The organism is Stenotrophomonas sp. B2 (assembly GCF_014947095.1).
GTDB lineage: Bacteria > Pseudomonadota > Gammaproteobacteria > Xanthomonadales > Xanthomonadaceae > Stenotrophomonas > Stenotrophomonas maltophilia_P.
In genome coordinates, this window is the sequence record NZ_JADCQA010000005.1 from 1 (window position 1) to 54567 (window position 54567).

At 68.7% G+C, this 54567-nt stretch carries 54 protein-coding genes (1 of these 54 only partly in view); 23 read left to right on the forward strand and 31 right to left on the reverse strand.

Annotation, left to right across the window (positions count from 1 at the left end; genetic code table 11):
- The first annotated feature begins 127 nt into the window (after positions 1 to 127).
- Positions 128 to 1396, forward strand: a complete 1269-nt coding sequence (locus IMX13_RS06680; RefSeq protein ID WP_193396073.1) for an NAD(P)/FAD-dependent oxidoreductase — start codon at positions 128 to 130, stop codon at positions 1394 to 1396.
- A gap of 178 nt (positions 1397 to 1574) precedes the next feature.
- Positions 1575 to 1847 (forward strand): hypothetical protein, encoded by a 273-nt coding sequence (locus IMX13_RS06685; RefSeq protein WP_053519542.1) that lies wholly within the window; start codon positions 1575 to 1577, stop codon positions 1845 to 1847.
- 18 nt (positions 1848 to 1865) lie between these two features.
- Here IMX13_RS06685 and pdeM read toward each other — a convergent pair whose 3' ends face one another.
- From pdeM to IMX13_RS06705, 4 genes are read right to left on the reverse strand one after another with little or no spacing between them, the layout of a single operon-like run.
- Positions 1866 to 2507 carry a ligase-associated DNA damage response endonuclease PdeM gene (gene pdeM, locus IMX13_RS06690; protein WP_065181810.1) on the reverse strand — a complete coding sequence of 214 codons (642 nt, stop codon included), beginning with the start codon at positions 2505 to 2507 and terminating at the stop codon, positions 1866 to 1868.
- Positions 2497 to 4956: a ligase-associated DNA damage response DEXH box helicase gene (locus tag IMX13_RS06695; RefSeq protein ID WP_193396074.1), complete on the reverse strand. Its 2460-nt coding sequence runs from the start codon at positions 4954 to 4956 to the stop codon at positions 2497 to 2499. The genes pdeM and IMX13_RS06695 overlap by 11 nt, the downstream gene beginning before the upstream one ends.
- Positions 4953 to 6560: an ATP-dependent DNA ligase gene (locus IMX13_RS06700; RefSeq protein ID WP_053519545.1), complete on the reverse strand. Its 1608-nt coding sequence runs from the start codon at positions 6558 to 6560 to the stop codon at positions 4953 to 4955. Before IMX13_RS06700 ends, IMX13_RS06695 begins: the two co-directional genes overlap by 4 nt.
- Positions 6557 to 7555, reverse strand: coding sequence for a ligase-associated DNA damage response exonuclease (locus IMX13_RS06705; RefSeq protein WP_053519546.1), 999 nt, complete (start codon positions 7553 to 7555; stop codon positions 6557 to 6559). The genes IMX13_RS06700 and IMX13_RS06705 overlap by 4 nt, the downstream gene beginning before the upstream one ends.
- Positions 7556 to 7667: 112 nt before the next feature.
- Between IMX13_RS06705 and IMX13_RS06710 the strand changes: the two genes are divergently transcribed.
- A complete protein-coding gene (locus IMX13_RS06710) occupies positions 7668 to 9305 on the forward strand; it encodes an acyl-CoA dehydrogenase family protein (protein WP_193396075.1) in 1638 nt (545 codons plus the stop codon).
- A gap of 59 nt (positions 9306 to 9364) precedes the next feature.
- On the opposite strand, the gene IMX13_RS06715 is transcribed toward IMX13_RS06710, so the two are convergent.
- The 3 genes from IMX13_RS06715 to IMX13_RS06725 all read right to left on the reverse strand — a co-directional run bounded on the left by IMX13_RS06715 (position 9365) and on the right by IMX13_RS06725 (position 11561).
- Positions 9365 to 9775 (reverse strand): hypothetical protein, encoded by a 411-nt coding sequence (locus tag IMX13_RS06715; protein WP_053519548.1) that lies wholly within the window; start codon positions 9773 to 9775, stop codon positions 9365 to 9367.
- A gap of 146 nt (positions 9776 to 9921) precedes the next feature.
- On the reverse strand, positions 9922 to 10263 hold the full coding sequence (locus IMX13_RS06720; RefSeq protein ID WP_053519549.1) for a hypothetical protein: 342 nt from the start codon (positions 10261 to 10263) through the stop codon (positions 9922 to 9924).
- A 122-nt stretch (positions 10264 to 10385) separates the two neighbouring features.
- Positions 10386 to 11561 (reverse strand): thiolase family protein, encoded by a 1176-nt coding sequence (locus tag IMX13_RS06725; protein ID WP_053519550.1) that lies wholly within the window; start codon positions 11559 to 11561, stop codon positions 10386 to 10388.
- A 183-nt stretch (positions 11562 to 11744) separates the two neighbouring features.
- Between IMX13_RS06725 and IMX13_RS06730 the strand changes: the two genes are divergently transcribed.
- Entirely contained in the window at positions 11745 to 14573 is a 2829-nt protein-coding gene (locus IMX13_RS06730) for an autotransporter serine protease (protein ID WP_193396076.1), read from the forward strand.
- A 58-nt stretch (positions 14574 to 14631) separates the two neighbouring features.
- Here the strand turns inward: IMX13_RS06730 and IMX13_RS06735 are convergent, their stop codons facing one another.
- Positions 14632 to 15729: a Glu/Leu/Phe/Val dehydrogenase dimerization domain-containing protein gene (locus tag IMX13_RS06735; RefSeq protein ID WP_053519551.1), complete on the reverse strand. Its 1098-nt coding sequence runs from the start codon at positions 15727 to 15729 to the stop codon at positions 14632 to 14634.
- 280 nt (positions 15730 to 16009) lie between these two features.
- Here IMX13_RS06735 and IMX13_RS06740 point away from each other — a divergent pair, with 280 nt between their 5' ends.
- Entirely contained in the window at positions 16010 to 17092 is a 1083-nt protein-coding gene (locus IMX13_RS06740) for an HDOD domain-containing protein (protein WP_065181815.1), read from the forward strand.
- Positions 17093 to 17095: 3 nt separating this feature from the next.
- Here IMX13_RS06740 and IMX13_RS06745 read toward each other — a convergent pair whose 3' ends face one another.
- Genes IMX13_RS06745 through IMX13_RS06755 form a run of 3 tightly spaced genes read right to left on the reverse strand, consistent with a single transcriptional unit; the run spans position 17096 to position 19954 of the window.
- Positions 17096 to 18664, reverse strand: coding sequence for a phospholipase D family protein (locus tag IMX13_RS06745; protein WP_193396077.1), 1569 nt, complete (start codon positions 18662 to 18664; stop codon positions 17096 to 17098).
- Between the two features lie 42 nt (positions 18665 to 18706).
- Positions 18707 to 19405, reverse strand: coding sequence for an RNA pseudouridine synthase (locus tag IMX13_RS06750; RefSeq protein ID WP_065181817.1), 699 nt, complete (start codon positions 19403 to 19405; stop codon positions 18707 to 18709).
- A gap of 48 nt (positions 19406 to 19453) precedes the next feature.
- Positions 19454 to 19954, reverse strand: coding sequence for a M48 family metallopeptidase (locus IMX13_RS06755; RefSeq protein ID WP_053519555.1), 501 nt, complete (start codon positions 19952 to 19954; stop codon positions 19454 to 19456).
- A gap of 63 nt (positions 19955 to 20017) precedes the next feature.
- On the opposite strand from IMX13_RS06755, the gene IMX13_RS06760 reads away from it, so the two are divergent.
- The gene (locus IMX13_RS06760) at positions 20018 to 20575 is read left to right on the forward strand and encodes a DUF2058 domain-containing protein (RefSeq protein ID WP_053519556.1); all 558 of its coding nucleotides are present in this window, start codon (positions 20018 to 20020) and stop codon (positions 20573 to 20575) included.
- A 125-nt stretch (positions 20576 to 20700) separates the two neighbouring features.
- Complete coding sequence (locus tag IMX13_RS06765; RefSeq protein WP_053519557.1) at positions 20701 to 20967, forward strand: DksA/TraR family C4-type zinc finger protein; 267 nt, start codon at positions 20701 to 20703, stop codon at positions 20965 to 20967.
- 10 nt (positions 20968 to 20977) lie between these two features.
- On the opposite strand, the gene IMX13_RS06770 is transcribed toward IMX13_RS06765, so the two are convergent.
- Both IMX13_RS06770 and IMX13_RS06775 read right to left on the reverse strand, forming a co-directional pair.
- Complete coding sequence (locus IMX13_RS06770) at positions 20978 to 21571, reverse strand: mechanosensitive ion channel family protein (protein WP_080375333.1); 594 nt, start codon at positions 21569 to 21571, stop codon at positions 20978 to 20980.
- Between the two features lie 35 nt (positions 21572 to 21606).
- Entirely contained in the window at positions 21607 to 21786 is a 180-nt protein-coding gene (locus tag IMX13_RS06775) for a hypothetical protein (protein WP_053519558.1), read from the reverse strand.
- 124 nt (positions 21787 to 21910) lie between these two features.
- Here IMX13_RS06775 and IMX13_RS06780 point away from each other — a divergent pair, with 124 nt between their 5' ends.
- Genes IMX13_RS06780 through IMX13_RS06790 form a run of 3 tightly spaced genes read left to right on the forward strand, consistent with a single transcriptional unit; the run spans position 21911 to position 23909 of the window.
- Positions 21911 to 22489, forward strand: a complete 579-nt coding sequence (locus IMX13_RS06780) for an RNA polymerase sigma factor (protein WP_065174854.1) — start codon at positions 21911 to 21913, stop codon at positions 22487 to 22489.
- On the forward strand, positions 22486 to 23019 hold the full coding sequence (locus IMX13_RS06785; RefSeq protein ID WP_111186407.1) for a hypothetical protein: 534 nt from the start codon (positions 22486 to 22488) through the stop codon (positions 23017 to 23019). The genes IMX13_RS06780 and IMX13_RS06785 overlap by 4 nt, the downstream gene beginning before the upstream one ends.
- An 8-nt stretch (positions 23020 to 23027) precedes the next feature.
- On the forward strand, positions 23028 to 23909 hold the full coding sequence (locus IMX13_RS06790; RefSeq protein WP_053519561.1) for a DUF4097 family beta strand repeat-containing protein: 882 nt from the start codon (positions 23028 to 23030) through the stop codon (positions 23907 to 23909).
- A gap of 48 nt (positions 23910 to 23957) precedes the next feature.
- Here IMX13_RS06790 and IMX13_RS06795 read toward each other — a convergent pair whose 3' ends face one another.
- The 3 genes from IMX13_RS06795 to IMX13_RS06805 form a co-directional block, all read right to left on the reverse strand.
- Complete coding sequence (locus tag IMX13_RS06795) at positions 23958 to 24140, reverse strand: hypothetical protein (protein WP_053519936.1); 183 nt, start codon at positions 24138 to 24140, stop codon at positions 23958 to 23960.
- An 11-nt stretch (positions 24141 to 24151) separates the two neighbouring features.
- A complete protein-coding gene (locus tag IMX13_RS06800) occupies positions 24152 to 24445 on the reverse strand; it encodes a YkgJ family cysteine cluster protein (protein ID WP_080375345.1) in 294 nt (97 codons plus the stop codon).
- A 229-nt stretch (positions 24446 to 24674) separates the two neighbouring features.
- Positions 24675 to 26036, reverse strand: a complete 1362-nt coding sequence (locus tag IMX13_RS06805) for an Hsp70 family protein (protein ID WP_065181820.1) — start codon at positions 26034 to 26036, stop codon at positions 24675 to 24677.
- Between the two features lie 167 nt (positions 26037 to 26203).
- On the opposite strand from IMX13_RS06805, the gene IMX13_RS06810 reads away from it, so the two are divergent.
- Positions 26204 to 26539 carry a zinc ribbon domain-containing protein YjdM gene (locus IMX13_RS06810; RefSeq protein ID WP_053519938.1) on the forward strand — a complete coding sequence of 112 codons (336 nt, stop codon included), beginning with the start codon at positions 26204 to 26206 and terminating at the stop codon, positions 26537 to 26539.
- Positions 26540 to 26546: 7 nt separating this feature from the next.
- On the opposite strand, the gene IMX13_RS06815 is transcribed toward IMX13_RS06810, so the two are convergent.
- Positions 26547 to 27695, reverse strand: a complete 1149-nt coding sequence (locus IMX13_RS06815; protein ID WP_193396078.1) for a tetratricopeptide repeat protein — start codon at positions 27693 to 27695, stop codon at positions 26547 to 26549.
- 229 nt (positions 27696 to 27924) lie between these two features.
- Between IMX13_RS06815 and IMX13_RS06820 the strand changes: the two genes are divergently transcribed.
- The 4 genes from IMX13_RS06820 (at position 27925) to IMX13_RS06835 (ending at position 30802) form a co-directional block, all read left to right on the forward strand.
- Positions 27925 to 28527, forward strand: a complete 603-nt coding sequence (locus IMX13_RS06820) for a hypothetical protein (RefSeq protein WP_193396079.1) — start codon at positions 27925 to 27927, stop codon at positions 28525 to 28527.
- Positions 28528 to 28577: 50 nt separating this feature from the next.
- Positions 28578 to 28751, forward strand: a complete 174-nt coding sequence (locus IMX13_RS06825; protein ID WP_065174857.1) for an oxidoreductase-like domain-containing protein — start codon at positions 28578 to 28580, stop codon at positions 28749 to 28751.
- Entirely contained in the window at positions 28748 to 29365 is a 618-nt protein-coding gene (locus IMX13_RS06830) for a DUF998 domain-containing protein (RefSeq protein WP_053519940.1), read from the forward strand. Before IMX13_RS06825 ends, IMX13_RS06830 begins: the two co-directional genes overlap by 4 nt.
- A gap of 93 nt (positions 29366 to 29458) precedes the next feature.
- Entirely contained in the window at positions 29459 to 30802 is a 1344-nt protein-coding gene (locus IMX13_RS06835; protein WP_227255341.1) for an AcvB/VirJ family lysyl-phosphatidylglycerol hydrolase, read from the forward strand.
- A 52-nt stretch (positions 30803 to 30854) separates the two neighbouring features.
- On the opposite strand, the gene mprF is transcribed toward IMX13_RS06835, so the two are convergent.
- On the reverse strand, positions 30855 to 33419 hold the full coding sequence (gene mprF, locus IMX13_RS06840; RefSeq protein WP_193396080.1) for a bifunctional lysylphosphatidylglycerol flippase/synthetase MprF: 2565 nt from the start codon (positions 33417 to 33419) through the stop codon (positions 30855 to 30857).
- Between the two features lie 158 nt (positions 33420 to 33577).
- Between mprF and IMX13_RS06845 the strand changes: the two genes are divergently transcribed.
- Entirely contained in the window at positions 33578 to 33925 is a 348-nt protein-coding gene (locus IMX13_RS06845; RefSeq protein WP_049426796.1) for a RidA family protein, read from the forward strand.
- 49 nt (positions 33926 to 33974) lie between these two features.
- On the opposite strand, the gene rnfB is transcribed toward IMX13_RS06845, so the two are convergent.
- The 13 genes from rnfB to trxA all read right to left on the reverse strand — a co-directional run bounded on the left by rnfB (position 33975) and on the right by trxA (position 47718).
- Positions 33975 to 34388 (reverse strand): Rnf electron transport complex subunit RnfB, encoded by a 414-nt coding sequence (rnfB, locus tag IMX13_RS06850; protein ID WP_193396081.1) that lies wholly within the window; start codon positions 34386 to 34388, stop codon positions 33975 to 33977.
- Between the two features lie 25 nt (positions 34389 to 34413).
- Positions 34414 to 35004, reverse strand: coding sequence for an HAD family hydrolase (locus IMX13_RS06855; protein WP_065174860.1), 591 nt, complete (start codon positions 35002 to 35004; stop codon positions 34414 to 34416).
- A gap of 75 nt (positions 35005 to 35079) precedes the next feature.
- Entirely contained in the window at positions 35080 to 37158 is a 2079-nt protein-coding gene (gene metG, locus IMX13_RS06860; RefSeq protein WP_065174861.1) for a methionine--tRNA ligase, read from the reverse strand.
- Between the two features lie 102 nt (positions 37159 to 37260).
- Positions 37261 to 37704 carry a DUF2147 domain-containing protein gene (locus IMX13_RS06865; protein ID WP_053519945.1) on the reverse strand — a complete coding sequence of 148 codons (444 nt, stop codon included), beginning with the start codon at positions 37702 to 37704 and terminating at the stop codon, positions 37261 to 37263.
- Between the two features lie 148 nt (positions 37705 to 37852).
- Entirely contained in the window at positions 37853 to 38257 is a 405-nt protein-coding gene (locus IMX13_RS06870; RefSeq protein WP_053519946.1) for a VOC family protein, read from the reverse strand.
- Positions 38254 to 39324, reverse strand: coding sequence for a serine hydrolase domain-containing protein (locus IMX13_RS06875; protein WP_180876106.1), 1071 nt, complete (start codon positions 39322 to 39324; stop codon positions 38254 to 38256). Before IMX13_RS06875 ends, IMX13_RS06870 begins: the two co-directional genes overlap by 4 nt.
- 16 nt (positions 39325 to 39340) lie before the next feature.
- A complete protein-coding gene (locus IMX13_RS06880) occupies positions 39341 to 41272 on the reverse strand; it encodes a DUF885 family protein (protein ID WP_193396082.1) in 1932 nt (643 codons plus the stop codon).
- Positions 41273 to 41366: 94 nt separating this feature from the next.
- Positions 41367 to 42152: a queuosine precursor transporter gene (locus tag IMX13_RS06885; protein WP_053520127.1), complete on the reverse strand. Its 786-nt coding sequence runs from the start codon at positions 42150 to 42152 to the stop codon at positions 41367 to 41369.
- Positions 42149 to 42832, reverse strand: coding sequence for a DUF502 domain-containing protein (locus tag IMX13_RS06890; RefSeq protein WP_053520126.1), 684 nt, complete (start codon positions 42830 to 42832; stop codon positions 42149 to 42151). The genes IMX13_RS06885 and IMX13_RS06890 overlap by 4 nt, the downstream gene beginning before the upstream one ends.
- 54 nt (positions 42833 to 42886) lie before the next feature.
- Positions 42887 to 43339, reverse strand: a complete 453-nt coding sequence (locus tag IMX13_RS06895) for a DUF4442 domain-containing protein (RefSeq protein WP_065174907.1) — start codon at positions 43337 to 43339, stop codon at positions 42887 to 42889.
- A gap of 81 nt (positions 43340 to 43420) precedes the next feature.
- Positions 43421 to 45046 carry a CHASE2 domain-containing protein gene (locus IMX13_RS06900; RefSeq protein ID WP_193396083.1) on the reverse strand — a complete coding sequence of 542 codons (1626 nt, stop codon included), beginning with the start codon at positions 45044 to 45046 and terminating at the stop codon, positions 43421 to 43423.
- A complete protein-coding gene (locus IMX13_RS06905; RefSeq protein WP_065174908.1) occupies positions 45043 to 46752 on the reverse strand; it encodes a FecR domain-containing protein in 1710 nt (569 codons plus the stop codon). The genes IMX13_RS06900 and IMX13_RS06905 overlap by 4 nt, the downstream gene beginning before the upstream one ends.
- Positions 46753 to 46860: 108 nt before the next feature.
- Positions 46861 to 47718, reverse strand: a complete 858-nt coding sequence (trxA, locus tag IMX13_RS06910; protein WP_053520124.1) for a thioredoxin — start codon at positions 47716 to 47718, stop codon at positions 46861 to 46863.
- 123 nt (positions 47719 to 47841) lie between these two features.
- Between trxA and IMX13_RS06915 the strand changes: the two genes are divergently transcribed.
- The 7 genes from IMX13_RS06915 to rlmH all read left to right on the forward strand — a co-directional run.
- Complete coding sequence (locus IMX13_RS06915; protein WP_065181828.1) at positions 47842 to 48444, forward strand: DUF998 domain-containing protein; 603 nt, start codon at positions 47842 to 47844, stop codon at positions 48442 to 48444.
- 105 nt (positions 48445 to 48549) lie between these two features.
- Complete coding sequence (gene leuS, locus IMX13_RS06920) at positions 48550 to 51192, forward strand: leucine--tRNA ligase (protein WP_193396085.1); 2643 nt, start codon at positions 48550 to 48552, stop codon at positions 51190 to 51192.
- Between the two features lie 138 nt (positions 51193 to 51330).
- A complete protein-coding gene (gene lptE, locus IMX13_RS06925) occupies positions 51331 to 51915 on the forward strand; it encodes an LPS assembly lipoprotein LptE (protein ID WP_053520122.1) in 585 nt (194 codons plus the stop codon).
- 11 nt (positions 51916 to 51926) lie between these two features.
- Positions 51927 to 52964 (forward strand): DNA polymerase III subunit delta, encoded by a 1038-nt coding sequence (gene holA, locus IMX13_RS06930; protein WP_053520121.1) that lies wholly within the window; start codon positions 51927 to 51929, stop codon positions 52962 to 52964.
- 3 nt (positions 52965 to 52967) lie between these two features.
- Positions 52968 to 53633 carry a nicotinate-nucleotide adenylyltransferase gene (gene nadD / locus IMX13_RS06935; RefSeq protein WP_053520120.1) on the forward strand — a complete coding sequence of 222 codons (666 nt, stop codon included), beginning with the start codon at positions 52968 to 52970 and terminating at the stop codon, positions 53631 to 53633.
- 58 nt (positions 53634 to 53691) lie between these two features.
- A complete protein-coding gene (gene rsfS, locus IMX13_RS06940; protein ID WP_193396086.1) occupies positions 53692 to 54102 on the forward strand; it encodes a ribosome silencing factor in 411 nt (136 codons plus the stop codon).
- A gap of 64 nt (positions 54103 to 54166) precedes the next feature.
- A protein-coding gene (gene rlmH, locus IMX13_RS06945; RefSeq protein WP_019662111.1) for a 23S rRNA (pseudouridine(1915)-N(3))-methyltransferase RlmH crosses the window boundary here: on the forward strand, positions 54167 to 54567 show its 5' portion. Its footprint extends 70 nt past the window's final position; the window shows 401 of its 471 coding nt (coding positions 1-401); the start codon lies at positions 54167 to 54169; the stop codon falls past the right edge of the window.

Here is a 54567-nt window from a genome sequence, read left to right on the forward strand (position 1 = left end):
CCCTGCCGGCGAATGTCCCCCGGCGCCGGCCTTCGACCGTCGCCTCCTCCTTTACTTCGCCGGCAGGGCGGCCCGCCCGCGCGCGGCTTGGAGAACGATCCGGATCCGGCTGGGGCACAATGTGCGGATGACGGAACGACTTCGCATTGCCGTGATTGGATACGGCACCGCTGGCCAGGCGATGGCCATCCTGCTGACCCGCGACGGGCACGACGTGGAGATCTTCGAGCGCGTGCCGACCCCTGGGCCGGTCGGCGCCGGTTTCCTGTTGCAGCCCAGCGGCCTGCAGGTGCTGTGGCAGATGGGACTGCTGGAGGCCGTGCGCGCGCATGCCGCGCCGGTGCATCGGCTTTATGGCGACACGCCGTGCGGACGTGCGGTGATGGACATGGGCTATGGCGGCCTCGATGTCCGCCTGCACGGTCTGGGCATGCAGCGCGGCGCCCTGTTCTCGCTGCTGGACCTGGCCCGCGATGGCGCCGGCCAACTGCATGCGGGGACCACCATCGACGCGGTCGATACCGCGCGGGGGCAACTGCGCGACAACGAAGGCCGCACGCATGGCCCGTTTGACCTGGTGGTGGCGGCCGACGGCGCAGCGTCGTCCCTGCGCGCGACCATTGCCGGCGGCGCTGGCCTCGACCGCGTCTATCCGTGGGGCGCATTGTGGTGCCTGCTGCCGGCCGGAGAGTGGCCGCACGTGCAGCAGCTGCGCCAACGCTACGTCGCCGCGCGCAAGATGATCGGCCTGTTGCCGGTGGGCACGCGTCCGGGTGATGACACGCCGCGCCTGAGTTTTTTCTGGAGCCTGCCACGCGCCGACTTCGCGCGTTGGGAAGATGAAGGCATGCAACCATGGCTGCAGGAACTGCATGCGCTCTGGCCCGAGGCCAGCGCACGCTTCGATCACCTGCACGATGCCGGACAGCTGTCCCGGGCGGTTTACCGCGATGCGGTGATGACCCGCTGGCATCAGGGGCGCATGGTCCTGGTCGGCGATGCAGCGCACGCGATGAGCCCGCAGCTGGGGCAGGGCGTGAACATGGCGCTGCTCGATGCGCTGGCGCTGCGAGACGCGCTGCGTGTGCATGGCGCTGGTGAGACGGCACTGCAGGCTTACCAGGCGCAGCGACGTGCGCATGTGGCGGTGTACCAGCGCTGGAGCCGCTGGCTGACGCCGCTGTTCCAGTCCGATCGCGATGCGTGGGCCAAGGCGCGCGACGCGCTGCTTGGCCCGATGGGGCGGCTGCCGGGGGGACGCGGGCACATGCTGCGGGTGCTCAGTGGAACCCAGCACGGCTGGTTCGGTTCGCTTGCTCTGGATCCAGCCTTCCTCGAAGCCCTGGCCCGGTCGCCCGTTGCGCTTGCCACGCAGGCTGCCACGGCGGCTGCGTGAATCGCATCATCACGTGAATTAACGGTTACCTCACCGCGTCTGTGCGACAAGAGTGAAGCACGCCACAGCTGCGTCGCCCGTTTTCCTCTCCGTGATTCGAACATCGCGTGGCCCGGGTGGCGCCGCCGTCGCGGCCTGCTGCGGCCCGGATGTGCTGCGAGTTCACGAGGAGGACGCCATGTTGTTCGCGGTCGAAGAGCTGGAATCGGAAATCTGCAAGCTGCGGGGATTGCTGCAGATGCTGCACGAGGACCAGCCCGACGTTCTGGAGGATGTGTTCGAGTTCCATGTGGGCAGCCTGATCAGTCATGCGCTGCCGGAACACCACACGCACATCCGCGCCTGCGCGCAGGAAATGCTGTCGGCCGTCCAGGCACTGCCGCGCCGGCAGAGCAACGACACGCCCGATTTCCATCTGATGCCGGCGCTGGCGGGCGTCCGGCCGGCCTGACTGTCGCGCCCGCTGGCCTTACCGGCCAGGCATCGCCACCAGACCCTGTTCGACACAGGCGATGCGCCGTTCACCCTGCGCCGGTGCGATGACCCAGCCGCCGGTGAAGGCGGAGAATGCCGGCAGCACCGTCAATCCTTCGCGGAGCCAGAACGCCGGAAAGCGGCGGCGCAGCGCCGGCAGTGCGATCTGCGGATGGATATGGCCGGCAATGACGTGCGCCGCGGGCATGTGCCGTGGTTCATGGCACAGCAGGAACGCGCCCAGTTGCACCTCCTCATGCAGCTCCACCTGCAGCGCCGCGTGCGGCAGGTGCCGATCATGATTGCCGCGTATCACATGCACCGCCAGCGCGGAGTGCTGCTCTCGCCATCCCAGCCATTGCCGGTACCACGCCGCACGATGCGCCGGCCCATGCAGCACATCGCCCAGTATCCACAGCTCGCGGCAAGCCCTTGCCTGCACCAGCCTCTGCAGGCGCTGCAGGTCGTCGCGGGTGCCGCCGGACGGCAGCGCGATGCCGGCGCGGCGGAACAGGTCGGCCTTGCCCAGGTGCAGGTCGGCGATCAGCAAGGCCTGCCGGGCCGGCCACCACAGTGCGCGCGCACCGAGCAGCAGCATGGGTTCACCGCCCAGCGTCACGGCCAGCTCATCGGCCATGGCGTCTCTCCAGCTGCTGTGCGGCACGCAGCACGCGGGTGCGCCAGTCTTCGTTGCTGAACTGTCCTCGCAGGCGCTCGGCCCACAGCGGGAAGCCCAGCGGTGTCAGCGAGGCGGGATGCTGCAGTGACAGTGACTGCGTGCCGATGCGTTCGAGCACCTGCTGCAGGCCCGGCAGATCCAGGCTGTCCTGCAGCACTTCATGCTCGGCCAATGCCAGCAGCAGATGCTCGGGGTCGTGCTCGCGCAGCACGTCGTACAGCAGTCCAGCCGAGGCCTGCAGCTGGCGCAGCGAGCGCGGCGCGCCACCGGGCAGGCTGGGTACCAGCAGGCCAGCGACGCGTGCGATTCCGCGGAACTGGCGTCGCGCGAGCTCGCCCAGATTGACGGCGGCACGCAGGTCCTCAAGCAGCTGATCGGCCGCGAACAGTTCCTTCCATTGCTCCGCCTGCAGCTCGATCGGCTGCGTCGGTGCCAGCACCAGCCCGTGGTCATTGACGGCATAGCCGATGCTGTTGCGCTGCCGGCGCGTGCAGCGCAGCGCCAGCAACGCCGCCAGTGCCTCGTGGATGTGGCGCCCGGCAAAGGGATAGACGAACACGAACTGGCCTTCGCGGCGCCGGACGTCCTCCAGCAGCACGTGCGCGGGCGATGGCCGGGCAGACAGGCGTGACTGCAGTGCCATCAGGGGGGCCAGCCAGCGCGACTCGGCGCTGTCGTCCGCGCCGGACAGCACCGCTTCCAGCTCGCGCCCGAGCGGCATGGACAGGGGCAGCTGACCGCCCTGCCAGCGCGGGACGGTGCCTTCACCGGCCTTGCGGGCCAGGCGCACATAGGCGGTCATGTCGCGCAGCTGTACCAGCTCCAGCATGCGCCCGGCGAACTGGAATCGATCGCCTCTGCGCAGGCGGCTGGCGAACTGTTCTTCCACCGAGCCGAGGCCACCGCCGCGCAGGAACTGCACACGCACGGCGCCATCGCTGCTGATGGTGCCGATCGACAAGCGATGGCGCAGGGCCTGGCGGCGGTCGTGCACGCGATGGTAGCCGTCCGCGTCGAGCACCACCTTGTGGAAGTCCGGGTACTGCGCCAGTGCCCGTCCACCCTGCACGATGAAGTCCAGGACAGCCTGCCATTGCGCGTCGCCCAGCTGCGCGAATGCGTGCGTGCGCCTCACCTGCGCCAGCAGCGAGCGGCTGGTGAATCCCCCCGCCAACGCGCGGCTGACCGCATGCTGGGCGAGCACGTCCAGCGACAGGGTTGGCGGTCGCCTGGCTTCAACCACGCCGTCGCGCAGCGCGCGGCGGACGGCGGCGTACTCGGCCAGTTCCAGCGCATGGCTGGGCACGCACAGGATTCTGCCGCTGGCGCCGGGGCGATGCCTGGCACGGCCGGCGCGCTGGCGCAGCCGCGCCACGCCCTTCGGACTGCCAAGCTGCAGTACCTGATCCACTTCGGGAAAATCGACGCCCAGATCCAGGCTGGAGGTGGCAACCACGCAGCGCATCGCACCGGCGCGCAGGCCGTCCTCCACCTGCTGACGCAGTGCGGGGTCCAGCGAACCGTGGTGCAACGCCAGCGTGGCGGCATCCTCCGGCCACACCGCCGCCAGCGCCTGGTGCCACAGTTCGGCCTGCGCCCGCGTGTTGGTGAACAGCAGACTGCTGCGCGCGGTCATCAGCGCTTCCAGCACGCGCGGAAGCTGCGCCAGGCCAAGATGTCCGGCCCAGGGAAAGCGCTCGCCCGGTGCCGGCAGCAGGCTGCTGACGGTGACCGGACGCTGGCGCGCGCCTTCGACGATGGGTGCATCCGGCCTGTCCGGCAGCAGCACGTCGCGCGCCTGCGGCAGATTGCCCAGCGTGGCCGACAATCCCCACAGCTGCAACGCAGGCGTGGTGTCGCGCAGCAGTGCAAGATTCAGCTGCAGCAGCACGCCGCGCTTGTTGCCCAGCAGTTCATGCCATTCGTCGACCACCACGCAGCGCAGCTGATGCATGCGTGGCAGGGTATCGGGGTAGGTGAGCAGCAGTGCCAGTGATTCGGGCGTGGTCACCAGCACGTCGATGCGCCCTTCGCGCGCCAGGCGCCGCTCGCGCTGGCTGGCGTCGCCGCTGCGCAGGCCCACGCGCCACCCCAGGCCCAGGCCATCGACGACCGATTGCAGTGCGCGTGCGGTGTCGCTGGCCAAGGCACGCAGCGGGGTCACCCACAGCACCTGCAATGGGCGCACCGCGCTGGGGCGGGCGGGTGCGGGTGCGGGCGCGATCATCGCCTGCAGCAGCGGTCCGCCGAACATCGCCAGCGTCTTGCCGCTGCCGGTGGGGGTATGCAGCAGGCCCGATTCGCCTGCCAGGTAGTGACGCCACATGGCGCGCTGGAAGGGCAGGGGTTTCCAGCCGCGGCTGGCAAACCAGCCGTTCAGCCGCTGCAGGGCCTCGCTCCGCGTCATCGTGCCAGGGCCTGCAGCGTCGCCAGCTGATCGGCCTCGCTGGCCGGCTTGTCGTGGCGCCAGCGCAGGATGCGCGGAAAACGCACGGCGATTCCTGATTTGTGCCGTGCACTGCGGTTGACCGCCTCGAAGCCGAGTTCGAACACCTGCTCGGCGCGGACGCTGCGTACCGGCCCGAAGCGCTCGCGGGTGTTGGCGCGGATCCAGCGATCGAGGGCGAGGATTTCCTGATCGTCCAGGCCCGAGTAGGCCTTGGCCACCGGAACCAGCGCATCGCCGTCCCATACGCCGAAGGTGTAATCGGTGTACAGCGTGCTGCGCCGGCCATGGCCGGCCTGTGCGTACAGCAGCACGGCATCGATGGTGAGTGGATCGACCTTCCACTTCCACCAGTCGCCACGGCGCCGGCCGGACTGGTACGCCGAGTTGCGGCGCTTCAGCATCAGGCCCTCCACGCCGCGCTCGCGCGCCGCGTCGCGGAGCGCGGCCGCCCGTGCCCAGTCCCCGGCGGGCACCTCCGGCGACAGCTGGATGCGCGCATCGCCGAGCGTGCCGAGCAGTTCCGCCAGCTGCACGCGCCGCTGCTGGAGCGGCAATGCGCGCAGGTCGTTGCCGTCGCGTTCGAGCAGATCGTAGGCCAGCATCCGCACCGGCGTCGTACGCAGCGTGGTGGCGCCCGGCTTGCGGCGCTGGATGCGGGTCTGCAGGGCGGTAAAAGCTTTCGGAAGATCGGCCGGCTCATCCCAGGCCAGCAGTTCGCCATCCAGCACCGATCCCTCCGGCAGCAGTGCGGCGGCCTGCTCGATCTCGGGGAACCGGCCGTCCAGGCGCTCTTCGCCACGCGACCACAGCGCCACCTCGCCGCGACGACGCAGCAGCTGCAGGCGGATGCCGTCCCATTTCCATTCCAGCAGCCAGTCGTCGATGCTGCCCAGGCGATCACCGGGCTCACCTTCCAGCGGCGAAGCGAGGAAGAACGGATACGGCTGCTGACGGTCCAGCGGCAGTTCTTCCGGCGACAGCAACTGTGCGAGCAGGGTGGGCGAGGGCACCCAGGTGCCCAGCATGCGCTGCGCGATGCGCGCGATGTCCAGTCCGGACAGTTCGGCCAGTGCCTGCTGGACCAGCCGCTGCGACACGCCGACGCGCAGTGCACCGGTCAGCAGCTTGTTGAACACCAGGCGTTCGTTCGCGGGCAGCTGGCGCCAGCCCTCGACCACGGCTGCACGTCGCTCGGGCTCGGGCTGATTGGCCACGGCCAGCAGATGCTGTTCGATCCAGTCGGCCAGAGGGCGGTCCGGCGCCATTGCCGTTGGGTCGTCCAGCAGCAGGGTCAGTGTCTCCGCCAGATCGCCGACCTGCGCATAGCTGTCCTCGACCAGCCACGCAGGCAGTCCGGCTTCCTCGCCGATCCAGCGGCGCAGCTCGCCGCTGGCAGCGATCTTCCGGCGCGCACCCCCGACCTTGCCACCACTGAGCAGGAACAGGGCCCAGGCCGCATCGTGCGGTCGCGCGTGACGGAAGTAATCGACCAGCGCCGCGCGCTTGTCCAGCGTGGCGGTGCTGCGATCGAGGCGTTGGTACAGCGCGGCGAAGGCCTTCATTCCTCGCTCCCGAAATCGGTGCGGAAAGCCTCCGCGGCGACACCGCGTTCGCGCAGGAACGGAATCAGCGCATCGGTGTTGCCATGGGTCGCGATGACGCGGCGTGCGCCGGTCTGCTCGATGGTACGCAGCAACGCGGGCCAGTCGGCGTGGTCGGAGATCACGAAGCCACGATCGACGTTGCGGCGCCGGCGGTTTCCGCGCAGCTGCATCCAACCGGAGGCGAAACCCAGCTGGTGGCGCCCGAAGCGGCGCAGCCAGGGCGTGCCGGCGGCCGAGGGCGGGGCGAGGATCAGCCGTCCGGCCGCATCGGCCTGGCGCCCCTGTTCGGCGACGGCGATCGTGTCCAGCATCGGGATGCCCGCAGCGCGATAGACGGCCACGCCATTGGCGATGGCACCGTGCAGCCATGCCGGCGGTTCGCCCCGTGCCAGCAGCTCGGCCAGCACGCGCTGGGCCTTGCCCAATGCGTAGCAGAGCAGGACGGCGGCTTCGCCGCGCTGCGCGCATTCCTCGCGCCAGGACGCGATCTCGGCAGCCACGGCTGCGGTGTCCGGCCAGCGGTAGATGGGCAGGGCGAAGGTCGCCTCGGTGATGAAGGTATCGCAGGGCACCACTTCGAACGGCGTACAGGTGGGGTCGGGCTGGCGCTTGTAGTCACCGGAGGCGACCCACACCTGCCGGCCATCATCGATGCGCACCTGCGAGGAGCCGAGCACATGACCGGCCGGATGCAGCGACACCTGCACCCGGCCCAGCGCAAAGGGTGCGCCCTCGGCATGCGCGTGCAGCGGTACGTCGCCCAGCCGCCAGCGCAGGATCGGCGCGCTGCCCGTGCTGCAGTGGTATTCGCCCATGCCCGGGCGCGCGTGGTCACCATGACCATGGGTGATGACCGCGCGCGGCACCGGCCGCCAGGGATCGATGTGGAAATCGCCAGCAGCGCAGTACAGCCCTTCCGGGCGCAGCACCACAAGATCGTCGTTGCCTGCCATGGCTGCACTGTGGCGCGCGGCTCGTGCACGGGGTGAGAACCGGCCTGAACGCGGGCTTGGCGCAGCATGCGGCACAATCGGGTCGCATACCTCTTGCCGCCGGATGGATCGCATGAGTGGACCGGGTTTCAGCAGCACTGCCCCCTTCGAGACCCATGTGGTGCTCAATCAGCCGCCACCGTTCGCCGGGCGCCAGCTGTGGACCGATGACGCAGCGTTGATGGAGGCGGTGCATCGCGAAGGCGCCGCAGCCTTCGTCCCGCGCCTGGCGCAGTACGGTGCGCTGGCCGGTGACGAGCTGTACCGGCTCGGATTCGATGCCAACCGCGACCGCCCGCGCCTGCGCACCCACGACGCGCAGGGGCATCGCATCGATACGGTGGAGTTCCATCCGGCCTACCACCAGCTGATGACCGCCGCGAAGGCGCATGGCGTGGCCGGCCTGTCCTGGCATGAGCCGCAGCCGGGTGCGCATGTTGCACGCGCGGCGCTGAGCTATCTGCACCACCAGGCCGAGGCCGGTACCAGTTGCCCGTTGACGATGACCCATGCGGCGGTAGCGGTGCTGCGGTCGCAGCCGAACCTGGCCGAATGGGCGCGCAAGGCCGCCGCACCGGTGTACGACCCGCGCGACGTACCGGTGGCCGACAAGGCCGGCATCACCCTGGGCATGGGCATGACCGAGAAGCAGGGGGGCTCGGATGTGCGCGCCAACACCACGCGAGCAGAGCCCATCGACGGCGAGCGCTATCGGCTGGTCGGCCACAAGTGGTTCTTCTCGGCACCCATGTGCGATGGCTTCCTCGTGCTGGCGCAGGCACCGGGCGGACTGACCTGTCTGCTGATGCCGCGCCGGCTTGCCGATGGCGACCGCAATGCATTCCGCCTGGTGCGGCTGAAGGACAAACTGGGCGATTGGGCCAACGCGTCCAGCGAGGTCGAGTTCTGCGGCGCGCAGGCGTGGCGGGTGGGCGAAGAGGGGCGTGGCGTGGCCACCATCATCGGCATGGTGATGATGACCCGCCTGGACTGCATGCTGGGTGCCGCAGCGGAAATGCGCATGGCGCTGGCGCAGGCGCTGCACCATGCCCGCTACCGCCGCACCTTCGGCCGGTTGCTGGTGGAGCATCCGTTGATGGCCAACGTGCTGGCCGACCTCGCACTGGAATCGGAAGCGGCGACGGTGCTGTCGATGCGCATCGCGCGTGCGGTGGACAGTGCGTCCTTCGATGCCGGCGAGGCGGCGCTGGCCAGGCTGGGCACGGCGCTGGGCAAATACTGGGTGTGCAAGCGGGCGGCGACCTTCGTCAACGAGGCGCAGGAATGCCTGGGCGGCGCGGGCTATGTGGAGGAATCAATGCTGCCGCGCCTGTACCGGCAGGCGCCGCTGAACTCGATCTGGGAAGGCAGCGGCAACATCCAGTGCCTGGATGTGCTGCGGGCACTGGCCCGCGAACCGGAGACGCTGGCCGCACTGCAGGGCGAGCTGTCGGCGGTGGCTGATCGCGATGCGCGCTATGCCGCTGCGCTGCAGCGCTGGGTAACGACCCCGGCACCGGAAGAGTCGCAGGCGCGGATGTTCTGCGAGCGCACCGCATTGCTGCTGCAGGCGGCACTGCTGCTGCGTGCACGCAGTCCGGTGGCGGATGCGTTCATCCGCAGCCGGCTCGGCGGTGAACATGGATGGGTGTTCGGCACCCTGCCGGCCGGGTTGGACCTGTCGGAAATCCTGGCGCGCGCGCTGTCGTAGCGTGGAATTCTGTAGAGCGCCGCAGCGTGGCTGCGGCGCTCTACAGTACCGGACGCGGCTCAGTGCTTGGCTTCTTCCTTGGCCGCGTTCGCCTTCGCGTCATTTGCGACATCACGCGCCTTGTCGGCGACCTTCTGTGCGGCGTCCGCGGTCGCATCGCTGGCGTGTGCAGCGGCGTCGGTGGCGGCGACCTTGGCCTGGTCAGCAGCATTGGCGGTAGCGTCGGCCGCCTTGTCCAGCGCCTGCTGGGTATCGGCCGCCGCCTGCTCGGATGCAGCTGCCGTCTTGTCGGCGGCCTCGCGGGTAGCTGCGGCGGCCTGGTCGACTGCGTCACGGGCGGCGGCGCCTGCGCTGTCGGCAGCCTGCCGCGCATCCTGGCGGGCCTGTTCGGCTTCCGGGCCCTTGCAGGCGGCCAGGCCGATCAGCAGCGAAGCGGCCAGCAGGGACAGGGTCAGCGAGCGGATCTTCATGGCGGTCTCCGGTAGTGCACTGCGGCAATGGATGGGGACGCCAGCCTATTCACGCCCTTGTGAAGGCGGGGTCGCGGAACGCGATGCAAAGAAAAAGCCGCTGGCGAACCAGCGGCTTTTCCAGAACAGCGTGAAGAAAGAAGTTATTACTTCTTGGCTTCTTCAGCAGCGTCCTTGGCCTGCTCGGCGGTGCCTTCGGCAGCCTTGGCAGCGTCCTTGGCCTGTTCAGCAGCAGCGTCGGTAGCGGCGCCAGCAGCCTGGGCAGCGGCGTCAGCCGAAGCGTCAGCAGCGGTGGCGGCGGTGTCGGCGGCCTGCTGGGCAGCGTCGGCGGTCTGGGCGCCAGCAGCGGCGGCCTGATCGGCAGCAGCCTGGGCTTCGGTGGCGGCTTCGTTGGCCGAAGCAGCGGCGTCCTGGGCAGCTTCCTGCTTCGAGCAGGCGGCCAGGGCCAGAGCCAGGGACATCGCGACCAGCAGCTTGTTGATGCTCATTGTGTGAATCCTCGTCGTTAGATTAGGCAACGCGCAACTGCGCGCCGACAACATGATGACAAGCCACGTTTGGCTGTCAAGCGATCCCGCATTCATTTTTGCGAAATCGCAGTTAAACCTTTTTAAATCAATTCGATGGCAATTGCGGTCGCCTCGCCACCACCGATGCACAGGGTGGCAATGCCGCGCTTGCCACCGCGCGTGCGCAGGGCGTTGACCAGGGTCACCACCAGGCGTGCCCCGGATGCGCCGATCGGATGCCCCAATGCGCAGGCCCCACCATTCACGTTGAGCTTGTCATGGGGAATGCCCAGTTCGCGCATCGGGGCCATCGCCACCACGGCGAAGGCTTCGTTGATTTCGAACAGATCCACCTGGTCCAGCGACCAGCCGGTCTTCTGCAGCAATGCGTGGATGGCGCCGATCGGTGCGGTGGTGAACCACTCCGGCTCCTGCGAATGCGTGGCGTGGCCGACGATGCGTGCCAGCGGGGTGATGCCGCGGGCCTTGGCGTCTTCCTCGGTCAGCAGCACCACGGCGGCGGCGCCGTCGGAAATGCTGGACGAGCTGGCAGCGGTCACGCTGCCGTCCTTCTTGAACGCCGGGCGCAGGGTCGGAATCTTGGCGATGTCCGAGCGGCCGGGCTGTTCATCGGTGTCGACCTCGACCTCACCCTTGCGGGTGGCCACCTTCACCGCGACGATCTCGTCGGCGAACGCACCGTTGGCCTGCGCCGCCTGCGCGCGCTTGACCGATTCGATGGCGTAGGCGTCCTGCTCCTCGCGGCTGAACTGGTACTTGTCCACGGCGCACTCGGCGAATTCACCCATGGCCTTGCCGTCGTAGGCGTTGACCAGGCCATCGTGGGCCATGTGGTCCACCGCCTGGAAGTTGCCGAAGCGGTTGCCGGTGCGCGAGTTGGGCAGCAGGTGCGGCGCGTTGGACATCGACTCCATGCCGCCGGCAACCACGACCTTGGCCGAACCGGCTTTGATCAGGTCATGCCCGAGCATGATGGTCTTCATGCCCGAGCCGCACACCTTGTTGAGGGTGCTGGCACCGACGGACAGCGGGATGCCGGCGGCGATCGCGGCCTGGCGGGCGGGCGCCTGGCCAAGGTTGGCCGGCAGCACGCAGCCCATCAGGACTTCGGAAACGTCGCTGGCCGGGACACCGGACTGCTCCAGCGCTGCGGCGATGGCGGCCGCGCCGAGGGTCGGGGTCGGCACACCGTTGAACTGGCCGAGGAAGGAGCCGATGGCGGTGCGTTTGGCGGCGGCGATGACGATGTTGGACATGGCAATCTCGTTGATGCGTAAGCAATGTTCGGAAAGGAGACCGGGGGGCGTTGGATGCGCTCCGGTTTCCCGGCAGACTGCGTGGGGGTCGGCCCAAGTATAGAGGGTCGGGGATGGCTGCCGCTGGATCGCGCCGCATGCCCGCCGGGATGAAGGCGGGCCAACGTTCATGGGATGGAATCGATGGAACGCACGACGATGGCACGGTCGGTCCTGGCAGCGGCGCTGGCGATGGCGCTGACGGCGTGTGGGGGCGGAGGTGGCGGTGGCAACGTGCGCGTTGACCCGCCGCCCACCACGCCGCCGCCCGCACCGCCGCCGCCGACCACGCCGCCCCCGCCCAAACCGCTGGAGCCGGCCTTCGATGCGCACCTGTCGGTCATCCATGCGGGTGCCGCGCAGGCCACCGGTGCCACCGGCAGGGGCGTGCGCATCGGCATCGTCGATTCGGGCGTGCAGCGCGCGGCCGCCGCGCTGAACGGGCGGGTAGTGGCCAACCTCACCTACATCGACCCTGCCCGCAACAATCTGGGCGTGGACGATGTGGTCGGCCATGGCACTGCCGTCGCCAGCCTGGCCGCGGGCGCAGCGGTCGGGCGCTGGCCCGGCGGCATCGCGCCCGGTGCGCAGATCGTGTCGGCGCGGATCATCTCCGACAAGCCGCCGGCGGACGACGGCAGCGGCCAGGGCAATTCCTTCAGCGGCACCCTCGGCGTGGCCCAGGTGCACCGCGACCTGATCAGCTACAACGTCAAGGTGATGAACAATTCCTGGGGCGGTCTGTACTGGACCGACCTGCCCACCACCGCCCAGGTCGCCGGCGAGTACCGGCCTTTCGTCATCAATCACGGCGGGCTGGTGGTGTTCGCCGCGGGCAACGACGCGCGCAGCGAGCCCAGCAGCCTGGCGGCGTTGCCGGGCCAGGCGGGCGTGGCAGGCTCGCGACCGGCTGCGGATCTGGAGCGCGGCTGGCTGGTGGCCACGGCCGTCGATCCCTACGCGCCAGACACGCTGGCCGGTTACGCCAACGCCTGCGGCCAGGCGGCACGCTACTGTCTGGCGGCGCCCGGCAGCGCGGTCTATCCGGATGACGCGGGCACCAGCTATTTCTGGAACTACGGCACGTCCTTCGCCGCACCTCTGGTGTCGGGCGCGGCCGCGCTGGTGTGGGAGCGGTATCCGTACTTCGACAACAACCTGGTACGGCAGACCCTGCTCGGCACGGCCAAGGACATCGGCGCCGCCGGCGTGGACCCGGTGTTCGGCTACGGCCTGCTCGACATCGGCAGGGCCATCAACGGGCCGGGACGTTTCGACTGGGGCGACGTGGTTGCCAATGTCGACGCAGCATCCACCGGTTCGGTCTGGAGCAACGACATCGTCGGCAGTGGCGGCCTGGTCAAGCAGGGCGCCGGCGTGCTGGCGTTGACCGGCAACAGCAGCTACAGCGGTGCCACCCTCATCGAAGGCGGTGTGCTGTCGCTGCGTGACGGCGGCGTGATCCGTTCCAGCGTGAGCATCCTGCCGCAGGCCGATCCATCATCCAGCGGCCTGCAGTTCAATGGCGGCACGCCCCGCGTGGTCGGCAATGTGACCAACGGCAGCAGCGTGTTCCTGACCACTGCCAACACCACGGCGACCATCGAAGGCAACTACGTGCAGCAGGCCGGCGCACAGCTGATGATCGCGCTGGGGGCCAACGCGCTGCAGGTCACCGGCAGCGCCCGTCTGGACGGTGGCGTGCACGTCCACGGATTCGTCGATGGCTACGTGCCGCAGGACGGTACCCGGCAGGATCTGATCCATGCCGCAGCCGGCCTGACCGGCACCTTCAGCACCGCGGCCACATCCAGTGGCCTGCAGGGGCTGGCCCTGCTGCAGACCAGCTATGGCTATGACAGCAACAACGCATGGTTGAACCTGACCCGGATCAGTGTCACCGCTGCTGCGCGTGGGCTCGATGCCGGTGTGCAGACAACTGCGGCGCGGCTGGAAGGCGCGTTCGTCGAACTGGACGGCAACCACGCGTTGCAGGATTCGCCATTCGGTGGCGCAGCGGCCGGCCTGCAGCGCAGCACGGGCCTGGCGGCCACGCTGGAGAGCCTGTCCGGCAAGGCCCACACGCGTGCCGAGGCGGCGACCTTCGACAGCATCGACATGTCGCGACGCGCGGTGGCCGCCCGTTTCGATCGCGTGCAGGCTCTGCCTGCGCTGCGCGGTGCCTGGCAGAGCATGTTGGGTGAGGCAGGGCAGGGCAGTTTCGCCGGCAGCGCCACCGACAGCCGGGGCTGGATGGCCGGTCAGGACGTGCCGCTGGGCAGCCATGGCCTGCTGGGCATGGCGTTCGGTGAAACACGCAGCAACGGTGGCAGTGCCTTCAACGGTGACCGCGGGCAGGACCGCCAGGCGCAGGCGCAGCTGTATGCCGGCTGGAGCGTTGGGCGCGGTTATGCACTGGCGCAGTTCGGCGCAGGGCGGTTCACCCGCGAACTGGACCGGCAGCTGCTGCTGGGTGCAGGTGCCTACGGCGTTTCCGCGCGCTACGGCGGTCGATTCAGCAGCGCCAGTGTCGAAAGCGGCTATCGCTTCGGCACCGTCGGCGCGTCGTTGACACCGTATGTCGGTGCCAGTGGCACGCGGGTGGATACCGCGGCGTTCAACGAGCGCGGCGGCTTCGGTTTCGGCCTGCGGGGTGAAGCCAATCGTACGCAGCGCAGCCAACTGCTGGCGGGGCTGCGCGGCGAGCGCGGCTGGGGACGCTGGACGCTGCGCGGGCACGCCGAATGGCAGCAGCGCCTTCAGGGCGGCGCCGGGGAGTGGCAGGCCAGCTTCGTCGGTGTCGACGCGTGGGCACCGTTGCCCGGTGCCGACTCACCGCGTGGCAGCGCCCTGCTCGGGCTTGCGCTGGAGTCGTGGTGGGGGCGGAGTGGCCGTCTGAGCCTGGGCATCGATCAGCGTGTCGGCGGTGATGACGCACGGCAAGCGGCACTGCGTTACAGCGCCGGGTTCTGATCCATCATGGGCTTGCCGGCGCCCGGAGGGGCGCCGTGCCGAGGCCCGGCAGGGGCGGTCAACCGCCGCGCAGATTGCCCAGGCGCGGGGTGCTGCGGCCCAGCGGCATCTTCAGCTTGCCGATCGACAGGATGCGGCTCTCGGCGATTCGGTCGGCCGCACGTTGCGGCGCGATGTTCTCGCGCTGCGACAGTTCAAAGATGCGTGTCAGGTTGTGGTAGATGCTGCGGATCAGGCGCATCGCGCGCTCGCGGTTGTAGCCATCGATCTCCAGCGACACGTTCATCACGCCACCGGCATTGACCGCGTAATCGGGTGCGTACAGGATGCCGCGCGCGTGCAGTTCATCGCCGATTTCCAGGCTGGACAGCTGGTTGTTGGCGGTGCCACAGATGATCTTGGCCTTGATCCGCGGCAGGGTGTCGGCATTGATCGAGCCTTCCAGCGCGCACGGCGCGAAGACGTCGGCATTCACTTCGTGGATCTCGTCCGGCTTCACTGCTTCGGCGCCGAAATCGCTGACTGCGCGATCGACCAGGGCCGCGTCCAGGTCGGTGACATACAGCTTCGCGCCGCGGTCGCGCAGCAGCTTGACCAGTTCCATGCCGATGTGGCCCAGGCCCTGCACTGCGATGCTGGTCTTGCCCACTTCCTCGTGGCCGAACTTGAAACGCATCGACGCCATCAACGCCTGCAGCGCGCCGTAGGCGGTGAACGGTGCGGGATCTCCGGAGCCGCCATGCACCTGGTGGACGCCGGTCACGAACTGGCTTTCCAGGTAGATGTTCTCCATGTCGTTGACGTCGGTACCGACGTCTTCGGCGGTGATGTAGCGGCCACCCAGCGAATCGACATAGCGACCGAAGGCGCGGAACAGGACTTCGGTCTTGTCCGCTTTCGGATCGCCGATGATCACCGCCTTGCCGCCACCGACATTGAGGCCGGCCAGCGCATTCTTGTAGGTCATCGTCCGGCTCAGCCGCAGCACGTCGGCCAGCGCTTCGTCGGTGCTGGCATAGGGACGCATGCGCACGCCGCCCAGGGCCGGGCCCAGGGTGGTGTTGTGGATGGCGATGATCGCCTTCAGGCCGGCGTCATGGCTGTGGCAGAACACCACCTGTTCGTGGCCGGTGGTGGCGAGGGTTTCGAATAGCATGGCGTCTCCGATGGTGCGAACGGCGGCGAACTGCAGCGAACGACCAGTGAACGGTAGGGTCCCAAAACAAAAAAAGCGACGTCGTCGGTGCAGGGGGACGGGTCGCGCGGCGCCATTCTAGTCCATTCCCCGAGTGTCTGCCGTCGACGTCGATGGGCACTGCGGGTTAAAGAAGATGAAAGCGCGGCCGATGCTGCGTCGATGGCCAGTGGCCGGATCGTGTGAAGAGACAGAGACGGGCCATGGCGAGCGCAGTACGACATCGACAGGATCACGGCCGGTGACGCTGGCCTGGGCACGCAGGGTACGCGGCTGGCTTGCGTCGCTGACCGGCGCGGCGCCGTCGCGTCTGTCGGCGGGGCCGCGTCAGGCGGTGGCCGCTGCGGCTGCCCGCCTGCAGGGAGACCCAGTGCCCCCGGGAGAGATCGCCGCGCAGCTGCAGCGTGGCCTGCACGCGCTGGCGCTGTACCCGCGACTGGCGGGCGAGCCCGGCCCTGTCGATGCCGCCAGCGCCGGACTGGCACAGGCGGTGGCGGACGCGCTGCAGGATCGCGACTGGGCGACGCGGCAGCTGCCGCGCCGGCCGCAGCTGCTGCCGCAGCTGATCCAGACCGTCAACGATGATGCCGCCTCGGCACGGGTGATGGCGGCGATCATCGGCCAGGATCCGGTACTCACGGGCAACCTGCTGCGTATCGCCAACAGTCCCGCGTACAAGGTGCACGAACGCCCGGTCGAGAGCCTGCAGCGGGCGGTGACCCTGGTCGGCACGGAAGGCGTGCGGCAGATCATCAGTGCGGTGCTGGTGCAGCCGGTGATGCAGGTTCAGTGCGAGCGGTTCCCGCAGTTCAGCACGATCACCTGGGAGCACGCCCTGCTGGCATCGCGTGCTGCTGCCGACCACGCACGCAGCGTGAACTCCGGCGATGCCTTCGCTGCGCAGTGGCTGGGCCTGGTGCAGGGACTCGGTGCGGCGCTGGTGATGCGCCAGCTGCTGCAGGAAGCCCAGGCGCGCGGCGAGGACGTGCAGCCGGCCCTGGCCCTGCAGCTGCTGCAGCAGTGGTCGTTGCCGCTGGCGCAGCGGGTGGCCGCCGCCTGGGAGCTGCCCGACCCGGTACACCAGACCCTGGCGGCCGACGCCTCGGGCCCTCTTTCCGACAGCCTGCGGCTGGGCAGCGCAGCGGCGGCGGCGAGCCTGCTGTGCCGGCATGGCCACGCCACCCAGGGCCGCATGCTGGCCCTGCTGGAGCAGCTGCCGTCGGCACCGCCCCATGCGTTGCGCTGGATCTGGCGGCGCCTGCATGGTCGCAGCGTGGAAACACTGGACGACGCCCCGCATGAAGGCGAGGCCAGGGCACACTGAGCGCTACAGCTGCGATTCCACCGGCAGCCAGCTGATGATCCGCGACAGCCAGCGCTGGCGCCGCGTAGCACCTGGCTCGTCCTCCACCCAGCGCGGCGGAGGCTCACGCTCCAGCCAGCGCAGCCGATCGCGGTTGTCCACTGCCAGCCACCAGCTGTGCCTGGCGTCGGCCAGGCGCAGGTACTCGTCGCGCAGCTGCGCGCCCAGCACGGGGTCGTCGAACAGCACCCCCATTTCGGTGTTGAGATAGGCCGAGCGCGGGTCGAGGTTGAAGGAACCGACAAAGCCACGGCGGTCGTCCACCAGGAAGGCCTTGGTGTGCAGGCTGGCCCCGCTGCTGCCGAACAGGCCTGCATCGCCCGGCTGGCCCTGTGCCTTCAGCTCATACAGGTGCATGCCGGCGTTCAGCAGGGGCACGCGGTAGCCCATGTAGCCGCCGTGCACGGCCGCAACGTCGTTGGCGGCAAGGGAGTTGGTCACTATGCCCACGTGCACGCCGCGCGACGCCATTGCCGAGAGCCCGTCCAGGCCCTCGTTGCCCGGCACGAAGTAGGGCGAAATCAACAAGGCCTTGCTGCGCGCGGACTCCAGTTCACCGATCAGCCCGGTAACGAGCCAGCTGCCGCGGTCGTCGTTGCGGTGTTTCATCGGCGGATCCGAGACGATGCGCACGGTGCTGCTCCAGTGCAGCGGCTCGGGGCTGGGACGCTGCCGATGGCGTGATTCGGCCACGCGCGCAAGATAGGGCCGGGCAGCATCGCGCTGCGCTTCATGGTCGGACTCACGCACCAGAAGGCGAAGCTGCGGGTCGGTATGGAAGGCCAGCGCGGAGACCGGAATCGCCGCCGGGCTGTTCCAGTAGTCGTCGAATATCCGGTTCGCCTGTGCAACGGCAGGGCCGGCGACCAGCAGGTCCAGGTCCTGGAAGTTCACATCCGTGCGCGCGCTGAAATACTCCTCGCCGATGTTGCGGCCACCGACGATGGCGACACGGCCATCGGCGATCCAGCTCTTGTTGTGCATGCGGTGGTTCACGCTGAAGAAGCGCTGCACCATCTCCACCATGCGCAGGATGCCGCTGCGGTTGCGGAACGGATTGTAGAGCCGGATCTCGATGTTCGGATGCCGGTCCAGCGCCATCATCAGCGCGTCCTTGTCCTTGGCATTCATGTCGTCGAGCAGGATGCGCACGCGCACCCCGCGCTCGGCGGCGTCATGCAGCGCTCTGGCCATCAGGTGACCGATCAGGTCGTCGTGCCAGATGTAGTACTGCAGGTCCAGACTGCGCCCGGCCTGCGCGGTGATCATCGCGCGCGCCGCGAATGCATCCATGCCATCGCCGAGGAAGGCCACGCCGGATTGCCCGGGGTGCGCCTCCTGCAGCGGCACGACCTGCTGGTCGATGCGGGTCTGCGCCGGTTGCAGCGGCAGTACGTGCGACCGCTCACCGTGCGCCTGTGGCGTCAGGTGGTCGGCCAGCAGCAGTCCGGACAGGACCAGCAGCAGGAGGATGGCGAAGATGATCGCAACGACGCGCAACAGGCGTCGCCACACAGGCGCAGGCGGGCTCATGGCCCCATGCTAGTGGATCGGCGTGCCGCGCGGCGGCGCGCGTCAGAACCGTTCGTCGCTGCCCACGTAGCGCCACTGTCCCGGCGGCAGCGGGCCCAGTGCCACCCGGCCGATGCGCAGGCGGCGCAGGGCGGTGACCTGCAGGCCAGCGGCAGCCACCGCGGTCTTCAGGCCCTTGGCCGTCAGCCCCTTGCCGGCGAAGCGCAGCCGCTGCTCGCTCTGCCAGCTCACCTTGGCCCCGCCCGACTCCTGCTGCAGCCGGGCCAGCAGCCAGGGGCCCCGTTCCGGCCCGCCTTCTGCCACTTCGACCAGATACTCCTGTTCGGTGCGGCCGAGATTGCGCTGCAGGTGGGCCAGCGTGGCCGGGTCCTGGCTGACCACGACCAGGCCGCTGTCTGCCGCGGGCAGGGACGCAGCCAGCTGCAACCCGTGGAAATGGCGCTGCAGTGGCCGGATGCCGCTGGCGTCCAGAGCGCTGTGGCTGTTGCTGCTGACCAGCGCACACAGGGTTTCGGCGGCAGCACCAGCCGGCTTGTGCAGCAGCATGCCCACGCGCTCGGCCTTGCTGTCATTGGCCTGTTCATCGACCACGATCACCGCAGTGTCATCGACCGGGCGCTGTGGCTGTTCGACCACCTCGCCATCGACCGTGACCCAGCCACCTTCAATGTAGCGCCGCGCTTCGCCGCGCGGGATGCCGAGCAGGGCGGACAAGCGTTTGTCGAGGCGTATCGGTTCCATGGGCGGGCAGGTCGGGCGGGGGCCGCGCAGTGTAGCCCCTGCGCGCGGTCAGCGCTGGCTGCGGTTGGCCAGCTCGGTCAGGTACAGGCGGGTGTCGAATTCCAGCTGCAGGTAATCGGGCTCCATGTGCTGGCAGAGCTGGTAGAAGGCCTTGTTGTGGTCGGCTTCCTTCAGATGCGCCAGCTCGTGCACCACGATCATGCGCAGGAAGGCGGCCGGCGCCTGCCGGAACACCGTGGCGATGCGGATCTCACGGCTGGCCTTGAGGCGGCTGCCATGCACGCGGGAAATGGCGGTATGCGTGCCCAATGCATGCTTGATCACTTCCAGCGTGTTGTCGTAGCAGACCTTGTTGAGCGGTACCGACTTGCGCAGGTAGCGGTCTTTCAGCTCCTGGGTGTAGTCGTAGAGCTGGCGGTCGCTGCGCACCTCATGGGGCTCGGGATAGCGCTGCTGCAGCCACGGGCCGAGCCGGCCCTGCGCCAGCAGTTCGCTGACCTGGGCGACCAGGGGTTCGGGATAACCGGTGAGGTACTTCAGGACTGCCATGCAGGGGCGGCGGGGCGTCGGTAGAATGGGGGCATCCAAGATTACACGCGGTACGCACCGACCATGGCAAAGCCCAACGCGCTGCAGGAACAATTGCTCAAGGCCGGCCTGGCCAAGAAGTCGCAGGCCAGCGCCGCCGCACGCGAACAGGCCAAGGCGCGCCAGGGCAAGGCTGAATCGACGTCGGCCGAGGTCCAGCGTGAGGCTGAACGCGCCCGCGCCGAGAAGATCGAGCGTGATCGTGCCCTGGCCGCCGAGCGCAACGCACAGGCCAGGCTGGCCGAGCAGAAGGCGCAGGCAAAGCAGATCATCGCTGCCCATGCCGTGCCGCATAAGGGCGAGGACGAGTATCGCTTCAGCGATGGCAGCACGATCCGCACCCTGCTGATCGACCCCAAGCTGCGCAAGGCGCTGTCGGTGGGCGTGCTGGTCATCGTCGCCCAGGGCGAGGGTTACGCGTTGCTGCCCCGTGCTGCGGCGGAAAAGGTGCGCGAGCGCGCGCCGGAAGCCATCGTGGTCGACCACGGGCAGCCGGGCTCGACGGAGGAGATCTCCACCGGCAACGCCGAAGATGATGCCTACTACGCGCAGTTCCAGATTCCTGACGATCTGGTCTGGTAAGCCGCTGCCGCAGGCGTCCCCACGGGCAGACAGGTAGCTGAAGCACGGGCCGGGCGGGGCACTGCCCGGCCTTTTCCGTGGGTGTATCGTCCCCATATCAGGCCACACACCTGCGGAGGACGGACATGGCTACCGGTTGGGCGGGAGATGGCGCGGTCCAGGACCAGATCGACGCGACGGTAGACGATGCGATTGCCCGCGCGCGGCGCCAGCTGCGCCAGGGCCCGGGTCTGGAGCACTGCGAGGAATGCGACGCACCGATTCCGTTGGCGCGGCGCAACGCCGTGCCCGGCGTACGGCTGTGCGTGGCCTGCCAGCAGGCGCACGATGAGGAAGAGCAGGCGCACAGCAGCTACAACCGTCGCGGCAGCAAAGACAGCCAGCTGCGTTGATGTGGGCGGCTCAACCGTCGCCCTGGATGCCGCCCGGCGCCTGTGCCGGATCGCGCCAGCGGCGTACGGTGCGCTGGAAGAACAGGTTGTTCGGCAGCTGCAGCACCGTGCCTTCGTGGCCTTCGCCGGTCTCCTGCAACGTGGTGTAGATCAGGTTCACATCGATCACCCGGCCCTTCAGTCCGGGCTTCTCGCCGTTCTCCAGCACCTCGATGTAGTCATGCAGGCGGAACGGGCGGGTAGTGAAGATCAGCAGCGTGCAGAAGATGTTGGAGAGCACGCTCCAGGCCGCGAAGAAGGCCACCGCACCGACGGCTGCAAAGCCCGTGAATGCCGTCCACAGCACTGCCGGTGAGGCCCCCAGCAGGCTCAGGATGTACAGCAGTGCACTGAAATAGACCACGAAACTGGTGATGCGGCGCGCGCCCATCACCATTTCCGGCGGCAGGGTGTAGTGGTCGGCGAAGCGGCGGATCAGGCGGCGCGCCAGCAGCCGCAGCAGCCAGGCGGCCAGCAGGACGAGCGCGATCTGCAGGGCGATGCCCATGTTGTGCAGCCAGGGATGGGTCCAGGCCGGCAGGTGATCCTTCAGCGACAACATCATGGGGCGACAGCAGGTAGCGGTGGTGGTCGCCGATGTTACCCGGCACGTGCCGGCGATTCGACCATCGGCCTCCACGCCAGGCACACCAGCTCCTGGCGCTGCTGCTGCAGGCAGGCCCGGCCGCGCTCGGGGTGGAGCTGCAGCGACAGGCCAAGCACCTGCAGCGCGACGCAGGCAGCGACGGCCAGCAGGGCGGCACACGATGGGCTGGACATGGCGGGCTCCCGGACGGTATTTCACGAAGGACCCTCCATGGATGCAGCGGCCGCCGAAAAGGTTGCATCGTGCCTGGCAGGAATCCGATCTAAACCTTCTGCGGGACTGGCGCATCCAAGGACTATGCTCGACACCACCATGCCCGCACCGCCTGCTGCCTCCGACGCCGTCGACGAACCCGCCCTGGTACGGGCGGCAGCCGGTGGCGATACAGCGGCCTACGAACTGCTGTATCGACGCCATGCGCCACGGGTGTTCGCCGTGCTGTGGAGGCTGTGTGGCGGCCAGCAGGCACGTGCGGAGGATGCGCTGCAGGAAGCGTTCCTGCAGGCGTGGAAGGCACTGCCCGGGTTCCGCTTCGAAAGCAGCCTGTCGACCTGGCTGCATCGTCTCGGGGTCAACGCCGCGCTGATGGAACTGCGCGGCCGGGCGGGAGGACACGATCACGACAGCCTGGATGACGTGGACGGTGGTGTACCGGAGCTGGCCGTGCATGACCGCTGCGCCGGCACGGAGCGCGACCTGGAACGTGCGCTGGCGACGCTGCCCCCGCGGGCGCGGGCGGTGCTGGTGCTGCATGACATCGAAGGCTGGAAACACCAGGAAATCGCCGAGCAGCTGCAGATGGCTGTCGGCAGTTCCAAGGCACAGTTGCATCGTGCGCGTGGCTTGCTGCGTGCACGGCTGGGAGACATGACATGACGATGAACGACCCCGACTACGACCACGACCTGCTCGCGCGCCTGCGCGCCTTGCCCCGCGAGCGCAGCGTTCCGGAGGACGGCTGGGCGCGGCTGTCGGCCAGCCTGCCACCGCGCGGGTCCGCCCCCGGACCGCTCCCGGCAGCAGGCAAGGTGGTGGCGATGACGCCGCGTCCGCGACGGCGCTGGTGGCTGCCGGTGGGCGCGGCGCTGGCCGCCAGCCTGGCGGTCTACGTGGTGGCACCGTGGTGGCAGCCGCCGCAGGCCACGCCGGCGCCTTCCGGGCTGCAGCTGCAGGCCGCAGCGATGACCGAGCAGTACCAGCAGGCGGTGGCCTCCCTGCCGCAGGGCGGGGCAGCGGAGTGGCAACCGGCCCTGCACGAACTCGACCGCAGCGCGGAGCAGATCCGCGCTGCGATGGCGCAGGATCCACGTGCGCCGCACCTGCTTGGACAGCTCAAGCGCACCTATGCGCTGCGGCTGGAACTGACCCGGCAGGCGGCGCAGGCCGCCGCCGGACTGACAACCTGAGGAGACCCATGATGCGACCCCTTCTTTTCTGCTGCGCCGCGCTGCTGCTGGTACCGGCTGTGGCACTGGCCGACACGCGCGTCGACGAACGCCATGCACTCGCCACCGGTGGCCGGATTGAACTGAGCAACGTGGCCGGCAAGGTCACCGTGCGCGGCTGGGACCGCAACGAGGTCCAGCTCACCGGCAGCCTCAGCGACGGCCTGCAGCTGCGTCAGGAGAAGAGTGCCAACCGCGTGCGGTGGGAGGTGGAATATCCACGCCGCAGCAACAATGGCGGGGCCACCCTGGTGCTGAACGTGCCGCGCTCGGCGGAACTGCTGCTCAGCACCGTCAGTGCGAGCCAGGACATCAGTGGCATCGATGTGCGTCGGCTGCAGGCCGATACGGTCAGCGGCAGCCTGTCCGCGGCAGGCCGCAGCGGCGACACCAAGCTCAACACGGTCAGCGGCAGCGTCACTGCCCGCCTGCAGACGCCGCGGCTGGACGTGAACACCGTCAGCGGCCGCATTGACGCGGGGGGAGGCGTGTCCGGCGACATCGGTGCGCAGACCGTGTCCGGACGCGTGGATGTCGATGCGGGGCGCATCCAGCGCCTGGCGGTGGAGACGGTGTCAGGCAGCATCGAACTGGCCGCTGCCGGTCTGGCGCCGGGGGGGCGCATCAACGTCGAATCGGTGAGCGCATCGGTCAATCTGCGGTTGCCGCGGACCGTATCGGCGCAGCTGTCGGTGAACAGCTTCAGCGGCTCGATCAACAGTGATGCCGGCACGGTGGAGCGGCCGCGTTATGGGCCGGGCAGCAATCTCGACACGCGGCTGGGGGGCGGTGACGGCGATATCCGCATCCAGTCGCATTCGGGCAGCGTGCGGGTCCGACTGGACCGCTGAGCATCGACCGGCAGGCCGCGGCGGCAGCGCCGCCGCGGTCAGGGAGGGTCAGCTGGCTTTCTTCAGCGCCCAGGTCGTACCCAGCACTTCGATCTTGCCACCGGCCTTGCGGAACGCGGCCAGGTCAGACGCGATCGAGTCGCTGCTGACCACAGTACTGGCGGCTGCACCCTTGCGTTCGCTACGGATGCTGTTGTTAGCCTTCGCGGGGGTCTTTGCCTTGCGGGGCATGGTTGCTCCTGTCAGGTGGAAGGGGAGGAAAGCGCACAGGCATCGGCCTGGCGCAGGTAATCCTGCCGCTCGCGGCGGCAGTCATCGCCGCCCATCGAAAACTGGCGGCAGATCGCCGGGCGCTGCGAATAGATCGTGCAGCGCAGGTGATAGGGATCGATCGCCGCGCACCAGCCTTCCTCGTTGCGCGCCATCACGGCCCGGCCGTGGGCGTCGCGCGCGAGGAACTGGCCGGGCACGTGGTCGCCGGGCTGCAGCAGTACCGGCAGCCGGCAACAGACCGCGTCACAACGGCGGCAGTCGATGGGTGCAGGTGCGGCGTCAGGTTGTAAGGCCACAGGGGCCTGGCGGGTGCCCAAAGCGGGTCTCGATGGCGGCTCGGGTGATGCGCGGCCATGAACGAGCCAGGAAGGCACGGCCGCAAGACCCGCGTGGCGGGCCGCGCTGCACCCGGAACACACACCGGCAGGGCCGATGGAAGGTACAGCTGTGGATCAAGCCTACCGAGGGTAGCAAACCCTGCGTAACGTTTTGTTAATCCCGGCTGGCTGCGGCCAGCGCCAGGCCTTGTACCACCCCGAGCGAGGGCTCCCCATGGACCATCCTGGCACCCGGAAAGGCCTCCGCCACGGCCTGGCGCAGGTAGCCCGCACGGGACATGCCACCGGTCAGGAACACCGCGTCCGGGTCGCCGCCGATGTCGCTGCGCACCTGGGCCAGCAGCGTGCGGATCTGTTCCAGGTAGCCATGGGCCGCACTGGCCAGGCCCTCGGCACTGCTGTCGGCGTGCAGGTCGCGGCCGATGTAGTCCAGCGTGCTGCGGTGCGTGGCAGAACTGCTCAGGGCGATCTTGGCGCGCTCGACATCACGGTACAGGCGCGCGGTGTTGCCGGTGTCCTGCAGTGCCTGCAGGCGCGGGCCCCAGGGTGCGTCGACCGCATCGTAGTTGTGCTGGCGGAAGTCGCGCTGGCGGGTCATGTCCTGCACGGTGGCGGCTTCCACGTAGTGGTGGGCGGGCACGCGGGTGATGCCACGACCGAACAGCGGCATGTAGCTGGACAGGCTCAGGGCCAGGTCGATGTCGGTGCCGCCACGGGCGATGCCCCAGGCACGGTGGATATGCGGGGGCACTGGTCCCCCCACTTCGGCATGGGCGATGTCGGTCGTGCCACCGCCGATGTCGACGATCACGGCCTGGTGCCGTGTCGCGCTTCCGGCGTGATAGTGCATCGCCGCTGCGGCAGGTTCTTCCAGGAAATCGATGCGGTCGAAGCCGGCCTGCGCCGCCGCCTCGCGCAGGATGTCCAGCGCCTGCGCGTTGCCGGCCTCGCCGATCGAGCTGCGGAACTGCACGGGGCGGCCGAGCAGGGCGGTGCGCAGCGGCTGGCCGAGCTGCGCGCTGGCGGTCAGGCGGATGTGCTCAAGGATATGCGCGGCAATGCCGGTGATGGTCTGCTTCGCGCGCGGGTGCAGGTTGTAGCCGAGCATCGACTTGGGGCTCTGCACGAGGTTGCCTTCATGCTCCTCGAAATAGGCTTCCAGCGCGTCATCGCCGTAGATCGCGTTCTGCAGCAGGTCGCTGGCGCTGCGCGCTTCGCGGGCACGGGCTTCCATCCATTCGCGGCGCAGTGCACGCAGTGCTTCGCGGCGCAGTGCCTGCGGCGGGCGCTCCTGGCCGGCAGCGCGGGCGGCACGCGCTGCGCTGTCGATCATCTGCTCCAGCGCATGCTGTTGGCTGGCATCGGGCTGGAAGTCGTCCGGATCGGGTACCACGCCTGGGAAGTAGACGCTGGTGCGGAACTGTTCGGCATCGCCGAAGCGGATCGGCAACAGGCGGCCCTCGTGCACGATGGCGGCGGCAGAATTGCTGGTACCGAAGTCGATGCCGAGGCGCATGCGGAATTCCAGGGACGGACAAGGGCCGCGCACTCTGCTGCAGTTTGCGGTCCGCTGCAAGCGCCTGCCGGCCATCTCGGGCGGGCAGGGGGAGCGGCCGCGGGAGAACGGGTGAAAAGAGCGGGCGGTTACAATGGCGGCCGTTGATTCATTTTGAGGTACTTGCAATGTCGTCCGTTCCCGCTTGTCCGCAGTGCACCCTGGAAAACACCTATGCCGATGGCGCGCTGTGGATCTGCGCCGATTGCGGCTTCGAATGGACCGCCGAGGAGGGCGCGGGGCAGGCGCTGGTCGTGCGTGACAGCAACGGCAACACCCTGCAGGCCGGCGACACCGTGACCGTGATCAAGGACCTGAAGGTCAAGGGCTCCTCGATTCCGCTCAAGCAGGGCACGGTGATCCGCAACATCCGGCTGGTCGAGGACGATGCGGAGCACATCGAAGGCAACTCGGACAAGATCAAGGGGCTGGTGCTGAAAACCTGCTTCCTCAAGAAGGCCTGACGGGCCCTCAGCGCCTGGCCTGCTGCTGCGCCCGCCAGCGGGCCAGGCTGTCCAGCTTGGCCTGGTAGCGGGCCTGCTGCGGCGCCCCGCCGAGTTCCTGGGCCCGTGTCAGTTCCTTGTCGGCGCGGGCCAGCTGGCCGGCGAGGAAGTACACCCTCGCCAGGCCGAAATGGAACTGGTGTGCGGAATCGTAGAGGCGCACGGCCCGGCGGTAGCAGCGGATGGCCTCCGCCAGGTCGCCTGCGCGTTCGGCGCGGGCCCCGAGCATGTACTGGGTAAACGGATCCTCGCGCTGCACGGCGCGCAGGCGGCGCTCCAGCTGCTGGGCTGCTGCCACCAGGCCCAACCGCCGGTAAAGCGCACTGGCGTTGTTCAGTGCCGCATCCTGACGGCCGTCCAGGCGCAACGCCATTTCCAGCGCACGACGTGCGCCGGCGGTGTCTCCCTTCCGGTTGTCCAGCACGCCCAGGTTGTTCCAGGCCGGTGCGAATCGCGCGTCCTGCGCCACCGCTGCATCGAAGAACACCCGGGCACCATCCAGATCGTCGCTGGCCATGCGTTCGGCGCCACGATTGTTGTAGAAGTGCGCCAACGCACGGGCACGGTCGATCGGCTGCGGGCCGTGGCGGTCGTACAGCACGTTGCGGTCCAGATCGACCGTGCCGAAGCGGCCGCCGACGTCGACCCCGGCATTGACGTGGCCGACGCTGTAGACCACGCCCTGGTCCTGCTCCTGATACCAGGACACCACGCTGCCGACTTCCTGCACCCGGGCCTGGATGCCGGCCTCGCGTGCCAGCGACACGAACAGCAGCGTGAATGCCAGGCAGTTGGCGCGGCGGTACTGCCAGACTTCGCCGACGGTATAGGTCGCGTCGGCGTCGTACTGCAGATCCAGTCCCTGCCGATCAAAGATCATCTCCACCAGGGCCTGCAGGCGCTGGTCGCGCGAGTGGCTGCGCGCGATCACCTGTCGGGTCAGCATCGCGCGCAGCGCCGGCGGAATCGCCAGCACTTCGTCTGCGGTCGGCACGCTCGCTGGGGCGGGGCGGTACTGAGCGGCCGGTGCGGCGGCAGGACCGTCCAGGGCGACAGCGGCCGGCGCCGCCAGCGCGAGCAGGGCGAGCAGCAGGAATCGGGTGGCAGGACGTTGCATGGCAATTCCCGGCAGCGGCGGGCGCATCCGCCTGCTGCCGAGTGTAGTCCTGCCCGTGCGCCCGTGCATCGACCGCCGGTCGGCGGCGCGGTCATCCACAGGCGATGTGGACCAGCGCTCGGCAAAGCTGTGGACAACTGTGCTCCGCCCTTGCCGGACGGCGGCTGTGAGTGCGTGGTGAATTATTGTCCAGCTTGCTGGCCGGGGCGTCTGGCAGGATCATGCCGGCATGGACTTCGCCCCGATCCCGCTCGATCCGGCGCAGTGGCAGGCGTTGCAGGACCGATATGCCACGCCGCCACGCGCGTACCATCACTTCGGCCACGTGCGCGCGGTGCTGCAGCACTGCCAGGACGTCGCCGATGGACCAGGTTGGCGGCAGCCCGCCGAGGTCTTTCTGGCCGCGCTTTACCACGATGCGGTCTACGAGGCGGGACGCAAGGACAACGAGGCACGCTCGGCGGCACTGGCCGTGCAGGCCATCGCGCAGGAGCCTGCGCTGGCGGGAATCGACGCCGCCCGCGTCGAGCAGCTGATCCTGCTGACTGCCCGTCATGGCGAACTCGGTCCTGCGGATGTCGACGTCGAAGCGGCGCTGTTCCTGGATTGCGACATGGCGATCCTGGGCGCGCCTGCACCGGTGTTCGATGCCTACGATCGTGGTGTGGCCGAGGAGTACCAGGGGGTGGTCCCGGGTTTCCTGTACCGCGCCGGCCGCCGCCGCTTCCTGCAGGGATTGCTGCGCGCACCGCGGATCTTCCTCAGCGACTTCTTCCACCAGCGCCTGGATGCCGCGGCACGCGCGAACCTGCGCCGCCGGCTGGACACCTGAGCGGGGCAGTTACACTGGCGGCCTGCATCTGCAAGGTAGCGCCGCCCACCGTGTCCGTTCCCGATCCTGATCCCCGGCCGACCGCACCGGAAGAACCTGGTCCCAACGAGTGCTGCGGCAGCGGCTGCCCGCTGTGCGTACTCGATCTGTATGCCGAAGAGCTGCAGCGTTACCGCAAGGCGTTGGCCGAATGGAAGGCGCGCCACCCGGAGGCCACGCCATGACCGGAGCGCGTCCGGCTGCGCTGCTGGCCCTGGTGGCGCTCCTGTTGTTCGTGGCGACGGCCCTGTGGACGCAGTTCGCGCGCGCTGATCTGGATTGGATGCGCGCGACCCTGAGCCTGTACCTGCACGGTCCCTGGGGTCTGGCGCTGCGCGCCGCCTACTGCCTGCTGGCGGTGGCGATCGCCGCGCTCGGCATCGCGCTCTATCGTCACAGCGTGGGGCCCCGCCGCAGCGCGGCCGCGCCGCTGCTGTTCACCGTGTCCGCCCTGGGCCTGGCGACGGTCGCCATCGGCGACAGCTGGCTGCCGCAGGCGACGCCGCTGCTGGCGCCGCTGGTGCATGGCGTGGCTGCCAACACGGCCTTCCTGTGTGCCAGCGTCGGCATGCTGCTGCAGGCGTGGTACCTGCGTCGCGAGCCGGGCTGGCAGCGCAGTGCTGCCCTGCTGTGGGGCTGGGCCTGGCTGGCCTTCGCGTTGCTGTGGCTGCATGTGCTCTGGCGTGACGGGCCGCCGCGCGGGCTGGGGCAGAAGCTGGTGATCGCCGTGATCGTCGGCTGGCTGCTCTGGCTGGCCGTCACCCTGTACCGGCGCGGTCTGGCGCGCACACGCGCCTGAACCCTGGCCGCGGGCCCGGCGAACGGCCGTGACCGGTACGTGTCGTGCACGCGGTGGCGGCGTATCGTGTGCGCATTCCACTGGGGTTGCGACATGACGCGTGCAGGGTTGGGCAGGGCGATGGGACTGGTGATGGCACTGGCGGCGTTGCCGGCGGTGGCCGCGGCATCCGTGCAGCAGGTCAGCCATGGCCGATTCGAGCAGGTGCCGGTGCATCTGCCGGCGGGAGTGCCGCAGCGGGTGGTGATCTGGTTCCACGAAGGTCCCTATGGCGCTGCCAGCCTGGCGCCGATCGAAGCACTGCGTGCCGACGGTGCGCTGGTGGCGGCGGTGGATGTGGCGCACCTGCGGGGCGTGCTTGAACGCGAAGGCGACAGCACCTGTTCGTTCGGTGCTGGCGACGTCGAGAATTTCTCGCGCTGGGTGCAGGCGTTCCTGCACCTGCCGGGATATCACCTGCCGCTGGTTGGCGGCGATGGTGAGGGTGCCGAGCTGGCCTACAGCCTGGCCGCACAGGCCGACACCCAGGTGTTCGCCGGCCTGCTGACCTCCGGCTTCTGTCCCGACCATGCCCACGAACGCATGGTCTGCGGAGACGGCGTCAAGGAGGGGCGGCTGCAACCGGCCGAACTGAACTTTCCCTGGTTGAATGCCATCGGCGATATGGGCTGCAGGGGCCAGGGAGCGGGTACGTTCGTGCAGCAGGTCGCGATGGCGCGCGGATTCAAGCGCAGCGCCCGCGGCGATGCCACGCCGGGACTGGTGGCTGCCGCGCGGGTGATCGGTGCGCAGGCCGGCATCAGCCTGGCACCGCCGCCGGCGGCGTTGAAGGGCCTGCCCGTGGTGGAAGTCCCCGCGCACGGTGACGGCGATACGCTGGCGATCTTCGTCTCCGGTGATGGCGGCTGGGCGGGACTGGACAAGGACGTGGCCTCGTCGCTGGCCGAACACGGCGTGGCCGTGGTGGGCATCGATTCGCTGCGTTATTTCTGGAGCGAACGCACGCCGGAGGGGTTTGCCGCTGACCTGCAGAAGATCATCGACCACTACCGCCAGCAATGGCGGCGCGACAAGGTGATGCTGATCGGCTTCTCGCAGGGCGCCGACGTGCTGCCGGCCACCATCAACCGGCTCGATGCCGGCAGCCGCGAAGCACTCGAGCGCATCGTGCTGCTCTCCGTGGGGCGGAAGGCCGATTTCGAGTTCCATGTCAGCAACTGGCTGGGCGGTGGCGGCGATGGCCTGCCGATCGCGCCGGAAGTGGCCAGGCTGCCGGCGGCCAAGACCCTGTGCGTCTATGGCGACAAGGATGGGGACGCGCTGTGTCCGGACCTGCCTGCGGACGATGGCGTGCGCAGGATCAAGCTGCCCGGCGACCACCATTTCGGTGGCGACTACGATCGTCTGGCCGAGGTCATCCTCAAGGGCGGCGCGTAATCAGCACACGCCTGCAGGAGCAGCGCCGGGCCATGCCCGGCGGTCGGGTGGCTCAGCCGCGGCGTGGATCCAGCGAAATCAGGCGGGTGGCGTCCAGCAGGGCTGCCGGCAGGTGCATGCCACCGGGCGCCGCCAGGTAGCGCGGGCGCCACTGCGGATCGAACTTCGACTTGAAGCGGCGCAGGCCACTGAAGCCATAGAAGCGCTCACCATGCCGTGCCAGCAGGCCGGCAAGACGATTCCAGCGGCCCGCCAGGCGATGCTGGGCCAGTCCGGACAGGGGCGCCATGCCCAGCGAGAAACGCGCATGGCCCTGCGCCCGGCCCCACAGGAACAGTTCGATGAACAGGAAATCCATCGTGCCTTTCGGCGCGTCGCTGACGTGCCGCATCAGGTCCACCGACAGCTCGGCACCGGCTGGCGCCTGCCACAGGTTGGCGAAGGCGACGATCCGACCTTCGGCCTCGACCAGCGCGACCGGGAACCGCACCAGGTAATCGGGATCGAAGCTGCCCAGCGAGAATCCTTTCTCGTCACCGGACTTGTCTTCCAGCCAGGCATTGGAGATCGCATGCAGGCGCGGCAGCAGGCTGGGGACCTCTTCCACCGGCGCCACCCGGAACGACAGGCCACTGCGCTTGCCCCGGTTCCATGCCTGGCGCAGGTCGGCGCGTTCGCGGCCTTCCAGACCGAAGTCGTGCAGCGGCACGATCGCTTCCTCGCCCAGCTTGACCAGGCCCAGGCCGAGATCCAGATAGGTCTGCCAGTAGGCTTCGCCCACCTGGTAGAACACCGGGCGCAGGCCGAGGCGGTCGGCTTCCTCACGGAAACGCCAGATCAACGCACGTGCGACCTCCGGCGGGCCGACCGGATCACCCATCGCGATCAACGAGCCGCCGTAGCGCTGCATCATCACGAAGCCCTGCCGGGCATCGTCGCGCAGCACTGCCTTGTCGGCGGTCAGCACCAGGCAGGCCTGGGTGTCGGTGGCGCTGGCCAGCACCGGTGCCAACGCCTGCAGCGTGGCTTCGTCAGCGGCCGGCAGCGGGCTGCGCGTGCTGTGCAGCAGGCGGGCGAGGCCGAACATCACCAGGGCGATGGCCACCACCAGCAGCGCACGCAGCGCACGCGGTGCGTTGCCGGACAGTGCGAACTGCCACCAGAGTTCGTTCTGGTACTCGACATGGCTGTACGTGAAGAACAGCAGCCAGGTGACCGCGACCAGGACCAGCCCCAGGTTGCGCAACCATGGCCACGACCATGCCTCATCCAGCAGCGCACCCTGGCGGTAGAACTCACGGCGTGCGGCCCACAGTGCCATCGCGACCAGTACGGCCGATACCGCGATCAACGGTTGACCGCCGCGCAGCCACAGCGGCAGCGGCGTGATCACGCAGACCGCCATCGCCAGCATCCACGCGGCGTGGCTGCGCCGGGCCAGGCCCTGGCCGATCAGCAGCAGGGCGACACCGCCAAGACTGCCGATCAGGTGCGATGTTTCCAGGATCGGCAGCGATGCATTGAGCAGATGGCGACGCGGGGTCGGCAAGGTGCCATCGATGACCAGGGCGGCGCCGATGCTGAAAGCCGCCAGCGCGATGATCTGCGGCAGCCAGGGGCGCAGCGCGTTCCAGCCGGCGCGGGTGGCGCCGGCGCTGGCCCGCAGCGGTCGCCGCAGTGCAGGCGCAAGCGCGAGCACGGTGGCCAGCAGCAGCGGCAGGACGTAGTAGGTGACGCGGTAGATCAGCGCGGCCGCCAGCACCGCCGCCGGTGCCACCTGCGGCAGCAGCTTGAGCAGGCTCCACTCGAACACGCCCAGGCCGGCCGGAACGGTCGAGACCAGGCCTGCCAGCACCGCCACCAGGTACAGGCCGACGAAGCCGGGAAGCCCGGTGGGCGTGGAGTCCGGAAGCAGCACGTAGAACGCTGCGCTGGCCAGCACCAGTTCGATCACGCTGAGCGCGGTGACGCCGAGCATGGTCAGCCGGTCGGGCAGCCACAGGGCGTGGCCGAACACACGGAACTGGTGTCCGCTGCGGCCGACCAGCAGCACCGTGGCCAGATAGGCGAGCAGGGCGGCAATGCCGACCGCGCGCACGGCGCCGGAATCCAACGGCAGCGCCAGCGCCGCCGCTGAGGGTTCCAGGCATAACGCCAGGCCGATCAACAGCCATGCACCGAACATGAAACCGAGCGTGCTCATCAGCACGACCTGGCCGATCTGGGCCAGATCCAGCCCGGCACCGCGATAGCCCCGCAGGCGCACCGCGCCGCCGGTCAAGGCCGCAAAGCCGACGGTCTGGCCCAGGGTGTGGGCGAGAAACGCGGTGATGCCGATGCGCGCGGGATGCACGCGGATGCCGCTGCGTCGCAGGCCGATGGCATCGAAGCCGATCAGGCAGGCATAACTGGCCAGGCCCAGCGTCACGGTCAGTGCGATCTGCGTTGCGCTGAGTGCATGGAACGCCTGGCGGATGGCGCGGTAGCCATGTTCGTCGAACTCGCCGGCCAGGCCATGCAGGGCCAGGGCCAGGATCAGCAGGGGAACGAAGATGGTAAGCAGCCGCTTCCAGACCGGGATGGACGGAGCGGTTGCGGGATCGGAAGGGACGGTCATCGGCGCAAGGGTGCGGCAGGGAGGGCGAGGGCGGTGTCAACGCGGGCGTGGCGCATCGTGCGCCTCTCGAAGGCATTTGAACAGCGGTGGTGCAGGAGCCCCACCCGCCGCCGGTTTGGAGGACAATGCAGGCCTGATCACCCGCAGGAGCCACGCCCATGATGGAGCGTTACGACGTCGGACCGCGCATGTCCGAAATGACCGTGTACAACAAGGTTGCCTACCTCTCCGGCCAGATTCCGGAGGACACCAGCCAGGACATCACCGGACAGACCCGGCAGGTGCTGGCCGAGATCGACAAGCTGCTGGCACTGGTGGCCAGTGATCGCCAGCATGTGCTGCGCGCGGAAGTGTTCCTGGCCGACATGGCCGACTTCGACGGCATGAACAAGGCATGGGACGAATGGGTGGTCGAGGGTGCGACCCCGGCCCGTGCCACGGTCGAAGCCAAGCTGGCACACGCCGAGTGGAAGGTCGAGATCGTGGTGACGGCGGCCGTGCCGTAACGGCGGGCGGGTGTCAGCTCCCTTTCCTGCCGGAAGGGAGCTGGCACCGCTACTGTTCCCGCAGCACGATGCAGTCCACCGGACACGGTGGAATGCACAACTCGCAGCCCGTGCACAGGTCGGCGATCACGGTATGCATGTACTTCGCGCCGCCGACAATCGCGTCCACCGGGCAGGCCTGGATGCACTTGGTGCAGCCGATGCAGTCGGCCTCGACGATCACCGCAACCTGCGGCGCCTTGTGTTCGCCGCGCGTACGATCAAACGGCAGTGCCGGCACACCCAGTACCTGGGCCAGTGCACGCGCGCCCGCATCGCCGCCCGGCGGGCAGCGGTCCACGCCCGCCTCGCCGCGCGCCATCGCCTGCGCATAGGGGCGGCAACCGTCATAGCCGCATTGTCCGCATTGCGTCTGCGGCAACAGTCGGTCCAGGCGTTCGGTCAGCGGCGGAATCAGGCTCATGCGTGGCGAAGGCTGCGCGTATGGATCATTTCAGGGGTTTGCCACGGAACCAGCGTTCGTGGGCGAGGGCCAGCATCGGCCGGTCCTCTGCGCTGTCGCCATAAGCGTGGATGCGCGTGTAACGCGACAGATCGAAACGGCGACGGATCTGCTCGACCTTGCGAGGACCGCAATCGCCGCCGTGGTAACGGCCGGTCAGGCGTCCGTCCCGGCTTTCAAGGCGGTTGCAGATCAGTTCAAGACCCAGCGTTTCGCACCAGGGACGCAGGTACAGATCCAGCGAACCGGACACGACCACCACGGTGTGCTGCTGTTCCTTGTGCCAGCGGATCTGTTCCAGCATTTCCGGGCGCACCACCTCGGGCAGGAATTCGCGCGAGAAGCCGGTGGCCAGCGCTGCGATGTCGTCGGCGTGGCGCTCGCTGAAGGTGAGGCGGGTGACGCGGGCGCGGATGCGTTCGGCCGAGATCAGTTTCAGCCGGTACGCCGCCAGCCACGGACCCACCTTCCACCACGCCTGCGCAAGCTGCTCGGCGGTGGCCACGCGGCGCAGGAAGCGGCCATAGGTATCGCAGGTGGTGACGGTATGGTCGAAGTCGAACAGCGCCAGTTCCATTCCGATGCCTCCCGTGGTGCGTCCCGTCGTTGCCGTGACCGGCGGGAGCGGCCGTGGCCGCACCCGCGCAGTGCATCAGCGGACCGGCATGCCCGGCTGCGCGCCGCTGTCGGCGTCCAGCAGCGCCAGCGCGCCACCATCGAAACCTGCCGACAGGATCATGCCTTCACTCAGGCCGAAGCGCATCTTGCGCGGGGCCAGGTTGGCGATGAACACGACGCTGCGGCCGACCAGCGCTTCCGGCTCGCCGTAGCTGGCACGGATGCCGGAGAAGATCTGCCGTTTGCCCAGTTCGCCGGCATCCAGCTCGAAGCGCAGCAGCTTGTCCGAACCCTCCACGAACTCGCACACCAGCACCTTGCCGATGCGCAGGTCGAGCTTGGCGAAGTCGTCGATGCCGATGTAGGCCGGTGCCTCGGCGCTGGCCGTTGCGGCACTGGCCGGCACGGCAGCCGCCGGCTTGGCAGCGTCGGCCTTGGCGGCGGGGGCAGCGGCGGTCGGCTGCAGGGTGTCCTTGGAGGCGTCGATCATGGCGTCAATCTTCTTCGGGTCGATACGGGTGAACAGTGGGGTGTAGTCGGCGATTCGATGGGCCAGCAGCGGCTGCGCCAGGTCGGTCCAGTCGGCCACTGGCGCGGCCAGGAACGCCTCGGCCTGGGCGGCGGTGGAAGGCAGTACCGGCTTCAGTGCGGTGACCAGTACACGGAACAGGTTCAGGCCCTGGCTGCACACGGCCTGCAGCTGCGCGTCGGCGCCTTCCTGCTTGGCGATCACCCACGGCTTGACGTCGTCGATGTAGCGGTTGGCTTCGTCGGCCAGGGTCATGGTCAGGCGGATCGCCGCCGCCGGATCGTTGCGCTCGTAGGCTTCGCGGATCGGCGCCAGGCTGTCGATGAAGCGCTGGTACTGGGCGGCATCGGGCAGCTGCGCGGCGAGCAGGCCGTCGAAACGCTTGCTGATGAAGCCGGCGCAGCGGCTGGCCAGGTTGACGAACTTGCCGACCAGATCAGCGTTGACGCGGGCAACGAAGTCACCGAGGTTCAGGTCGAGGTCGTCGACGCCACCGCCGGACTTGGCCGCGTAGTAGTAGCGCAGCGCTTCCGGTTCCAGTCCTGCATCGAGGAAGGTGCGCGCCATCACGAAGGTGCCGCGCGACTTGCTCATCTTGGCGCCGTCAACGGTCAGATAGCCGTTGACGTGCAGGCGGGTCGGCGCGCGGTGGCCGGTGCCGTGCAGCACCGCCGGCCAGAACAGGCCATGGAAATTGACGATGTCCTTGCCGATGAAGTGGTGCAGCTCGGTGGCGGTGCCGGCGCGCAGGTGGGCTTGGAAATCCTCGCCGAGCGTGCCGCACAGGGTCTGGAAGCTGGACAGGTAGCCGATCGGCGCGTCCAGCCAGACGTAGAAGTACTTGCCCGGATGGCCCGGGATCTGGAAGCCGAAGTACGGCGCGTCGCGCGAGATGTCCCACGCGCGCAGGCCGCCCTCCGCGTCCAGCCACTCCATCAGCTTGGCTTTCACCCCGGGCAGCGCGACGTCGCCGGCCAGCCATTCGCGCAGGAAGCCCTCGAAGCGGCCGACCTCGAAGAAGAAGTGCTCCGAATCCCGGATCTCGGGCGTAGCGCCGGAGATCACCGATTTCGGCTCCTTCAGATCGGTGGGGCTGTAGGTCGCGCCACAGACTTCGCAGTTGTCGCCGTACTGGTCGGCGCTGCCGCAGTTCGGGCAGATGCCCTTGATGTAGCGGTCCGGCAGGAACATGCCCTTGGCCGGGTCGTAGAACTGGGCCACCGAACGGCGGCTGATGTGGCCGGCCGCTTCCAGCTTCAGGTAGAACGCCTCGGTCAGCGCCTGGTTGGCTGCCGAATTGGTCGAATCGTAGTGATCGAAGGCCACGCCGAATTCGGCGAAATCACGTTCATGGCTGGCCTGGATGCTGGCGATGAAGGCCTCCGGGGTTACCCCGGCCTTCTCGGCTGCGAGCATGATCGGCGTGCCATGGGTGTCATCGGCGCAGACGAACCAGGTCCTGCCGCCGCTCATTCGCCGTGCACGCACCCAGATGTCGGCCTGGATGTAGCCGACCAGATGGCCCAGATGCAGCGGGCCGTTGGCGTAGGGCAGGGCGGTGGTGACGAGCGCGGTACGGGTCATGGTCGCGGGGTGAAGCCGAGGGGAACCGCAGATTATCGCATGCCCGCAACGAGGTGACCCGGCCGGGGCCGGGTCACGGGAATGCACGGACGGGCCGGTGGCTTACTCGCGTACCCAGGTCTGCGCCCGGCAGATGAAGGCGATGCAGCCGGAGACGTCCAGCTTGTTGCCACCCGGCTGCAGTTCCATCTTCGACTTGTAGGTCTTGCCGTTGGCGGGGTCGAGGATGGTGCCGCCGGACCACTTGCTGGCGCCGTCGGCCTTCAGGTTCCAGAGGATGGTCATGCCCTTCACCGGTTTGTTCCTGTTGGCACCCTCACAGCCATCGCAGACCGGGTTCGGACCCTTGTCCGAGTGCAGGATGTCCACCACCTTGCCGGACAGCGTGCCGTTGGCGGCCTGGCTGATCTCGACGATGGACTTCACCTGGCCGGTCTTGTCGTCGATGGTCTTCCAGCGGCCGGCCGCGCCATCGGCGGCCTGCGCCGAGAGCGCCGCCAGGCACAGCGGCAGCGCCAGCAGCAGGGTCTTGAAGGTCTTGCGCATGGTCCCCTCCCAGGGTTCATTCCGGCACGGTGCCGGTACACGCCGACTGTATACCCATTCGGCGGGGTATGGGGAAGGGGGTGTCGGGTCGAGCAGGTGAGTGGGGCCAGATCCTTTCCCGATGGAAAAGGGATCTGACCCCGAGCCATCAGCCGACTTCGTAGAGTTCCAGCGGCAGGCCGTCCGGGTCGGCGAAGAAGGTGAAGCGGCGGCCGGTGTATTCGTCCACGCGGACCGGTTCGCAGTCCACGCCGCAGCTGGCCAGGCGCTGGATGAATGGCTCCAGCGCGGCCACGCGGAAGGCCAGGTGACGCAGGCCCTGTGCCTCCGGGCGGCTGGGCCGGGGCGGTGGTGACGGGAACGAGAACAGTTCCAGCTGGCCGCCATCCGGCAGTGCCAGGTCCAGCTTCCACGAATCGCGCGCGGCACGGTGGTTCTCGGCCAGTACGCGCAGGCCGAGGATGCGCACGTAGAAATCCTTCGAGCGCGCGTAGTCGCTGCAGATCAGCGCGGCATGATGGATGCCCAGCAGGGCGGTCGGATCGTCGGTCATTGCAGGATGTCCAGCCAGCGCTGGGCGATCTTCAGCGCCAGCGGATAGGGTTCGGGGTCGTTGCGGTTGCTCAGCACGATCACTGTCAGATGCCGGTCCGGATAGCGCAGGATGACGTTGCGGAAGCCGATGCTTTCGCCGCTGTGCCACTGCATGCGGCCGTTGAGGCGCCAGCCGAAGCCGTAATGCGGTACGTCCGGTTCGGTGGTTGCGGTGGCCGGGCTGAACATGGCCCGCCGCGATGCGGCTGACAGCAGGCGGTCGTCGTACAGTGCGGCATCCCAGCGGGCGAGGTCGTCCAGCGAGGAATAGATGCCACCATCACCCAGCACGGCACTGGTGGTGCTCTGGTCGGTGCGCTGCCAGCGACCGTCGAGCCAGCTGTAGCCGTAGGCCCGCGCAGTGACCGTATCGACGCCGTCCTGGTGGGCGACGGTGTGGGTCATGTGCAGCGGGCCGAAGATCCGCTGCTGCAGGAAGGTGGCGAAATCCTGGCCCGACGCGCGCCCGACGATCAGCGCCAGCAGCGCATATCCGCTGTTGCTGTAGCGGTACGCAGTGCCCGGTGTGAAATCCAGCCGGTCCTCGCGTGCGAGCAGCGCCAGCACGTCCGCATCGTGCACCTGGCGGCTGTCGGCGGGGTCCATCAGGCCCTCATAGTCGGGCAGACCGCTGGTATGCGACAGCAGGTGACGGAGGGTGACGGAGGACGCCGCAGTGGGAAGTTCCGGCAGCCAGCGTCGCACTGGCTGGTCCAGGCCCAGGCGGCCCTCTTCCACCAGCAGCAGCACGGCGGCGGCGGTGAACTGCTTGCTCACCGAGGCCAGCCGGAAATTGCTGGCCGCGGTAACCGCAGTGCCATCTTCCACCACCGCCAGGCCGTACCCGCGGCGGAACACCGCCTGCCCGTCGTGCAGCACCAGTACCGCTGCTCCCGGCACCTGGCCATCGTAGGCCTGCATCAGGCCATCGATGCCCGCATCCGGCGGCATCACCGCCGGTGCGGCAGGCGCGGCCTGCGGCAGCAGGGCCAGTACGGCAGCGAACACGACGGTGGCGGGACGCATGAGGGCTCCGTGGCGATCAGGGGGCCGGCGCGGCCCCCGGCGGTTGTGACAGCCATCGTTCCATCTTCCGCTCCAGCACGTCCAGCGGCATCGAGCCGTCCTTCAGCAGTTCGGCATGGAAACGGCGCAGGTCGAATGCTGCACCCTGGCGTGCCTTGGCCTTGTCGCGCAGTGCCAGCAGGGTCGTCAGGCCGGCCACATTGGACAGCGCTTGCGCAGGCTGGGCCATGATCCGCTCCACTTCGGCATTGGCATCATCGCTGCTCATGTCCACGGTCTTCTGCAGGTAGGCGACGGCCTGCTGCTTGCTCCAGCCCTGGGCATGCACGCCGGTGTCGGCGACCACGCGCGCTGCGCGCAGCAGGCGCGAGGAGAGATAGCCGATGCGGTCGTAGGGATCGGTGTAGACGCCCAGCGTTTCCCCCAGCGTTTCCGAGTACAGGCCCCAGCCTTCGATGAAGGCCAGGTCGCCGCCGGCACGCCGGAAGCGCGGCTGCTTGGCGAGCTCCTGCTGCAGACCCAGTTGCACGTGGTGGCCGGGAATGCCTTCATGCAGGTACTGCACCGGCACGTTCCAGCGCTTGCGGCTGGGCAGGTCGCGGGTGTTCACATACAGCACCCCGGCCTCGCCGGGCTGTGTCGGCTGGTAGGAGGCCGCGGCCGCGGTGAGCGCACGCTCGGGCTCCACTGCACGGATGTCCAGGGCAGCCTTCGGCAGCGTGTCGAGCACCTGCGGCAGGCGCGTGGCGACCTGCTGCTGCACCTGGCGGTAGCGGCCGAGCAGCGCGTTGGCGTCGCCATACTGGAACTGGCGATCACTGCGCATGCTGCGCAGAAGCTTGGTCGGCGTGCCGCGCAGCTTCGCATCCTTCATCACTGCGGCGATCTGCGCCTGCAGCTCCTGCACGCGCTGTTCGCCGAGCGCATGCCATTGCGCGGGTGTCTGTTCGCTGGCCGTGGTCTGCACGATCAGGTTGGCGTACCACGCCTGGCCATTGGGCAGGGCCCCCAGACCGCTGCTGGTCCGCGTGGCCGGCAGGTACTCGGTGGCGATGAAGCCGCGCAGGGCGCGGTAGGACGGCATGATGCGCAGTTCGATCATGCGCTTGTACTCGGCACTGATGCGCGCCTTGTCCTCGGCGGAAATCGACTCCGGCATGGTCCGGATCGGCGACCAGAAGATGCTTTCCTCGGCGGTCGGCTTGATCACCGCATCCAGCTGCGGCAGCACTTTTTCCATCAGGTCGCGCGGCTGCACCACACCGGCCTTCATGCCCTGGCGCATGTTGTCGATGGCCTGGTCGAACAGCGCCGGAATGCCCAGCGAGCGGCGCGACCAGGTGTCGTAGTCCTGCACGGTATTGAACGGCTGCGCACCCGCGCCGGCACCGAGAATGGCCATGATGCTGCCGACGTTGTAGTACTGGCTGATCGGCATCATCCAGCTGGGATACGGCTCGGCGGCCAAGGTCGCGCGCGCGTCGCGCACGAAGATCTCGTAGCTCAGCAGGTCCTGGCCCTGCAGGCCGTCGCTGCCGATCTTCTCGACCTTGCCCAGCCACTCCACGGTGAAGTCATGCGACTGCTGGCGCCACGCCGCGGACAGGATGTTCGGCAGCTGGTCGTTGTAGCGGGTTTCGCCCTGGAAGGTCGCCTGCAGCGGGTTCAACCGCATCGACGCATCCCAGTATTCGTCATAGAGGCGCTCCAGCTGGACCGTTTTGGGCACAGTGCGGGCGGCGGCGACCGGGCGCGCGGGGGAGCGGGTGGCGCTGCGTGCCGGTGCGGTGGCGCGCGTGCTGGGCCGCGCCTTGGGCTTGGCCGCCGGACGGCTCTGCGTCGCAGCGGGCCGGCTGGCCTTCTTCTTCGCAGCTTCGGCCGACGGAACGGCGCTGAACAGGAACAACGCGGCAATGGCGGCGGCCAGGGCGCGGGTGGAATACGGCATCAGGAGCTTCCGTGGAACACAGACCGTGGAGCTTGCACGATCCGGCCGCGTACGGCCAGCGCGGGGGCGCAGTCAGCTGGCGCCCGCTGGGCCTTCAGTCAGCCGCGGCCGCAGCGCGAAGCGCGGCCGCGCGCTCGACACCCAGGTATCGGGTGATCGCACGGCGCATCAGGTACAGCAGGGGAATCAGGGCGATCGCAAAGCCCATCTTGTAGACGTAGTTGACGCTGCTCACCGCCAGGAACAGCGATGTCGGCCACTGCTGCGGGCCGAGCACGAAAGCGATCCAGATCACCACGAAGCTGTCCACCAGCTGCGAGACCGCGGTGGAACCGGTAGCGCGCAACCAGACGTGGCGCTCGCCGGTGGCCTGCCGGATCCTGTGGAACACGGCCACGTCGATCAGCTGGCCGAGCAGGAAGGCCACCAGCGAACCAGCAATGGTCCACATGCCCTGGCCGAACACCGCGGCGAACGCGGCCTGGTAGTCGGGCACGCCATGGGCGTTCATCGAGGTGACCCACCAGCTGGCCGGCGCCAGCGAGATCGCCGCGAAAGCGAACAGGAAGCCGTAGGCGATCAGCACCACCGCCAACCACGAGATGAAACGCACCCCGCGCTTGCCGAAGAACTCGTTGATGGTGTCGGTCATGATGAACACCACCGGCCACAGCAGTGTGCCGGCGGTGAAGCTCAACGATCCGGTCTGGCCGAACAGGTTCCAGTTCAGCGGGTCGATGCCGAGCGTGTCTTCCAGCGCGAAGATCTTCACTCCGATCAGCTCGGCCAGCACGGCATTGCCGCAGAAGAACGCGGCCAGCACGATGAACAGCAGGACCGCGCGGTCCTGCAGCGGGCGCTCGACCGGCGTCGTGCTCATTCGGTGCGTTCGCCCGCGCGGGTGAACGGCACGCTGGCTGGCGCCACAGCACCACCGGAAATGATGAAGCTCATCGCCTGGTCCACGGTCCAGTCGGTGGGTGTGAGCAGTTCCACCGGCACGATTTCAAGATAGCCGGAGGTCGGGTTCGGCGTGGTCGGCACGTACACCGCTGCCAGTTCGCGGTCGGTACCGTGTTCCTTGATCACCCGCGTGACCAGGCCGACCGACTTCATGTCGCGGTGCGGGAAGTCGATCAGCACGACGCGCTGCGTGCTGCCGGGTTCGGTCTGCAGCATGTCCAGCAGCTTCTTGGCGCTGTCGTAGATGATGCTGGCCAGCGGGATCCGCTTGATCACCGCGCCGATCCAGCGCAGCAGGCGCTGGCCGAGCACGCGGCGGCTGGCCACGCCCACGGCCAGGATCACCAGCAGCGTCGCCAGCAGCGCGATGGTGTTCTGGATCCACTCCGCGCGCACCCAGCCCAGGTAATGCGGGAAGCTGGTCGCGATCTGCTCCGACAGGGGCACCACCAGCGGGCTGGAGATGCCCGACAGCAGCACGAACACGAATTTGACCACGACCCAGGTGAGCCAGATCGGCAGCAGGGTCAGCAGGCCGGTCAGGAACAGGCGCTGCAGGGAGGGGCGGGGGACCAGGGAGGGGGCTTCGAGCGACATGGGCGCATTGTAGCGGCCAGCGCTTGCCGATGATGCGGGGGAATGCGGCCGGGATCAGCGTGCGTGCGGCTTCAGCCGCAGGTAGACCTGCTTGCGCACCTGGGCGACCACCTCGCCGCTTTCATCGACCACATCGTTGCTGAACCAGCGCAGCACTTTGCCGCCGCCGGCAGCGTCGGCGCGCAGTTCGTCCAGCAGCGCATCGTCGATGCGGAACGACGTGCGCACGGTGCCGCGCCCCGGCTTGAGGAAGTCGATCGCGCCGGCGCGGTCCCACACGTAGTAGTCGCGGCCGAGAATATGCAGCAGGCCCAGCATCCAGAACGGGTCGGTCATCGCAAACAGGCTGCCACCGAAGTGGGTGCCCACGTAGTTGCGGTTCCAGGGGCGCTGGCGCAGCTCGACGTCGATCTGCCGGTAGTCCGGGCTGACCCGGGTGACGTGGATGCCGGTGAACAGGAAGGGCGGCCACAGGTTGATGCCGAAACGGAACAGGCGGGCGTTCATGTGCATCGCGAGGACGGAGGGCGGGCCCCAAGTCTAACCATTCGCATGCGTATGTTGTAGCTGTGCGCGGCGCGGCGCGTGTCACCCTGCGGCGTCGATCACGTAGCCGTCGCGACCATTGGCCTTGGCCTGGTACAGCGCCGCGTCGGCACCTTCCACGAAATGGTGGGGTTGCAGCTCGCCGTTGGGGATGCGGGTATAGACGCCGATGGTCAGGGTGATGCCGCCGCCATGGCCTTCACCCGGTGCGGGCAGGGCGCGGATGCTCTGGATGAGGCCTTCGATCACCTGCCGCGCGCCCTCGGCCGGCGTATCCGGCAGCACCAGCGCGAACTCATCGCCGCCGTAGCGTGCCGCCTTGTCGCGCGGGCGACGCGCGTGCGCGGCGATCTGCTGCGCCACTTCGCGCAGTACGCGATCGCCGACCTGGTGACCGTGACGGTCGTTGTGGTGCTTGAAGTGATCGACGTCGATCAGCGCGAGCGTGAGCGGCTTGCCGCTGCGCCGTGCGGCATCGCATTCCTGCTGCAGCGACTGTTCGAAACGCAGCCGGTTGCCCAGGCCGGTCAGCGCATCACGGTTGGCCAGCCGGTGCCAGGCCGCGATCCGCCATATCGCCCAGGCCAGCAGCACCAGCACGATGCCCAGCATCGCGCTGGCCGGTGCCCACCACAGGTTGCCGGCGCGCAGCAGCGCCCAGCTCAGCAGCGGGGCCAGCGGCAGCGAACAGAGCGCCGTCAGCCAGGGCAGGCGCAGGCCGAGGAGGATCACGCACAGCGCCACCAGCAGGCCACCGATGGCGTCCTGGCAGAGCCGTGGCAGGACGTGGATCTGCCTGCCCTGCAGCAGCATCGAGGCGATGTTGGCCTGGTACTCGCTGCCGCTCATCCAGTACTCGCGCGTGGTCGGCGTGAGCAGGCGCGGGGCGATGCCGCTGGCGGTCATTCCGACCACGATGCGTCGCCCATGCAGCATCGCCATGTCCACGTGGCCCTCGAGCACGTCGGCATAGGACACCTGCGGCAATCGTTCCGGCGGGCCGGCGTAGCGCACCCGCACGTAATCGTCGCGGCGCCACTGATAGGGGGAATCGACCTCCGGCTCGGGATCCGGCAGGCCGTCGATCGCGCTGGCGGGCAGTCCGGCCAGGGCCAGGCCCAGCGCAGGCCAATGCGGCTGGCCGATGCCGGCGCGCAGGTACACCCCACGGGCGACGCCATCGCCATCCACTTCGACATCGCTGTGGCCGATCGCCGCAGCGCTGGCCGCGATCAGTGGAATGGGCAGCAGTTCCTCGGCCATGCGGTCGCCGGCTGCCGGCGCCGCCAGCACGGGTAGTACGACGTGGCCATTGCGCCGGATCGCGGCGGCCAGGATTTCGTCCTGGCGGCTGTCGCGGCGGTCGGGTTCTGACAGCATCAGGTCCAGTGCGATGCGTTCAGCGCCGGCGTCGGTGAGGCGATCAAGCAGGCGCGCATGTACCGAGCGCGGCCATGGCCATTGGCCGATGCGCTGCAGGCTGCCTTCGTCGATGGCGATGATCAGCACGCTGGGGTCGGGTCGATAGTCCCAGCCGCCGACCATCGCGTCGTAGGCCGCTTCATCCTGGCGCCACAGCCACTGGCCATGGCTGGCCACGGCCGTCAGCACACCGGCCAGCACGGCCAGTGCGATCCGTCGGGACCATGGAAGCGGCGAACGCCTCATAACAACAGCCAGAGCAGCAGCGCACCGCCGCCGCCGGCGCCGTAGCACAGGCGGCAGGGCAGCTTGACCTGCTGCGCGGGCGAGAAATCGCCTGCGTGCCCGTCGTCGTCGATGTACTGCACGCGCACGTGCAGGGTGCCGCTCCATGGCCGCTTGAAGCTGACCTGGGGCTGCTCGACGGTTTCATCGAGCATCGGGCTGGCGAAGTCGCCACGACGATCCACCTGCACGCGGTAGCGCTGGCCTTCGCTGCCGGCCTGCCAGCGCAGGGTCAGTTGGCCATGCGCCGCCTCGGGCGGCTGCAGGGCAGGGTCCACCGGTTCGTTGGTCAGCTGCAGTGGCAGCGCTTGTCCATAGCGCCCCTGGTGGCCGTTGTCATCGCGCGAGGCAACGCGCCAGTAGTACTGGCCCGGCGGCAGGGGCTGCGCCAGGCGCAGGTCGGTACCGGTGCTGGCCTGCTCCTGCAGCGGCTGCGTGAACGTCGGTTCTGCAGCGACCTGCAGCACGCTGCTGCTCGCGCCCGGGGCCTGGGTCCAGCGGAACCGGGGGCGATCGCTGTTGACGGTCTGGCCGTGCAGCGGAGAGACGGTCAACGGCGGCGGCGGTTGGTCGCTGAGTTCGAAGTCGGCACTGGCGTCCAGGCCCTCCACGCCCTGTGCGTCGACCGCACGCAGCAGCACACGCAGCTCGCCGGGCGGCAGATCGCCGATCGCCAGTCGCGTGTCGGCGGTGGTGGCGGCGAACAGCAGGATTTCCGGCGTGGCCGCCTGCACCACCTCCACCCGGTAGTGGTCGGCTCCGGCGACCGGGTCCCAGGCCAGCAGGCTCGGCAGGGGGGCCAGTCTCAGCTCATCCTGGCGCAGCGTCGGCGCCGGCAGCAGCGCGGCCACGGCGGCGGGCGCCTTGTCGGCGCTGGCGTTGCGGCTGGCCTGGCCCGGACGGACAAGGCGCTGGCCGTGGGTGTTGGCGACCTGCACCCGTCCTTCCAGCACTTCGGTGGCACCGATCCGGCCGGCATCGCCATCGCCGGCGCTGACGCGGAAGACCGTGCCGCGCACGCTGCTGGTCGCCGTCGGTGCATCGATGATGTAGCGCGATGCCGGGCCACGTGCCGGGGTGACCCGGTTGCTGGCGCGGCCCTGCTGCAGGCGCAGGCGGGTATCGACCATGCCGGTGCGGCCGTAGCGGCTGAGCTGGTCCAGGCGCAGGCGCGAATACTCGCGCAGCTGCAACCGCGAGGCATCGGCGAATTCGAGGGTGATGCTGGAGTCGCCTTCGGTTTCCACGGTGTCGCCGATGCGCAGCTGCTCTCCGGCCCGCACCGCGCGGGTGGCGCTGCCATCGCCGCCCACCAGCCCGACCTTCCCGCGCACGGACAGGACCCGTGCCGGCGCAGGCTCGGTGCGCAGCCAGCTGATCGGGAAGCGCAGCAGCTGGCCCGGCGGCAGCTGATAGGGATTGGCGATGCGGTTGTGCTGCTGCAGCTGTTGCCAGGGCACGGAAGGCTTCAGGTACAGGCCACCCAGGTCCCAGAGGGTGTCACCGGGACGGACCCGGTAGTTCCAGTCCTGTGCGGCGGCGATGGCCGGCAGCAGCAGGAGGGCACACAGCAGGACACGTTGGAGGCGCGTAATGAAAGGCGAAGTGCGGACGAAGGTCACAGTTTGCAGTCCCGGCAATGCGGAGGCGCAGCAGCAAGACCCAATGGCCCCGACCCTCATCCCCCCGAATGGATCGCGGCGGCCGAACGGCCGCCATCGATCACATTATCGCCCGCGTTCAGTGCAGGGATTCTGAACGGGACAGGCTTCCGTTCAGAACAGCAGCGAGGCCATCTTCCTGCGGTACTGCCCGACCAGGTCCTCGTCGGAGATCACATTGAAGGCGTCGATCAGGGTCCTGCGCGGCAATCCGTCCTCGAAACCGCGGTCGATCCGCAGCATTTCCAGGAACTGGGCCAGGGCCGCCTCGTCCTGGCCCTCCAGCAGCAGCTGCACGCCCCGCAGATGGCGCGCCTTGAGGTCGCTGCCATCGGCGGCGATGCGTGATTCGAGCACCTCGGCGGCCGGGGCGTCCTTGAGTGCGGACGCGAAGGCCAGGCGTGCACGGGCGCGCACGGCGCGGTCGTCGGTGGCCAGGTTGGCCGGCAGGCGGTCGATCAGCGTACCGGCTTCATCCACGCCGCCGATCTGCAGCAGGGCCAGGGCCAGGTCGAGCTTCAGCTCGTCCTTGTCCGGTTCGGCGGCGATCTGCGCGCGCAGCACGTCCACCTGTGCCTGTGGGTCCAGCGGTGCTTCCTCCTCGCTGACCGTATCGCCGACATCAGCGGGGACGATGCCGTGCTGGGCCAGGAACTCGCGCAGCTGGCCCTCCGGGATGGCGCCGGGGAAGCCGTCCACCAGCTGCCCGTCCTTGACCAGGAACACGGTCGGCACCGAGCGGATCTGGAAGGCGGCAGCGATCTGCTGTTCCTTGTCGACATCGACCTTGGCCAGCTCAAAGGCGCCGTTGTACTCGCCGGCCAGCTTTTCCAGCATCGGTCCCAGGGTCTTGCACGGACCGCACCAGGTGGCCCAGAAATCGACCAGCACCGGCGTCTGCAGCGACTTCTGCAGGACTTCGGCCTCGAAGGTCGCAGTGGTGGCGTCGAATACGTAGGTCGTCTCGGTCATGGAGGAGGCATCGCTTGGCATCTGGAGAGGGATTCTATGGTGGCGGAACCTGTCCGTCTCAACCCGGGCCGCTGCAAATGGCCGACAATGCGGACTTCCTGTTGCCGCTGTCGTGGAGCCTGCATGTCGTCGCCGTCCCCCTTGCTGCGCCTGTCGGGCGTGATCGCCGCACTCGTCTTCGTGGCTGCGGTCATCGGCTTCGGTGCCGGCCTCGACGGCTATGCGCAGGCCCGCCATCCGGTGGCGTTGCTGGGCGCGCAGGGGATGCCGCATGCCCTGGGCTTCAATCTGCTGGGCTTCATGCTGCCGGGCCTGCTGGCGGTGGTGGTGGCAGAATGCCTGCGCCGGCAGCTGCCGGCCACCGCGGGCTGGGCCCCGCGTGTGGGCAGCCAGATGCTGCTGCTGGCCGGCCTGGCGTTCGCCGCCATGGGCGTGCTGCCGCTGGATGTGGATGACCTGCACGGGCTGGCCAGCCAGCTGCATGCCAGCGCCTGGATGGTATGGGTGCTGGGCTTCGTTGCCGGCGCCCTGCTGCTGGGCACGGCGCGCCTGCGCGACACACAGGGCCGGGCATTGGGCGGGGTGGCGCTGGCCTGTGGTGTGGTTGCCGCGTTGGCAGCCTTCGCCCTGCAGGGCGTGCTGCCGGCGCCTCTGTCGCAGCGGCTGGCCTTCGCCTGCTGGGCGGTCTGGCTGGCGTTGGCGCTGCCGCTGTCGCGGGCCCGTTGAGACGGTCGCGGGGCCGCCACCGGGCCCACAGCCGTCGGACAGGATTGGAGACGTTTGCCGCACTGCGGTACGCTGTACCGCTTTGCCGCCGCATCCGCGTGTTCCATGACCAGCGCTGAACCCAACGCCTACGACCCGCAGCAGGTTGAATCCGCCGCCCAGCAGTACTGGGACGCCACCCGCGCGTTCGAGGTCGACGAGACTTCCGACAAGCCGAAGTACTACTGCCTGTCGATGCTTCCGTACCCGTCCGGTGCGCTGCACATGGGGCACGTGCGCAATTACACGATCGGTGACGTGATCAGCCGCTACAAGCGCATGACCGGCCACAACGTGCTGCAGCCGATGGGCTGGGACGCGTTCGGCCTGCCGGCGGAAAACGCGGCGATCAAGAACAAAACCGCGCCGGCGGCGTGGACCTACAAGAACATCGACCACATGCGCAGCCAGCTGAAGTCGCTGGGCTATGCCATCGACTGGTCGCGCGAGTTCGCCACCTGCCGCCCGGACTATTACGTCCACGAGCAGCGCATGTTCACCCGTCTGATGCGCAAGGGCCTGGCCTACCGCCGCAACGCGGTGGTGAACTGGGACCCGGTCGACCAGACCGTGCTGGCCAACGAGCAGGTCATCGACGGCCGTGGCTGGCGTTCCGGTGCGCTGGTCGAGAAGCGTGAGATTCCGCAGTGGTTCCTGCGCATTACCGATTACGCCCAGGAGCTGCTGGACGGCCTGGACGAGCTGGACGGCTGGCCGGAATCGGTCAAGACCATGCAGCGCAACTGGATCGGTCGTTCCGAGGGCCTGGAGATCCAGTTCGACGTGCGCGACGTCGATGGCAGCGTGCTGGATCCGCTGCGCGTGTTCACCACCCGCCCGGACACCGTGATGGGCGTGACCTTCGTCTCGATCGCCGCCGAGCACCCGCTGGCGCTGCATGCAGCGAAGAACAATCCGGAACTGGCCGCGCTGCTGTCGGAAATGAAGCAGGGCGGCGTGTCCGAGGCCGAGCTGGAAACCCAGGAAAAGCGCGGCATGGATACCGGCCTGCGCGCCATCCATCCGGTCACCGGCGAGAAGGTGCCGGTGTGGGTCGCCAACTTCGTGCTGATGGGCTACGGCACCGGTGCGGTGATGGCCGTGCCCGGCCATGACCAGCGCGACAACGAAGTGGCCAACAAGTATGGCCTGCCGATCGTGCAGGTCATCGCACTGAAGGATCCGCGCAATGACGACGAGCGCAATTGGGATGGCGCGCGCTGGCAGGACTGGTACAGCGACAAGAACCGTGCCTTCGAACTGATCAATTCGGCCGAGTTCGACGGGCTGGATTTCCAGGGCGCCTTTGAAGCCCTGGCCGAGCGTTTCGAGCGCAAGGCGCAGGGGCAGCGCCGCGTCAACTACCGCCTGCGCGACTGGGGCGTGAGCCGCCAGCGCTACTGGGGCTGCCCGATTCCGGTGATCTACTGCGCCAAGTGCGGCGCGGTACCGGTGCCGGAAGAGCAGCTGCCGGTGGTGCTGCCGGAGGACGTCGCGTTCTCCGGCACCGGTTCGCCGATCAAGACCGACCCGGAGTGGCGCAAGACCACCTGCCCGGAGTGCGGCGGTGCAGCCGAGCGCGAGACCGATACCTTCGACACCTTCATGGAGTCGAGCTGGTACTACGCGCGCTACACCTCGCCGGGCGCGCGTGATGCCGTGGACAAGCGCGGCAACTACTGGCTGCCGGTGGACCAGTACATCGGTGGCATCGAGCACGCGATCCTGCATCTGATGTACTTCCGCTTCTACCACAAGCTGCTGCGTGACGCGCGGATGGTGGACAGCAACGAACCGGCCCGCAATCTGCTGTGCCAGGGCATGGTGATCGCCGAGACCTATTACCGTCCGAACCCGGACGGTTCCAAGGACTGGATCAATCCCGCCGACGTGGAAGTGCAGCGTGACGAGCGCGGCCGCATCACCGGCGCGACCCTGATCGCCGACGGTCAGCCGGTGGTGGTTGGTGGCACCGAGAAGATGTCCAAGTCGAAGAACAACGGCGTGGACCCGCAGGCGATGGTAGGCAAGTATGGCGCCGACACCGTGCGCCTGTTCTCGATGTTCGCCGCACCGCCGGAACAGTCGCTGGAGTGGAACGAGGCCGGCGTGGACGGCATGGCCCGCTTCCTGCGCCGCCTGTGGGCCCAGGTGCAGAAGCATGCCGCCGAGGGCACCGCCCCGGCGCTGGACGTGGCCGCGCTGGACGGTGGCCAGAAGGCGCTGCGCCGCAAGACCCACGAGACCATCGGCAAGGTCAGCGACGACTATGGCCGCCGCCACAGCTTCAACACCGCGATCGCTGCGGTGATGGAACTGATGAACGCGCTGGCCAAGTTCGAGGACGGCAGCGAACAGGGCCGCGCGGTGCGTCAGGAAGCACTGCAGGCCATCGTGCTGCTGCTGAATCCGATCACCCCGCATGCCAGCCACGCCCTGTGGCAGGTGCTTGGCCATGGCGAGACGCTGCTGGAGGACCAGCCGTTCCCGCAGGCCGACGCCAGCGCGCTGGTGCGCGACGCACTGACCCTGGCCGTGCAGGTCAACGGCAAGCTGCGCGGCACCATCGAAGTGGCCGCCGATGCCGCTCGCGAGCAGGTCGAGGCGCTGGCCCTGGCCGAGCCGAATGCAGCGAAGTTCATGGAAGGCCTGACGGTGCGCAAGATCATCATCGTCCCGGGCAAGATCGTGAACATCGTCGCCGCCTGATGTACCCCGCACCGGCCGCCCTCCCGGCGGCCGGTGTTCCAGCAACGCGGGGGGCATGCGGTTGATGGCCCTGCGTTCACGCGGTCTCGGGCACGCTGTCTGTTGCCGTGATCGCCCGGCTCCGCCAGACTGTTCTCCATGACCCGACTCCTGCTTGCCCTCGTTCTTGTCCTCGGCCTTGCCGGCTGTGGCTTCCATCTGCGCAACAAGCTGATGTTGCCGACCGACACCGCGCCGGTGAAGGTGGTCTCCACGGCCCCGTACAGTGAACTGGTCAAGCTGCTCAACCGCAGTCTGCAGGCGTCCGGCGCCAAGCTGGCAAGCGAGGATGGCAACGAACCCAGCACCCAGCTGCAGGTGTTGTCCGAACGCTGGGGCGACCTGCCGATCGCGATCGACTCGCAGGGTCGTGCGCAGGAATACAGCCTGCGCTACGCGGTGATCTTCATCTTCCGTCGCGAGGATGGCAGCGAACTGGTGCCGCAGCAGGTGATCGAACTGTCGCGCGACTACGTGTCGCCGCCCACCGACGCGACCGGTACCACCACCGAGCGCGAGATCCTGGCCGATGAACTGCGCCGGGAAATGTCGGCCTCGATCATCCGCCGCATCGACAGCGTGGTCCGTGCCGAAGTCGCGAAGGGGGGCAGCCTGTCCGCGCCGAAGCCGGTCGATCCTGCGGTTCCGGCCGAGCCGACACCGGCACCGGCCATCAAGCCCTGACCGGGACCGGCATGGAACTGCGTCCGGAGCAGCTGGCCAGCCAGGGCGCTGATACCCCGCTGTCGCCGGTGTACCTGATCGCCGGTCCTGAGACGCTGCGCGTGCTGGAAGCCGCCGACGCGGTCCGTGCGCGGGCGCGCGCCGCCGGCATCGGTGAGCGCGAGGTGTTCGACGCCGATGGTCGCGACTTCGACTGGGGCCAGCTCGACGCCAGCTTCAACGCGCCGAGCCTGTTCAGTGCCCGTCGCCTGGTGGAAGTGCGGTTGCCCAGTGGCAAGCCGGGCAAGGACGGCGCCGAGGTGATCAGCCGGTTCTGCGCCGATCCGGCACCGGACGTCGTGCTGATGATCACCGCCAACGAATGGAGCAAGGCGCACCAGGGCAAGTGGGCTGAAGCGGTGGGCCGGGTCGGCGTGCTGTCGGTGGCCTGGGCGATCAAGCCGCATGAACTGCCCGACTGGATCGAGCGTCGCCTGCGCAGCAAAGGCCTGCGCGCGGATCCGGCCGCAGTGCAGCGCCTGGCCGAGCGCGTGGAAGGCAATCTGCTTGCCGCGGCGCAGGAGATCGACAAGCTGGCGCTGCTGGCCGATGGGCACGCGCTGGACGTGGAACGGATGGAATCGCTGGTGGCCGATGCCGCCCGCTACGACGTATTCCGGCTGGTGGAAGCCACGTTCTCCGGGCAACCGGCGGCGGTGCTGCGCATGCTTGCCGGCCTGCGCGGCGAAGGCGAGGCGGTGGCCGCGCTGATGCCGATCGTGATCCGGGAACTGCTGGCAGGTGCCGGGCTGGCGCGGGTGCAGGCACGCGGTGGCAACCTTGCCGCCGAGATGAAATCGCGCGGCATCTGGGAGTCGCGGCAGGCACCGTACAAGCGTGCGCTGCAGCGGCATCCGGAAGGCAAGCGCTGGGAACGTTTCGTGGCCGAGGCCGGGCTGGTCGACCGCATCGCCAAGGGGCGCGCCGACGGCGACGCCTGGCTGGCGCTGGAGCGCCTGCTGGTGGCCGTGGCCGAGCCGCGCGCCGTGCGGCTGCTGGCCCGGGCCTGATCGATGAGCCTGCGGGTCTATTACGGGGGCACCTTCGATCCGGTGCACCTGGGGCACCTGGCGATCGCGCGCGCCGCGCGCGATGAGCTGCAGGTCGCGGTGCGGATGCTGCCGGCGGCCGATCCACCGCACCGCCCGGTTCCCGGCGCAACCGCCGAACAGCGCTGCACGATGCTGTCGCTGGCCATCGGCGACGAGCCGGGGCTGCTGCTGGACCGGCACGAACTGGATCGGGCCGCGCGCTTTCCCGGTCGCCCGTCCTACACCGTCGATACCCTGCGCGAACTGCGCGGCGAGCTCGGTCCCAGCCGGCCCCTGGCCTGGCTGGTCGGCGCCGACAGCCTGCTGGGCCTGCCCGGCTGGCATGAGTGGGAGGCGCTGTTCGGCCTGGCCCACTTCGTGGTGGCGGAGCGGCCGGGCAGTCCACTGCAGGCCTCGGTCGACGGCGAGCTCGGCCGTGTCCTGGAAGGGCGGTGGGCCGACAGCGAACAGGACCTGTTTGCCAGTCCGGCCGGCCGCATCCTGCGCCTGCACCATCCGCTGCGCGGGGAATCGGCCAGCGCCGTGCGCGCGCAGATCGCCGCGGCAGGGCCCTGGCGTGCCCTGCTGCCGCCGGCGGTGGCCGACTACGTGGCCGCGCAGCGGCTGTACCATCCGGCAACACCGTGAATGCCGCGACCGCGCCATCCCCGTATAATCGCCCCCACGTTTATCGAGTCGATCCACTTTGAGCAACCAGACCCAGCCCCAGACCATCAAGGTCGATCTGCCCAGCCCGCCGCCGTCCGTGCCGGAACTGCTGGCCAGTGTCCGTCAAGCCACCGAAGACCTGAAGGCCAAGGACCCGGTCGAGATCGACGTGCGCGGCCGGTCGAGCGTTGCCGATTACCTGGTGATCGTCTCGGGTACTTCGACCCGCCACGTCAAGTCGATCGCCGACGAGGTCGTGCGCTTCGCCAAGAAGATCGACGTGATGCCGCTCGGGGTTGAGGGCGAGCGCGAAGCCGAGTGGGTACTGGTCGATCTGGGCGACGTGATCGTCCACGTGATGCTGCCGCGCGTGCGTGAGTTCTACGCCCTCGAGCGCCTGTGGACGGTCGGTGACCAGCCGCCGTCCAGCGACGACGAAGTGGCCTGAGCCGCACGTTGATGCATCCCTTCGACGGCGCCGATGGCGCCGTCGACGTTTTCGAGGAGCGCTGATGAAAGCCCGCCTGATCGCCACCGGTGAACGCGCACCCAGTTGGGTCGCGCAGGGGTTCGCCGAGTACCAGAAGCGGCTCTCGCACTGGCTGCCGTTCGAGCTGGTCGAGATCGAGCCCGGCCTGCGCGGCAAAGGCCGCGATCCACGCCGTGCCACCGAGGACGAGGGCCGGCGGGTGATCGCCGCGCTGCCGAAGAATGCCTACGTCGTGGCGCTGGATGTGCCCGGCCGCCAGCTCAGTTCCGAACAGCTGGCGCAGCGCCTGGAGCATTGGCGGGGACAGGGCAGGGACCTGGCGTTCCTGATCGGCGGTCCCGAGGGGCATTCGCCCGAAGTTTCGGCATTGGCCGACGAGAAGTGGTCGATTGGTCCGCTCACGCTGCCGCACATGCTGGTGCG

Excerpts from the sequence above, each read along its gene's own strand:
- IMX13_RS06680 (WP_193396073.1), top strand. The coding sequence starts at position 128 with ATGACGGAACGACTTCGCATTGCCGTGATTGGATACGGCACCGCTGGC.
- IMX13_RS06685 (WP_053519542.1), top strand. The coding sequence starts at position 1,575 with ATGTTGTTCGCGGTCGAAGAGCTGGAATCGGAAATCTGCAAGCTGCGG.
- pdeM (WP_065181810.1), bottom strand. The coding sequence starts at position 2,507 with ATGGCCGATGAGCTGGCCGTGACGCTGGGCGGTGAACCCATGCTGCTG.
- IMX13_RS06695 (WP_193396074.1), bottom strand. The coding sequence starts at position 4,956 with ATGACGCGGAGCGAGGCCCTGCAGCGGCTGAACGGCTGGTTTGCCAGC.
- IMX13_RS06700 (WP_053519545.1), bottom strand. The coding sequence starts at position 6,560 with ATGAAGGCCTTCGCCGCGCTGTACCAACGCCTCGATCGCAGCACCGCC.
- IMX13_RS06705 (WP_053519546.1), bottom strand. The coding sequence starts at position 7,555 with ATGGCAGGCAACGACGATCTTGTGGTGCTGCGCCCGGAAGGGCTGTAC.
- IMX13_RS06710 (WP_193396075.1), top strand. The coding sequence starts at position 7,668 with ATGAGTGGACCGGGTTTCAGCAGCACTGCCCCCTTCGAGACCCATGTG.
- IMX13_RS06715 (WP_053519548.1), bottom strand. The coding sequence starts at position 9,775 with ATGAAGATCCGCTCGCTGACCCTGTCCCTGCTGGCCGCTTCGCTGCTG.
- IMX13_RS06720 (WP_053519549.1), bottom strand. The coding sequence starts at position 10,263 with ATGAGCATCAACAAGCTGCTGGTCGCGATGTCCCTGGCTCTGGCCCTG.
- IMX13_RS06725 (WP_053519550.1), bottom strand. The coding sequence starts at position 11,561 with ATGTCCAACATCGTCATCGCCGCCGCCAAACGCACCGCCATCGGCTCC.
- IMX13_RS06730 (WP_193396076.1), top strand. The coding sequence starts at position 11,745 with ATGGAACGCACGACGATGGCACGGTCGGTCCTGGCAGCGGCGCTGGCG.
- IMX13_RS06735 (WP_053519551.1), bottom strand. The coding sequence starts at position 15,729 with ATGCTATTCGAAACCCTCGCCACCACCGGCCACGAACAGGTGGTGTTC.
- IMX13_RS06745 (WP_193396077.1), bottom strand. The coding sequence starts at position 18,664 with ATGAGCCCGCCTGCGCCTGTGTGGCGACGCCTGTTGCGCGTCGTTGCG.
- IMX13_RS06750 (WP_065181817.1), bottom strand. The coding sequence starts at position 19,405 with ATGGAACCGATACGCCTCGACAAACGCTTGTCCGCCCTGCTCGGCATC.
- IMX13_RS06755 (WP_053519555.1), bottom strand. The coding sequence starts at position 19,954 with ATGGCAGTCCTGAAGTACCTCACCGGTTATCCCGAACCCCTGGTCGCC.
- IMX13_RS06760 (WP_053519556.1), top strand. The coding sequence starts at position 20,018 with ATGGCAAAGCCCAACGCGCTGCAGGAACAATTGCTCAAGGCCGGCCTG.
- IMX13_RS06765 (WP_053519557.1), top strand. The coding sequence starts at position 20,701 with ATGGCTACCGGTTGGGCGGGAGATGGCGCGGTCCAGGACCAGATCGAC.
- IMX13_RS06770 (WP_080375333.1), bottom strand. The coding sequence starts at position 21,571 with ATGATGTTGTCGCTGAAGGATCACCTGCCGGCCTGGACCCATCCCTGG.
- IMX13_RS06775 (WP_053519558.1), bottom strand. The coding sequence starts at position 21,786 with ATGTCCAGCCCATCGTGTGCCGCCCTGCTGGCCGTCGCTGCCTGCGTC.
- IMX13_RS06780 (WP_065174854.1), top strand. The coding sequence starts at position 21,911 with ATGCTCGACACCACCATGCCCGCACCGCCTGCTGCCTCCGACGCCGTC.
- IMX13_RS06785 (WP_111186407.1), top strand. The coding sequence starts at position 22,486 with ATGACGATGAACGACCCCGACTACGACCACGACCTGCTCGCGCGCCTG.
- IMX13_RS06790 (WP_053519561.1), top strand. The coding sequence starts at position 23,028 with ATGATGCGACCCCTTCTTTTCTGCTGCGCCGCGCTGCTGCTGGTACCG.
- IMX13_RS06795 (WP_053519936.1), bottom strand. The coding sequence starts at position 24,140 with ATGCCCCGCAAGGCAAAGACCCCCGCGAAGGCTAACAACAGCATCCGT.
- IMX13_RS06805 (WP_065181820.1), bottom strand. The coding sequence starts at position 26,036 with ATGCGCCTCGGCATCGACTTCGGTACCAGCAATTCTGCCGCCGCCATC.
- IMX13_RS06810 (WP_053519938.1), top strand. The coding sequence starts at position 26,204 with ATGTCGTCCGTTCCCGCTTGTCCGCAGTGCACCCTGGAAAACACCTAT.
- IMX13_RS06815 (WP_193396078.1), bottom strand. The coding sequence starts at position 27,695 with ATGCAACGTCCTGCCACCCGATTCCTGCTGCTCGCCCTGCTCGCGCTG.
- IMX13_RS06820 (WP_193396079.1), top strand. The coding sequence starts at position 27,925 with ATGGACTTCGCCCCGATCCCGCTCGATCCGGCGCAGTGGCAGGCGTTG.
- IMX13_RS06830 (WP_053519940.1), top strand. The coding sequence starts at position 28,748 with ATGACCGGAGCGCGTCCGGCTGCGCTGCTGGCCCTGGTGGCGCTCCTG.
- IMX13_RS06835 (WP_227255341.1), top strand. The coding sequence starts at position 29,459 with ATGACGCGTGCAGGGTTGGGCAGGGCGATGGGACTGGTGATGGCACTG.
- mprF (WP_193396080.1), bottom strand. The coding sequence starts at position 33,419 with ATGACCGTCCCTTCCGATCCCGCAACCGCTCCGTCCATCCCGGTCTGG.
- IMX13_RS06845 (WP_049426796.1), top strand. The coding sequence starts at position 33,578 with ATGATGGAGCGTTACGACGTCGGACCGCGCATGTCCGAAATGACCGTG.
- rnfB (WP_193396081.1), bottom strand. The coding sequence starts at position 34,388 with ATGAGCCTGATTCCGCCGCTGACCGAACGCCTGGACCGACTGTTGCCG.
- IMX13_RS06855 (WP_065174860.1), bottom strand. The coding sequence starts at position 35,004 with ATGGAACTGGCGCTGTTCGACTTCGACCATACCGTCACCACCTGCGAT.
- metG (WP_065174861.1), bottom strand. The coding sequence starts at position 37,158 with ATGACCCGTACCGCGCTCGTCACCACCGCCCTGCCCTACGCCAACGGC.
- IMX13_RS06865 (WP_053519945.1), bottom strand. The coding sequence starts at position 37,704 with ATGCGCAAGACCTTCAAGACCCTGCTGCTGGCGCTGCCGCTGTGCCTG.
- IMX13_RS06870 (WP_053519946.1), bottom strand. The coding sequence starts at position 38,257 with ATGACCGACGATCCGACCGCCCTGCTGGGCATCCATCATGCCGCGCTG.
- IMX13_RS06875 (WP_180876106.1), bottom strand. The coding sequence starts at position 39,324 with ATGCGTCCCGCCACCGTCGTGTTCGCTGCCGTACTGGCCCTGCTGCCG.
- IMX13_RS06880 (WP_193396082.1), bottom strand. The coding sequence starts at position 41,272 with ATGCCGTATTCCACCCGCGCCCTGGCCGCCGCCATTGCCGCGTTGTTC.
- IMX13_RS06885 (WP_053520127.1), bottom strand. The coding sequence starts at position 42,152 with ATGAGCACGACGCCGGTCGAGCGCCCGCTGCAGGACCGCGCGGTCCTG.
- IMX13_RS06890 (WP_053520126.1), bottom strand. The coding sequence starts at position 42,832 with ATGTCGCTCGAAGCCCCCTCCCTGGTCCCCCGCCCCTCCCTGCAGCGC.
- IMX13_RS06895 (WP_065174907.1), bottom strand. The coding sequence starts at position 43,339 with ATGAACGCCCGCCTGTTCCGTTTCGGCATCAACCTGTGGCCGCCCTTC.
- IMX13_RS06900 (WP_193396083.1), bottom strand. The coding sequence starts at position 45,046 with ATGAGGCGTTCGCCGCTTCCATGGTCCCGACGGATCGCACTGGCCGTG.
- trxA (WP_053520124.1), bottom strand. The coding sequence starts at position 47,718 with ATGACCGAGACGACCTACGTATTCGACGCCACCACTGCGACCTTCGAG.
- IMX13_RS06915 (WP_065181828.1), top strand. The coding sequence starts at position 47,842 with ATGTCGTCGCCGTCCCCCTTGCTGCGCCTGTCGGGCGTGATCGCCGCA.
- leuS (WP_193396085.1), top strand. The coding sequence starts at position 48,550 with ATGACCAGCGCTGAACCCAACGCCTACGACCCGCAGCAGGTTGAATCC.
- lptE (WP_053520122.1), top strand. The coding sequence starts at position 51,331 with ATGACCCGACTCCTGCTTGCCCTCGTTCTTGTCCTCGGCCTTGCCGGC.
- holA (WP_053520121.1), top strand. The coding sequence starts at position 51,927 with ATGGAACTGCGTCCGGAGCAGCTGGCCAGCCAGGGCGCTGATACCCCG.
- nadD (WP_053520120.1), top strand. The coding sequence starts at position 52,968 with ATGAGCCTGCGGGTCTATTACGGGGGCACCTTCGATCCGGTGCACCTG.